At 35.6% G+C, this 57,671-nt stretch carries 54 protein-coding genes and 1 riboswitch; of the genes, 30 read left to right on the top strand and 24 right to left on the bottom strand.

Translation table 11 applies throughout. The features are described from left to right. The first annotated feature begins 202 nt into the window (after positions 1–202). The 3 genes from J0871_RS13585 to cls are packed head-to-tail and all read left to right on the top strand — an operon-like array spanning position 203 to position 3,329. A complete protein-coding gene (locus J0871_RS13585) occupies positions 203–904 on the top strand; it encodes an alpha/beta hydrolase (protein ID WP_243870501.1) in 702 nt (233 codons plus the stop codon). Between the two features lies 1 nt (position 905). Then, complete coding sequence (locus J0871_RS13580) at positions 906–1,865, top strand: lytic transglycosylase domain-containing protein (protein ID WP_208225837.1); 960 nt, start codon at positions 906–908, stop codon at positions 1,863–1,865. Continuing rightward, positions 1,866–3,329 (top strand): cardiolipin synthase, encoded by a 1,464-nt coding sequence (gene cls, locus J0871_RS13575; protein WP_208225836.1) that lies wholly within the window; start codon positions 1,866–1,868, stop codon positions 3,327–3,329. On the opposite strand, the gene J0871_RS13570 is transcribed toward cls, so the two are convergent. Beyond that, entirely contained in the window at positions 3,330–4,043 is a 714-nt protein-coding gene (locus tag J0871_RS13570) for a TlpA disulfide reductase family protein (protein ID WP_208225835.1), read from the bottom strand. It lies immediately after the preceding gene. A gap of 140 nt (positions 4,044–4,183) precedes the next feature. Then, the gene (locus J0871_RS13565) at positions 4,184–4,699 is read right to left on the bottom strand and encodes a hypothetical protein (RefSeq protein WP_075327125.1); all 516 of its coding nucleotides are present in this window, start codon (positions 4,697–4,699) and stop codon (positions 4,184–4,186) included. 153 nt (positions 4,700–4,852) lie between these two features. Here J0871_RS13565 and rpmH point away from each other — a divergent pair, with 153 nt between their 5' ends. From rpmH to J0871_RS13550, 3 genes are all read left to right on the top strand, one after another. Next, on the top strand, positions 4,853–5,011 hold the full coding sequence (gene rpmH, locus J0871_RS13560) for a 50S ribosomal protein L34 (protein ID WP_075327124.1): 159 nt from the start codon (positions 4,853–4,855) through the stop codon (positions 5,009–5,011). A gap of 112 nt (positions 5,012–5,123) precedes the next feature. Further along, positions 5,124–7,976, top strand: a complete 2,853-nt coding sequence (carB, locus tag J0871_RS13555) for a carbamoyl-phosphate synthase large subunit (protein ID WP_093306255.1) — start codon at positions 5,124–5,126, stop codon at positions 7,974–7,976. A gap of 222 nt (positions 7,977–8,198) precedes the next feature. Continuing rightward, positions 8,199–8,591 carry a DUF423 domain-containing protein gene (locus J0871_RS13550; protein WP_208225834.1) on the top strand — a complete coding sequence of 131 codons (393 nt, stop codon included), beginning with the start codon at positions 8,199–8,201 and terminating at the stop codon, positions 8,589–8,591. Here J0871_RS13550 and J0871_RS13545 read toward each other — a convergent pair. The 6 genes from J0871_RS13545 to J0871_RS13520 form a co-directional block, all read right to left on the bottom strand. Beyond that, on the bottom strand, positions 8,586–9,560 hold the full coding sequence (locus J0871_RS13545) for a bile acid:sodium symporter family protein (protein WP_208225833.1): 975 nt from the start codon (positions 9,558–9,560) through the stop codon (positions 8,586–8,588). The two genes, J0871_RS13550 and J0871_RS13545, sit on opposite strands and share 6 nt — an antisense overlap. 5 nt (positions 9,561–9,565) lie before the next feature. Next, positions 9,566–10,108: an acyl-CoA thioesterase gene (locus J0871_RS13540; protein ID WP_075327120.1), complete on the bottom strand. Its 543-nt coding sequence runs from the start codon at positions 10,106–10,108 to the stop codon at positions 9,566–9,568. A 3-nt stretch (positions 10,109–10,111) separates the two neighbouring features. Next, positions 10,112–10,480 carry a 6-phosphogluconate dehydrogenase gene (locus J0871_RS13535; RefSeq protein ID WP_208225832.1) on the bottom strand — a complete coding sequence of 123 codons (369 nt, stop codon included), beginning with the start codon at positions 10,478–10,480 and terminating at the stop codon, positions 10,112–10,114. Positions 10,481–10,484: 4 nt separating this feature from the next. Beyond that, positions 10,485–11,627, bottom strand: a complete 1,143-nt coding sequence (locus J0871_RS13530) for a serine hydrolase (RefSeq protein WP_075327118.1) — start codon at positions 11,625–11,627, stop codon at positions 10,485–10,487. Between the two features lie 78 nt (positions 11,628–11,705). Beyond that, the gene (rmuC, locus tag J0871_RS13525) at positions 11,706–13,109 is read right to left on the bottom strand and encodes a DNA recombination protein RmuC (protein WP_208225831.1); all 1,404 of its coding nucleotides are present in this window, start codon (positions 13,107–13,109) and stop codon (positions 11,706–11,708) included. Between the two features lie 82 nt (positions 13,110–13,191). Further along, positions 13,192–14,172, bottom strand: a complete 981-nt coding sequence (locus tag J0871_RS13520) for an endo alpha-1,4 polygalactosaminidase (RefSeq protein WP_208225830.1) — start codon at positions 14,170–14,172, stop codon at positions 13,192–13,194. 175 nt (positions 14,173–14,347) lie between these two features. On the opposite strand from J0871_RS13520, the gene pelF reads away from it, so the two are divergent. Genes pelF through J0871_RS13495 form a run of 5 tightly spaced genes read left to right on the top strand, consistent with a single transcriptional unit; the run spans position 14,348 to position 24,277 of the window. Beyond that, positions 14,348–15,871 carry a GT4 family glycosyltransferase PelF gene (gene pelF / locus J0871_RS13515; protein WP_208225829.1) on the top strand — a complete coding sequence of 508 codons (1,524 nt, stop codon included), beginning with the start codon at positions 14,348–14,350 and terminating at the stop codon, positions 15,869–15,871. Positions 15,872–15,873: 2 nt separating this feature from the next. Continuing rightward, positions 15,874–17,487, top strand: coding sequence for a hypothetical protein (locus tag J0871_RS13510; protein ID WP_208225828.1), 1,614 nt, complete (start codon positions 15,874–15,876; stop codon positions 17,485–17,487). Between the two features lie 7 nt (positions 17,488–17,494). Beyond that, positions 17,495–18,286 carry an endo alpha-1,4 polygalactosaminidase gene (locus tag J0871_RS13505; RefSeq protein WP_208225827.1) on the top strand — a complete coding sequence of 264 codons (792 nt, stop codon included), beginning with the start codon at positions 17,495–17,497 and terminating at the stop codon, positions 18,284–18,286. A 10-nt stretch (positions 18,287–18,296) separates the two neighbouring features. Further along, positions 18,297–20,288, top strand: a complete 1,992-nt coding sequence (locus tag J0871_RS13500; RefSeq protein ID WP_208225826.1) for a hypothetical protein — start codon at positions 18,297–18,299, stop codon at positions 20,286–20,288. Then, positions 20,288–24,277, top strand: a complete 3,990-nt coding sequence (locus J0871_RS13495) for a DUF2194 domain-containing protein (RefSeq protein WP_208225825.1) — start codon at positions 20,288–20,290, stop codon at positions 24,275–24,277. The genes J0871_RS13500 and J0871_RS13495 overlap by 1 nt, the downstream gene beginning before the upstream one ends. Here the strand turns inward: J0871_RS13495 and J0871_RS13490 are convergent. The 5 genes from J0871_RS13490 to J0871_RS13470 all read right to left on the bottom strand — a co-directional run bounded on the left by J0871_RS13490 (position 24,274) and on the right by J0871_RS13470 (position 27,939). After that, positions 24,274–25,068: an ABC transporter ATP-binding protein gene (locus J0871_RS13490; RefSeq protein WP_075327111.1), complete on the bottom strand. Its 795-nt coding sequence runs from the start codon at positions 25,066–25,068 to the stop codon at positions 24,274–24,276. The two genes, J0871_RS13495 and J0871_RS13490, sit on opposite strands and share 4 nt — an antisense overlap. A 1-nt stretch (position 25,069) precedes the next feature. Continuing rightward, on the bottom strand, positions 25,070–26,101 hold the full coding sequence (locus J0871_RS13485) for an iron ABC transporter permease (protein WP_208225824.1): 1,032 nt from the start codon (positions 26,099–26,101) through the stop codon (positions 25,070–25,072). Positions 26,102–26,177: 76 nt separating this feature from the next. Then, positions 26,178–26,525 carry a type II toxin-antitoxin system PemK/MazF family toxin gene (locus J0871_RS13480; protein WP_208225823.1) on the bottom strand — a complete coding sequence of 116 codons (348 nt, stop codon included), beginning with the start codon at positions 26,523–26,525 and terminating at the stop codon, positions 26,178–26,180. Next, entirely contained in the window at positions 26,515–26,745 is a 231-nt protein-coding gene (locus tag J0871_RS13475) for a hypothetical protein (protein ID WP_208225822.1), read from the bottom strand. Before J0871_RS13475 ends, J0871_RS13480 begins: the two co-directional genes overlap by 11 nt. 39 nt (positions 26,746–26,784) lie before the next feature. Then, positions 26,785–27,939: an ABC transporter substrate-binding protein gene (locus tag J0871_RS13470; protein ID WP_208225821.1), complete on the bottom strand. Its 1,155-nt coding sequence runs from the start codon at positions 27,937–27,939 to the stop codon at positions 26,785–26,787. A 187-nt stretch (positions 27,940–28,126) separates the two neighbouring features. After that, a riboswitch (cobalamin riboswitch) is annotated at positions 28,127–28,412 on the top strand. A 33-nt stretch (positions 28,413–28,445) separates the two neighbouring features. Here J0871_RS13470 and J0871_RS13465 point away from each other — a divergent pair. Next, on the top strand, positions 28,446–30,287 hold the full coding sequence (locus J0871_RS13465; RefSeq protein WP_208225820.1) for a TonB-dependent receptor: 1,842 nt from the start codon (positions 28,446–28,448) through the stop codon (positions 30,285–30,287). An 86-nt stretch (positions 30,288–30,373) separates the two neighbouring features. Continuing rightward, positions 30,374–31,465, top strand: a complete 1,092-nt coding sequence (locus J0871_RS13460) for a DUF5074 domain-containing protein (RefSeq protein WP_208225819.1) — start codon at positions 30,374–30,376, stop codon at positions 31,463–31,465. An 89-nt stretch (positions 31,466–31,554) separates the two neighbouring features. Here the strand turns inward: J0871_RS13460 and J0871_RS13455 are convergent, their stop codons facing one another. Beyond that, the gene (locus J0871_RS13455) at positions 31,555–33,039 is read right to left on the bottom strand and encodes a S41 family peptidase (RefSeq protein WP_208225818.1); all 1,485 of its coding nucleotides are present in this window, start codon (positions 33,037–33,039) and stop codon (positions 31,555–31,557) included. Positions 33,040–33,159: 120 nt separating this feature from the next. Between J0871_RS13455 and J0871_RS13450 the strand changes: the two genes are divergently transcribed. Genes J0871_RS13450 through J0871_RS13435 form a run of 4 tightly spaced genes read left to right on the top strand, consistent with a single transcriptional unit; the run spans position 33,160 to position 35,206 of the window. Continuing rightward, positions 33,160–33,675, top strand: coding sequence for a sigma-70 family RNA polymerase sigma factor (locus J0871_RS13450; RefSeq protein WP_208225817.1), 516 nt, complete (start codon positions 33,160–33,162; stop codon positions 33,673–33,675). Further along, a complete protein-coding gene (locus tag J0871_RS13445) occupies positions 33,656–34,108 on the top strand; it encodes a hypothetical protein (RefSeq protein ID WP_208225816.1) in 453 nt (150 codons plus the stop codon). The genes J0871_RS13450 and J0871_RS13445 overlap by 20 nt, the downstream gene beginning before the upstream one ends. Position 34,109: 1 nt before the next feature. Continuing rightward, the gene (locus tag J0871_RS13440; protein WP_208225815.1) at positions 34,110–34,637 is read left to right on the top strand and encodes a DUF4252 domain-containing protein; all 528 of its coding nucleotides are present in this window, start codon (positions 34,110–34,112) and stop codon (positions 34,635–34,637) included. A gap of 23 nt (positions 34,638–34,660) precedes the next feature. Next, positions 34,661–35,206, top strand: coding sequence for a DUF4252 domain-containing protein (locus tag J0871_RS13435; protein WP_208225814.1), 546 nt, complete (start codon positions 34,661–34,663; stop codon positions 35,204–35,206). Positions 35,207–35,266: 60 nt separating this feature from the next. On the opposite strand, the gene purB is transcribed toward J0871_RS13435, so the two are convergent. Together purB and J0871_RS13425 are read right to left on the bottom strand one after the other, a co-directional pair. Continuing rightward, a complete protein-coding gene (gene purB, locus J0871_RS13430) occupies positions 35,267–36,604 on the bottom strand; it encodes an adenylosuccinate lyase (protein WP_208225813.1) in 1,338 nt (445 codons plus the stop codon). Between the two features lie 97 nt (positions 36,605–36,701). Further along, positions 36,702–37,385, bottom strand: coding sequence for an NAD-dependent deacylase (locus tag J0871_RS13425; protein ID WP_208225812.1), 684 nt, complete (start codon positions 37,383–37,385; stop codon positions 36,702–36,704). A gap of 196 nt (positions 37,386–37,581) precedes the next feature. Here J0871_RS13425 and J0871_RS17345 point away from each other — a divergent pair, with 196 nt between their 5' ends. From J0871_RS17345 to J0871_RS13410, 3 genes are all read left to right on the top strand, one after another. Next, positions 37,582–39,498 carry a superoxide dismutase family protein gene (locus tag J0871_RS17345; protein ID WP_243870500.1) on the top strand — a complete coding sequence of 639 codons (1,917 nt, stop codon included), beginning with the start codon at positions 37,582–37,584 and terminating at the stop codon, positions 39,496–39,498. A gap of 164 nt (positions 39,499–39,662) precedes the next feature. Then, entirely contained in the window at positions 39,663–40,322 is a 660-nt protein-coding gene (locus J0871_RS13415; protein WP_208225811.1) for an RNA methyltransferase, read from the top strand. 22 nt (positions 40,323–40,344) lie between these two features. Continuing rightward, on the top strand, positions 40,345–40,887 hold the full coding sequence (locus tag J0871_RS13410; protein ID WP_208225810.1) for an SRPBCC family protein: 543 nt from the start codon (positions 40,345–40,347) through the stop codon (positions 40,885–40,887). Here the strand turns inward: J0871_RS13410 and J0871_RS13405 are convergent. The 4 genes from J0871_RS13405 to rlmH all read right to left on the bottom strand — a co-directional run bounded on the left by J0871_RS13405 (position 40,884) and on the right by rlmH (position 44,628). Next, entirely contained in the window at positions 40,884–41,639 is a 756-nt protein-coding gene (locus tag J0871_RS13405) for a carboxypeptidase-like regulatory domain-containing protein (protein WP_075327093.1), read from the bottom strand. The two genes, J0871_RS13410 and J0871_RS13405, sit on opposite strands and share 4 nt — an antisense overlap. A gap of 76 nt (positions 41,640–41,715) precedes the next feature. Beyond that, positions 41,716–43,509, bottom strand: a complete 1,794-nt coding sequence (locus tag J0871_RS13400; RefSeq protein WP_093306483.1) for a DEAD/DEAH box helicase — start codon at positions 43,507–43,509, stop codon at positions 41,716–41,718. A gap of 63 nt (positions 43,510–43,572) precedes the next feature. Continuing rightward, on the bottom strand, positions 43,573–44,145 hold the full coding sequence (locus tag J0871_RS13395; RefSeq protein ID WP_208225809.1) for a non-canonical purine NTP diphosphatase: 573 nt from the start codon (positions 44,143–44,145) through the stop codon (positions 43,573–43,575). A gap of 9 nt (positions 44,146–44,154) precedes the next feature. After that, the gene (gene rlmH / locus J0871_RS13390; RefSeq protein WP_208225808.1) at positions 44,155–44,628 is read right to left on the bottom strand and encodes a 23S rRNA (pseudouridine(1915)-N(3))-methyltransferase RlmH; all 474 of its coding nucleotides are present in this window, start codon (positions 44,626–44,628) and stop codon (positions 44,155–44,157) included. A 51-nt stretch (positions 44,629–44,679) separates the two neighbouring features. Between rlmH and nadC the strand changes: the two genes are divergently transcribed. The 5 genes from nadC to priA all read left to right on the top strand — a co-directional run bounded on the left by nadC (position 44,680) and on the right by priA (position 50,032). Next, positions 44,680–45,537 (top strand): carboxylating nicotinate-nucleotide diphosphorylase, encoded by an 858-nt coding sequence (gene nadC / locus J0871_RS13385; protein ID WP_208225807.1) that lies wholly within the window; start codon positions 44,680–44,682, stop codon positions 45,535–45,537. 3 nt (positions 45,538–45,540) lie between these two features. Beyond that, complete coding sequence (locus J0871_RS13380) at positions 45,541–46,458, top strand: YihY/virulence factor BrkB family protein (protein WP_208225806.1); 918 nt, start codon at positions 45,541–45,543, stop codon at positions 46,456–46,458. Positions 46,459–46,484: 26 nt separating this feature from the next. Further along, positions 46,485–47,048, top strand: coding sequence for a chalcone isomerase family protein (locus J0871_RS13375; protein WP_208225805.1), 564 nt, complete (start codon positions 46,485–46,487; stop codon positions 47,046–47,048). A gap of 12 nt (positions 47,049–47,060) precedes the next feature. After that, positions 47,061–47,498, top strand: a complete 438-nt coding sequence (locus J0871_RS13370; RefSeq protein ID WP_075327086.1) for a DUF2147 domain-containing protein — start codon at positions 47,061–47,063, stop codon at positions 47,496–47,498. 80 nt (positions 47,499–47,578) lie between these two features. After that, positions 47,579–50,032 (top strand): primosomal protein N', encoded by a 2,454-nt coding sequence (priA, locus tag J0871_RS13365; protein WP_208225804.1) that lies wholly within the window; start codon positions 47,579–47,581, stop codon positions 50,030–50,032. Between the two features lie 121 nt (positions 50,033–50,153). On the opposite strand, the gene J0871_RS13360 is transcribed toward priA, so the two are convergent. Then, positions 50,154–50,867 carry a LytTR family DNA-binding domain-containing protein gene (locus J0871_RS13360; RefSeq protein ID WP_075327084.1) on the bottom strand — a complete coding sequence of 238 codons (714 nt, stop codon included), beginning with the start codon at positions 50,865–50,867 and terminating at the stop codon, positions 50,154–50,156. 325 nt (positions 50,868–51,192) lie between these two features. On the opposite strand from J0871_RS13360, the gene rpsF reads away from it, so the two are divergent. The 4 genes from rpsF to J0871_RS13340 all read left to right on the top strand — a co-directional run bounded on the left by rpsF (position 51,193) and on the right by J0871_RS13340 (position 53,039). Next, positions 51,193–51,534 carry a 30S ribosomal protein S6 gene (gene rpsF, locus J0871_RS13355; protein WP_075327083.1) on the top strand — a complete coding sequence of 114 codons (342 nt, stop codon included), beginning with the start codon at positions 51,193–51,195 and terminating at the stop codon, positions 51,532–51,534. Positions 51,535–51,536: 2 nt separating this feature from the next. Continuing rightward, entirely contained in the window at positions 51,537–51,836 is a 300-nt protein-coding gene (rpsR, locus tag J0871_RS13350; protein ID WP_075327082.1) for a 30S ribosomal protein S18, read from the top strand. 12 nt (positions 51,837–51,848) lie between these two features. Beyond that, positions 51,849–52,298: a 50S ribosomal protein L9 gene (gene rplI / locus J0871_RS13345; protein WP_075327081.1), complete on the top strand. Its 450-nt coding sequence runs from the start codon at positions 51,849–51,851 to the stop codon at positions 52,296–52,298. 264 nt (positions 52,299–52,562) lie between these two features. Beyond that, positions 52,563–53,039 carry a DUF6495 family protein gene (locus J0871_RS13340; RefSeq protein ID WP_075327080.1) on the top strand — a complete coding sequence of 159 codons (477 nt, stop codon included), beginning with the start codon at positions 52,563–52,565 and terminating at the stop codon, positions 53,037–53,039. A gap of 151 nt (positions 53,040–53,190) precedes the next feature. Here the strand turns inward: J0871_RS13340 and J0871_RS13335 are convergent, their stop codons facing one another. Further along, positions 53,191–54,438, bottom strand: coding sequence for an ABC transporter permease (locus J0871_RS13335; protein ID WP_075327079.1), 1,248 nt, complete (start codon positions 54,436–54,438; stop codon positions 53,191–53,193). Positions 54,439–54,606: 168 nt separating this feature from the next. Between J0871_RS13335 and hisS the strand changes: the two genes are divergently transcribed. After that, complete coding sequence (gene hisS, locus J0871_RS13330; protein ID WP_208225863.1) at positions 54,607–55,977, top strand: histidine--tRNA ligase; 1,371 nt, start codon at positions 54,607–54,609, stop codon at positions 55,975–55,977. A 207-nt stretch (positions 55,978–56,184) separates the two neighbouring features. On the opposite strand, the gene J0871_RS13325 is transcribed toward hisS, so the two are convergent. Together J0871_RS13325 and J0871_RS13320 are read right to left on the bottom strand one after the other, a co-directional pair. Further along, complete coding sequence (locus J0871_RS13325; protein ID WP_208225803.1) at positions 56,185–57,141, bottom strand: aldo/keto reductase; 957 nt, start codon at positions 57,139–57,141, stop codon at positions 56,185–56,187. Positions 57,142–57,291: 150 nt separating this feature from the next. Continuing rightward, positions 57,292–57,504, bottom strand: a complete 213-nt coding sequence (locus J0871_RS13320; RefSeq protein WP_075327077.1) for a hypothetical protein — start codon at positions 57,502–57,504, stop codon at positions 57,292–57,294. Positions 57,505–57,671 lie beyond the last annotated feature (167 nt).

The following is a 57,671-nucleotide window of genomic DNA, read 5'->3' as shown; positions in this document are numbered from 1 at the left end:
TAAAAAATTCTCCATTATTTTTAATCTTTCAATTGTGAAAGCCAAATAAATAGCAGTAATTTTGAAGTGAAAACTACCCAGAGACAAGCTTTGGGAGTATTTAAATGAAATATTCGAATATAATAATTAGAATATTTCAAAATTCAATTCTTACGTAAATTTAAGGCATTAAGCCAATGTTAAGTGTTATATACTTGTTAAAATGACTGAAGAAAACCAGTTGATTCATGTTTATTTTATGCCTGGTATGGCTGCTAATTCTTCCATTTTTGAGTTTATAAAACTCCCTGAAGATCGTTTTAAAATCCATTTTTTAGAATGGATGATTCCTAAGAAAGATGAAAGTCTAAAAAATTACGCCGCCCGCATGAATAAATATGTAGAGCATGATAACGCCGTATTAATTGGAGTTTCTTTTGGCGGGATTATTGTTCAGGAAATGGCAAAGGGTCTTAAGCTTAAAAGGCTTATTATAATTTCTAGTGTAAAATGCAGGGAAGAGTTACCAAGGCGCATGCGCTATGCCGCTAGCACCGGTTTGTTTAAACTAATTCCCACCAGTTTACTGGATTATGTAGATCATTTTGAAAAAATTGCGGTAGGAGATTTTATAAAAAAAAGAGCAAAACTTTACCGGCAATATCTTTCGGTTAGGAATCAGCGTTATTTAGACTGGGCTATAGAAAATATGGTTTTATGGAATTGTGCCAAAGCTCAAAAAGGAATTGTGCATATTCACGGCGATAAAGACGAGATCTTTCCTATAAAATATATTTCAGATTGTATTACGGTAAAAGGTGGGACTCATATAATGATTTTGAATCGTTACCGTTGGTTTAATAAGTACCTTCCTGAAATTATTCTTTCAGGAAAAATTGAAGAGAAAAATAAAAAATTGATTTAATATGAAAATTTTAAAATCTGCATTAGTTATAGTGGGACTTTTCACTATTGTGTTTGTAAGTATACAAGCTGCCCAACAGTCTCGCGAAACCGGGAAGGAAAACACCAATGCATCTGCTGAAGCTAATCAAAAAGAGCGGCCGGTAAAAGATTATAATATCTACGCGCTTCCAATGCCCGAAAATATAAACTTTGCGGGAGAAGAAGTGCCTATAAACGATCCTGATATTTACGAAAGGATGGATAGGGAATTGCTGGTAAATACCTACTGGCAATCTAACGCTTTGCTTTTAATAAAGCGTGCCAATCAATATTTCCCAATTATAGAACCTATTCTGAAGGAAGAAGGCGTGCCAGACGATTTTAAATACCTGGCCGTAATTGAAAGCGGATTAACCCAGGCGGTTTCTCCTGCAGGCGCCAAAGGTTTTTGGCAAATTATGGAAGGCACAGGGAAAGATTATGGCTTGGAAATAAACGGAAACGTAGACGAGCGTTACCATATTGAAAAATCTACCAGAGTAGCAGCCGATTATCTGAAAAAATCTAAAGAGAAATTTGGAACCTGGACGATGGCCGCTGCAGCTTACAATGCGGGAAACAGGGGGGTTGAGAGACAATTGGATCGCCAAAAAGTAGATAATTATTACGAATTATTACTTGGAGAAGAAACCGGAAGATATATGTTTAGAATTTTAGCGCTAAAAGAAATTTTAAGCAATCCTGAAAAGTATGGCTTCAATTTTGAAGAAAAGCATCTTTATAAGCATATACCAACCAAAACAGTTAAAGTAGATACGGTAGTGAAAGATTTTGCCGATTTTGCGCATCATTTTGATATTAATTATAAGATCTTAAAAATTCATAATCCCTGGCTTAGGGAAGCACATTTAAATAATGCCTCCAGAAAGGAATACGAGATTAAGATCCCAGCAGAGAAAACTTACACCGCGGTAAAGTAAATGAATGCTTTACTGGATAATTTTTGGTGGGTACTTCTAACTATCAATTTTATAGTTGTTTTTATAACGGCCGGTTACGAATTAATGCATTTTAGGGAACCGGTAAAAAGTATTTCGCTCATTTTTGCACTTTTTGTACTACCGGTTATAGGCCTGTTGGTCTATTACTTTTTTGCCCAGGAATTTAGGAAAAGTAAGTTATTTAACCGTAAAAAGCTATACGACCAGAAGATTATTAAGCATTGGGAAGATAAGCTAATGCTTAATAAAAAAGATCTGGTTAATTTAAACCAGGAGTGTGTTAATCAAAAGATCAAGCTGGTTCACTTACTGCAAAATAATCAAAAGAAACCGGTTACTTTCTTAAATAAAGTCCGTGTCCTTATAAATGGCGAAAATAAGTTCTCAGCCTTATTTGAAGATATTAAGAAAGCTCAGGATCATATTCATATAGAATATTACATTTTTAATAGCGGTAGAATAGGAAACCGCCTTATTTTATTGCTATGTGAAAAGGCGGAAGAAGGGGTGAAAGTACGGGTGAGTTACGATTATGTTGCGAGCAGACTTTCTTCAAAAGCGGTTAAAAAGATGAAATCCTACGGAATTGAAATTTATCCGTTTATGCCGGTTTGGTTTCCCAATTTAACCCGAAAATTAAATTATCGCAATCATCGAAAAATGGCGATTATAGACGGGAATATTGGGTTTGTTGGAGGAATTAATATTTGTGATGAATATGTGAATTTTGAAGAAAATCCGCAGGAAAAAATGTTCTGGAGAGATACTCACCTTAGAATTGAAGGTCACGCCGTAAAATCTTTGCAGGCTCAATTTCTTTTGAATTTCAATTTTATTAGTGGAAAAGAACTTAAAATTAAAGATAGTTTTTTTCCGAAGATAGATTTAACCGAAAATACTGCGGTTCAAATTGCCGCCAGTGGCCCCGATACCGATTGGCAAAATATTATGGAAGCCATTCTAACCGCAATAAATACTGCTGATAAATATATTTATATAACCACACCTTATTTTATTCCAAACAATCAAATTCTTACCGCCTTGTGTATGGCAAGTAGGATAGGAGTAGAAGTTAAAATTATTATTCCTGAAAAAGGAGATTCGGTGATTGCGCGTTATGCCACCAATTCTTATATAGAAAAATTACTGGAATCTGGGGTTCAGGTTTTTCATTATCATAAAGGGATGGTTCACGCTAAGACTATGGTGGTAGACGGTGTGCTAACCAGTATTGGTTCCTGTAATCTTGATAATCGCAGTTTTGATATTAATTTTGAGATCAATGCATTTTTATACGATAAGGAAGTGGCTGGAGAAATGACTGAGGTTTATAATAATGACCTTAAAGAAACCACCGAGCTAACTATAAATGAATGGAGGCAACGCCCGGCTTTAGAAAAAATAAGAGAAGCCCTGGCCAGGCTCTGGGCTCCATTGCTTTAATTATTCCGGTGTAATGGCGCTCCAATTTATTTCTTCCTTCTTTTCTGAATTTCCAATAAGGTTATTTGTAATCGCCGAATTAATTGCTTCGTAATTAAGTTCAAAAGATTCTTCTTTAGATAAGTTATAAGGATGAAAAATGCTCCTTTTAATATCCATAATTTCCCGGTTTCCCGCAATTAAATAGCAGGTTGGTAAACCTAAAGAATGTTTCAGGTTTTCTACCACAAAAGCGTGGTTGTTCCTGGTTTCATCTACATATAATAAATTTATATGTGAATTAAATTGTTTAGAAAGTTTTTTGACGGTTTCTTTTTTATCCCAAAACACAATTACAAAATCAATTTTATCCCGGTATTTATCGGCTAGTTCATTAAGTGCCGGTATTTCGCCTTTCCCCGGGATGCACCAGGAAGCATAGGTTAATAAATAAACGGGCTTTTTATAATCGTATAGCGTAACTTTTTTCCCTTTGAGATTTAAAAATTTAAAATTGTCTATATATGTTCCCTGGAGTTTAGTGGTAACAAAGTTTTCAAATAACCGGTCGGCTTCTTCGAAGCGCCTGTATCTATAAGCCGCTTTTGCTTCCTTATTATATTCAGGTAAGTGCATAACAAGTGCATCAGAGAAATAAAGCTTGTCGCTTTTCTCTGTTTGAGCCTGTATATTTAAGCCTAAAATTATAAAAAAGAGGAGTAAAAGTCTCTTCATGCACTTTGTTCTGTTTAGTTAAAAACAAAGATACTTCGGAAGAAACTATTGCTGAAATATTATCGCTGAAGGGTCAATATTTTGGCCAAAAGTTGCGTAAAAATTAATGAAAGCTGAAATTAACTAAATTTATGTAAAAATTAGATTTTCTTCATTTGCTGCTTCATCATCTTAATCTGGTCTTTAAGCATTCCGTGCTTATCCAGTTTTTTAGCTTCAGCAAGTAAATTGGTAGCTTCTCTTTTTCGGCGTTTTGTCATTGCAATTCCCGCCAGGTTCAATTTTGCCATCGCCAGGTCCTGATCCATTGCCAGACCTAATTTAATAGCGCGTTTAAAGAATTTTTCGGCTTGCGTAATATTGGTTTGGGAAACCATTAGCCCGTGTAGATACCAGTAATAACCCTGCTGTTTTTGGGTAAGCGCAGTTTCTGGATTTTTAATTTTATCTAACCACTTTTTTGCGCCGGGAAAATCTTGTTTTCTAAGTCTTAGAAAAGCAAGCAATATCATTTCATTTTTAAAATACAGGAATATAAAAATTAAGGAAAGTAGGATGTACATAATACCGTTTCCAATGTTTCCTTCTATAAACTGCCAAATGGCAAGACCTATTACAGCTCCCGCTAAAACTAATTTGATATTCTTATTAAACATAAATGCTTTTATTTTGGAAGCGGCAAAGGTAAGAAAAACAATTAAAAATAATTTAAATTACCTCTTGTAATAGTTAAAAAGCTTTGTATATTTGCACGCAGTTTTACAGAGAGCTAAAAAAACGATTATTCAGAAGATTTAAAGATATTTAAAATGAAAAGAACGTTTCAACCATCCAAGAGAAAAAGAAAGAACAAGCACGGTTTTCGAGAAAGAATGGCTAGTGCAAACGGAAGAAAAGTCCTCGCCAGAAGAAGGGCTAAAGGAAGAAAGAAAATATCTGTCTCTTCTGAAAACAGACATAAGCACTAATGAGAATTAGGATTTAAAATATTTAAAGGTGTTACTTTTTTTAGTAACGCCTTTTTTTATATCCAATCGCTTCCTTACTTTTATGTTTCATATGCTACAATCCTGATAAAAAATGCCCAAAAACAACAACCTTAAAAGTATCCTTATTATTGGCTCCGGACCTATTATTATAGGCCAGGCCTGCGAATTTGATTATGCCGGAACACAGTCTTTACGCTCCTTGCGTGAAGATGGGATAGAGACTATCCTGCTTAATTCCAATCCGGCTACAATTATGACAGATCCGTCTATGGCAGATCACGTCTATCTAAAACCTTTAACTACAAAGTCTATTGTAGAAATTCTTAAAAAGCATCCCAATATAGATGCAGTTCTACCAACAATGGGTGGTCAAACTGCTTTAAACCTCTGTATTGAAGCCGATGAAAAAGGAATTTGGGAGGATTTTGGAATAAAATTAATTGGGGTAGATATTGACGCCATTAATATTACCGAAGATCGCGAAAAGTTTAAACAGCTTATGGGGAGAATTGGAATTCCAGTAGCCCCGGCAAAAACGGTGACCTCTTATCTTCAGGGAAAAGAAGTTGCGCAAGAGTTTGGTTTTCCTTTAGTAATTCGTGCCTCTTTTACTTTAGGTGGAAGTGGAGCTTCGTTTGTACACGGTCCCGATGAGTTTGATGAAAAACTTACGCACGGCCTGGAAGCTTCGCCAATTCACGAGGTGCTAATAGATAAAGCACTTTTAGGTTGGAAGGAATATGAATTAGAACTGCTAAGAGACAAGAACGATAATGTGGTAATTATTTGTTCTATAGAAAATATGGATCCAATGGGGATTCACACCGGGGATTCCATTACAGTCGCTCCCGCAATGACATTAAGCGATACCGCTTACCAGCGTATGCGTGATATGGCGATAAAAATGATGCGTAGCATTGGCGATTTTGCCGGTGGATGTAACGTACAGTTTGCGGTGAGTCCAGACGAAAAGGAAGATATTATTGCGATAGAAATTAACCCTAGGGTTTCAAGATCTTCTGCCTTAGCTTCTAAAGCAACCGGGTATCCCATAGCGAAAATTGCAACAAAACTGGCAATAGGGTATAATTTAGATGAATTGGAAAACCAGATTACTAAATCTACATCAGCTTTATTTGAGCCTACTTTAGATTACGTGATCGTGAAAATCCCACGCTGGAATTTCGATAAATTTGAGGGTGCAGACCGCACCTTAGGACTTCAAATGAAATCTGTGGGAGAAGTTATGGGAATTGGCCGTTCTTTCCAGGAGGCCTTACATAAAGCCACACAATCACTTGAGATTAAAAGAAACGGACTTGGAGCTGACGGAAAAAGCTACACCAAGTACGACGAAATTATAGAAAAACTTACTTACGCTAGTTGGGATCGTGTTTTTGTGATTTATGATGCAATACAGGCGGGAATTCCGTTAAGCCGCATTCACGAGATCACTAAAATAGATATGTGGTTCTTGCGTCAATACGAAGAGCTTTATGCTTTAGATGTAGAGATCTCTAAGCACGATAAAGAATCTCTACCAAAAGATCTTTTGCTGGAAGCGAAACAAAAAGGTTTTGCCGATAGGCAAATAGCACATATGCTGGATTGTCTGGAAAGTGAAGTTTATAATAAACGGGTAGATCTGGGAATAAATAGGGTTTATAAACTTGTAGATACCTGTGCGGCTGAATTTAAAGCTGAAACCCCTTATTACTATTCCACTTTTGAAGCCGAAATTGAAACTCCAGACGGCAAACGTTATGTAGATAACGAAAGTAAGGTGAGCGAGAAGAAAAAGATTGTAGTTCTTGGTTCTGGACCCAACCGAATAGGTCAGGGGATTGAATTTGACTACAGTTGTGTGCACGGTGTATTGGCCGCTTCAGAATGCGGTTACGAAACCATCATGATAAACTGTAACCCTGAGACGGTTTCTACCGATTTTGATATTGCCGATAAACTTTATTTTGAACCGGTTTTCTGGGAACATATTTATGATATTATTCGTCACGAAAAACCAGAAGGAGTGATCGTTCAGCTTGGTGGACAGACTGCACTGAAATTAGCTGAAAAACTGGATCGCTACGGAATTAAAATTATGGGAACCAGCTTTGAAGCTTTAGATCTTGCTGAAGATCGCGGAAGCTTCTCAAAGTTGCTTCAGGCTAACGATATTCCTTACCCTGAATTTGGAACCGCTGAAACTGCTGAAGAAGCCCTGGCATTAGCCGATGAACTTGATTTCCCAATCCTGGTTAGACCTTCATACGTATTAGGTGGGCAGGGGATGAAGATCGTGATCAATAAGGACGAACTAGAAGAAACAGTAGTAGATTTACTTCGAAAAATCCCGAATAATAAATTGTTACTGGATCATTATTTAGATGGTGCTATAGAAGCTGAAGCAGATGCAATTTGTGACGGGGAAGATGTTCATATTATAGGAATAATGGAGCATATTGAACCTTGCGGAATCCACTCTGGAGATTCTAATGCCTTGTTACCTCCTTTTAACCTTGGAGACCTGGTGATGGAGCAGATAAAAGACCATACCCGTAAGATCGCTTTAGCGCTTAATACAGTTGGTTTAATAAATATCCAGTTCGCTATTAAAGATGATATGGTGTATATCATTGAGGCCAATCCTAGAGCTTCCAGAACGGTGCCGTTTATCGCGAAGGCTTATAAAGAACCTTATGTGAACTACGCGACCAAAGTGATGCTTGGTGAAAAGAAAATCAAGGATTTCAAATTTAATCCGAAGTTAGAAGGTTATGCAATAAAACAACCTGTATTTTCTTTCAATAAGTTCCATAAAGTGAACAAGCAACTAGGTCCTGAAATGAAAAGTACAGGGGAAAGCATTCTCTTTATTGATAGCTTACGAGACGATGCCTTTTACGATCTTTACAGTAGGAGGAAGATGTATTTGAGTAAATAAGAATTGAATTTAGAAAAGTGAGGCTGGTAAAGTACGTCAAGCTGAACTTGTTTCAGCTTCTAACATGTTCTAGTCTATCAATATCTTAGATTCTGAAATAAATTCAGAATGACGCCTATATTATTTTTTTAGAAACCTAATAAACTAAAAAGCCTGCAAGGTTTTAATACTTGTAGGCTTTTTAATTTGGCATTTAATCTTACAGAATTTATATAAAAATATATGAAGGAACTTGTTCTTATAATAGGTGGAATCTACGGCACTCTGGCTGTGGTTTTTGGTGCTTTTGGAGCTCACGCTTTAAAAAAGCGATTTTCTGAAGATCAGCTAAAAAGCTTTGAAACAGGAGTGAAATACCAAATGTACCACGCGATTATGCTGATTATTTCAGGAATTGTTTTTCCGTTTATTGGAGTTTCCCAGCAGCTTATTGCCTGGTTTTTTATAATTGGGATATTTCTGTTCTCTTTTAGTATTTATGGTTTAACCCTAAGCGATTCCGCTGGAAAGAAAATAAAGATTTTAGGACCTATTACGCCACTTGGCGGACTTTTAATTATTCTGGGCTGGATCTTTTTCACTATAAGTATCGCTGATATTGCGCTTTACTTATAAAGTTTCTTCTGGAGTTTCAGCTTTTAAAACCCGTTTTCTATAGTTTTCAGCATAAAAAGCGATTAGTATTAATTGGAGGGAATGATAGATCATTATAGGTAGTAATAATAGTCCGGTATTGGCTGAATTTCCAAAGATTACTTTTACCATTACAGAGCCGTGCACAAGGGATTTTTTAGTTCCGCAAAATTGGGTAGTAATCTTATCTTTTAAATTAAAACCTAAAATATTACAGATTAAGCCAAGTCCAAAGTAAACTATAAAAAACAATAAAATAACTATCCCGGTAAGCTTAAGTAAATCAAAAGTTTCTACGCTGCTAAATATATTGGATGTAAACGAGTTACTAAAGCTTGAGTAAACAATTAGTATAATAGTTGTTTTGTCCAATAAGCCTAATTTTTTACTGTGTTTTCTTGCAAAATCCCCAAGAAATTTTTGTAGAAATAATCCAAGAATTAGCGGTATAATAATCTGCCAGCATAATTTTATAAGTACATCCAGGAATTCAAAATCGGTACTTCCACTAAGGAAAAAACTTAGCCAAATGGGAGTTGCGAAGATGCCTATTAACCCGGAAAGGCTGGCGTTGAAAATGGCGGTAGGCAAATTTCCTTTAGCCAAAGAAACCATCACTATAGAAGAAGAGACTGTAGAAGGCAGCGTTCCCAGAAAAAATAAAGCAATCCAAAGATCAGAGCCTGTTCCTGCTTCAAAAAGCGGTAAGCATAGTAGAGCTAAAAGTGGGAAAGCTACAAAGGTGGCTAACTGGATTGCGATGTGAACTTTATAATTCAGAAAACCCAATTTAAACTCTGCGGGAGATAATTTTAATCCGTAGAAAAAGAAAATAAAACCAATCCCAATATCGGTGATGGTTTTTAGCGGAAAAAGCACAATTCCCTCAGGGAATAAATAGGCGATTATTATCGCCACAAAAATAGCTGCTATAAATCCGTTAAATTTCAAATTCTTTACTGCTCTATTTTAACCTTATATTCTTCCAGTAAGTGCACATATTCTTTTGAAGAAAAATCGGTTTCATGAAATTCCTGTTTACGATTCAGCTTCATTTTATTACGTTTAATACTTTTCGCAAACCGGCGAATATCGTGCTCGTTACTAAGGATTAAGCCGGGAACCTGTAGTGATTTTCCGTCTTCAGCCTTAGCTACCATCGTAAAATAAGATGAATTACAGTGTTTTTTCTCTCCCGTTCTAATATTTTCGGCTTCCACGCGAATTCCTATTACCATAGAACTGTTGCCCACATAATTTACAGAAGCTTTCATAGTTACCAATTCCCCAATTTCTATGGGTTTTAGAAAATCTACCGTATCAACACTAGCGGTTACACAATAGGCGCCAGAATGCTTAGATGCGCAGGCAAAGGCAATGCGGTCCATAAGTGAAAGCACATAACCCCCGTGAATTTTTCCGTTGAAATTTGAATGAGAAGGCAGCATTAATTCTGAAATATCTACCTGTGAATCTTTTACGTGTTTAAATTTGGTCATAAATTATCGGTCTCTAAAGTGAGGGGATTCGCCTTTTTGTACTTCGGTTATAAAATATTTGGTATCGCCCCAAAAGAAAAAAGTGGCGTAACGCTCAACATATTTGAGTCTAACATAATTGCCTTCGTTCTCCTGCAGCGCTTCTATAGCTTCCTGATTATTGTCTAATACTGAAAATTGAAAGATTTGCGCACCACTAATTCCCTGACTAATTTCACCTTCCCAGGTTTTAGAAATCACACCTTTTTTACTGAATTTTATAAGTTCGCCGCTTCTTGTGCCTTCGCTGTAAGGCACAAAATAGATAAATGCAAACCAGGCGATAAAGAGTAGTAAAATAGCTCCTAAAATACCAAAAAGTGTTTTTTTCATAATGCTAGTTATAAATTTTCTGTACGAATTCTTCTATTTTAGAAGGTTCCAGCCAGCGGGTAACAATTACCAGGTTTTCTTTACGATCTACAATAATAAAATTTCCGCCGAAACCAGCCGCATAAAAAATGTCTTTATCTATATTTTTCCATTGTCTCGGCCCATCGGCATTTAACCACCACATATATCCGTAATTTGAGTTTGTAGCTGAAGGCTGAATAGCTTCTTCAATAAGATCTTCTGAAATTAATTTTTCTCCATTCCAGTTGCCATTATTCATAAAAAGTAAACCAAAACGCGCCATATCCTCGGTATTGATAAACATTCCGCCGCCGGAATGCCCGCCACCACTAACCGATTGCATTTTGAAACCGTCTATGGTAGTCCAGGAATTCTCATACCCAAACCAACGCCAGCTCGAAGAAGCGTTAATAGGATCCATAATTTCTTCTTTTAAAACCGTGGGAAGTGGTTTTCTAAAAACATTGAGTAAAGAATAGGCGAGCACATTTACCCGAACATCGTTGTATTTAAAATGCGTTCCGGGTTCGTTGAGTTTCCGGTTTCGCCAATCGTCTATTCCTGTATCTTGAGAAGGCCTGTCTGCCCAATCATAAGAACCCCAAAGTTCCCCGCGCCAATCTGAATTTTGTTCCAATAAATGTTTCCAGGTGATTTTGGAGTTATGTTCGCCTTCAAAAGTATCGTTCCAAACATAATTGATTACCGGGTCCTCAACATCAATGATCAGGTTTTGATCTAATGCGAGCAGGGCCGTGGTAGAGAGAAAACTTTTGGTAACGCTAAAAGTCATATCTACACGTTTAGTATCTCCCCATTTTGCCACTAAGTAGCCGTCTTTTAAAATTATTCCCGCCGGGCCACCACGTCTTTTTGTAGGGCCTAAGATTTCGTGATAAGGTTCGTGTTGAAAGCCTTTTAATATTGCCTGGCGTAAATCTTTGGATTCTGAATATTCATTTGCTTCAGCAAATTGAATAGCTTCTGAAAAATCTAAATTGAACGATTTTGGATCTTTTTCTTGCCAGGTTCCGGCTTCAGGAAAATAAATATCCTGTGCTGAAATATTCAACACAAAAAGGTTTATCAATAAAAAACTGAAAATTGATTTGGTATAGATTTTCATATTAATTTATGGTTTCATTTTCTTGAATGCATAATAATTACAAACCTCCAAGGTTTTCAAAACCTTGGAGGAGAGTGGTTAATTTGCTTCATTTTCTTCAATTTCTTCCTCATCCATAGCCGATTGCATCTTAGGGTCAATTTGTTTACTGGCTTTAGCCCCCAGTTTTTTGAGTTTTTCTACACGGCGCAGCAAATTTCCTTTTCCGGTTAGTTTTTTCATCGCGCCTTCATAGGAATTTTGGACTGTTCCCAATTGCCTGCCGATTTTTGTGAGCTCTTCGGTTAGAGCAGTAAATGAATCATATAAAGCGCCGGCCTGGGTTGCGATGACAATGGCGTTCTGCTTTTGTTTTTCGTTCTGCCACATACTATCTATGGTCTTTAGTACAGCGAGCAGGGTAGTAGGTGTAACAATAATAATATTCTTATCAAAAGCTTCAGAATACAGTCCTGGATATTCGTTGGAAGCAACAGCAAATGCGGCTTCAATGGGAATGAAAAGCAAAACGAAGTCGGGACTTTCCATCTCGTATAATTGGTGGTAATTTTTATTACCCAGTTCACTTACCCGGTTTCGAATAGCGGTAAGATGATTTTTTAGATGTTGTTTTCTATCATGCTCATCTGTTTCATTGCTGTAGCGTTCGTACGCGTTTAGCGAGACTTTAGAATCTACGATCATTTTTTTATCGCCGGGGAGATTAATTACTACATCTGGCAAAACCCGTTTCCCGTCTGCATTGGTAAAACTTTGTTGAACCGAATATTCGCTGCCTTTTTGTAGTCCGCTGCGTTCCAAAACCCGCTCCAGGATCATTTCGCCCCAGTTTCCCTGTGTTTTAGTGTCGCCTTTAAGCGCTTTAGTGAGATTGGTAGCCTCCTTGCTCATTTGCTCGTTAAGCTCTTTTAACCCGATAATTTGTTGTCGCAGCATAGCATGGCGATCTATACTTTCTTTATTTCCTTCTTCAATTCGTTTTTCAAAATGAAGGATTTTTTCCTGCAAAGGGTTTAGAATATTCTGAATATTTTCTTTATTCTGAAGGGTAAATTTCTCAGATTTTTGATCTAAAATTTTATTGGCAAGGTTTTCAAATTCTTTCTCGAATTTCTCCTGAAGTTGTTCAACTTCGGCTTTTTGTTCTTTATTTCTTTGTTCTAAATTTTCGAATTCGGCATTACGGCGGGTGAGTTCTGTATTTAAAAAATCTTTCTCTCTTCGAATTTCTTCGCGTTCTTTTTCGAGTTTTTCGGTTTGTATCTGGAAGTTGTTTTTATAATCTAATAATTCAGTTTTATAATTTTCTAAATTGTTATTTATCTGATTTTTAAACTCATCAACCTGAAGTAATAATTGATAATTCTTTTCTTCAAGAATAGCTTCTTTATTTTTACTTTTTAATCCTGAAATTAGTTTTCCGAAGTAAAGTCCGATTAAGAGTGCGACAAAAATTAAGGCGAAAAGTAAATAATCGTTCATTGAGAAATTGGAGTTTTCCCAAAGATACTTATTTGCCCGAATTGTTTAAGAATTTAGGGCCTGGATTATGCAGAGGTTTTAATTATTCCCGGTCCTCAAAATATTGGTAACCGTCTATAATATCCAGGTAAACCCCGTCAAAACCTGCAGCGATAATTTTAGAGAGATAAGCGTTTTCGCTGCCGTAGATTAAATCTTTCCAGTCCTCGTTCCAGTACTTTACTTTAAAATTCCCTTCCCATTCCGGGTTTTCTTCAACGAGCCAGTTTGGGGATTTGGAATTCCAATTTTCTTCCCAGTAAAAACGATAATCTTCGGCTTCGCCAATAGACATATAAGATATAACTAAACGCTCAGCACCATTTTTTTTCTTCTTTAATTTTTGAATGTCTTCGGCAGTAAAAGCTTCGTTATGAAAGAAAAGATCCATAATAATAAGATCGTAATTAGTAAAAGCAAGTTCGGTGATAAGATCGTATTTCGAAGAATATTCCGCGTAATTTAAAAGATACAGGAAGTTTTTAGCTTCAGAAAGATGGCTTATATTTTTATTATTTTCATTAAAAACAGGATAAACCGGAATTCTATCAAGTTCTCGCCGGGGCGCCGCGAAAGAAGTATAGTTGTTTTCCTCATTAAGCTTATAGGAATTTTTCATGGGTTTAAAACCTGAACAATAATCGGTTACCAATACTTGCTTGCCATTGTCTTTTGCCAAATCAAGGTACTTTCTTAAATATAAATTATCGGCTTTTGGGGTGATTTTGTTTAACTTTGGATAACCATAAAAAAGATCTTCCTGGGCTACCGCATCTATAGCATTTAAATAATCTAAAGCAGGAGTTTTCTTTAATTTAGATTCTTTGGAAACCAACTGAACTCCATTCTGTGGGACAACTATAAAATCTGGGTTTTCTTCTTTTGCGATTTCACTTATTTCAATAACAAACTCCCGCATTTCCTGACGGTAATCAATATTCTTATTCGATTCCTGAGCCATGTGTTCACCGCAGGAAAGGAATAAGCAGCAAAGCATATAAATGCTTATTCTAAAGAAGTTCATAGATATGGAGCAATTTTAAGCAAAGATAAGTTAAATTACCATCCCTAAATTACGCTTTATAGCAGTATTGTTATTCTATTTAAACAAATTATAATTTAGGGTTTACTTGTAAAATTTATATCGCCGGGTTTTTAAGTAACTGATTTTTAATATATTTTTGGCGCAAAACTTTTAAATGGCGAAACCATCTGTATTGCTTATAATGGAAGGCACTTATCCTTTTAATGGTGGCGGTGTTTCTACCTGGGCGCATATTTTATGTAACAGGGTTAGCAATGTAGATTTTAAACTTTATTCTATAAATGCTTCTTTTGAGACAGAGTATAAGTATAAACTTAGCGATAATATAAACGAAGTAATACAGGTGCCTCTTTGGACACCAGATGAACCTTACGATTATATAAGTTACGGCGAGGAATATTATAAAACGGTAGCTAAAAAAGAGTGGACTAATGATGAAGTAGTTGCTCAAAAGTTTATTCCTATTTTTAAAAGCTTACTGGAGTTTATTTATAGCGACGACCGTGATATAGAAGACCTGGATATAATTTTTCATCAGCTGTGGTTTTATTTTGAAGATTATGATTATAAAGAAACCATTAGAAATGAGCAGGTTTGGCTAACTTATAGAGATACTCTCGCTAAATTTATTATTGGGGAACGTAACCCCGATGCATCTTTAATAGATATTACCATAGGCTTGCGCTGGATTTACAGATTTTTAATACCACTTGCCATAGTAAATATTCCAAAAGTAGATGTGTCTCATTTAACGCTAAGTGGCTTCCCGGTAATCCCGGCACTTATTGCTAATTACAAATACGGGACCCCAATAATCCTCACAGAACACGGAGTTTTTATTAGGGAAAGGTTATTGGCTATTAACAATTCAGAATATCCATATTTTTTAAAGAGTTTACTTATTAGGTTTTCAGAAGCTATTACCCGTTTGGTTTATCATAAGGCTGAAGTGATTATTTCTGTAAATAAATTCAATCAAAAATGGGAAAAATGGTACGGGGCAGATCCGTCTAAATTCAGAATAATATACAATGGTATTGATCCCGAAGTTTTTAAACCCGGCCCTAAACCTCCACATTTAAAAGATATTCCTACCGTAGTTGCTTTGGCGAGAATTTTTGAATTAAAAGATATTCTTACCATGATTAGATCTTGTGCGGTAGTTAAAAGAAGTATTCCCGAGGTGCAATACCTGGTTTATGGAGATAATGATGCCGTACCTGAATATACCAAAGAATGCCTTGAACTTATCGCCGAATTAGGATTGCAAAACAATTTTAAATTAATGGGCCCAAGGAACAACCCACAGGAAGTTTTTTTAGAGGGAGATATTTCTATCCTAACTTCTATTTCTGAAGGATTTCCATATACCGTAATTGAATCTATGGGTTGTGGTATTCCCGTGGTTTCTACTGATGTGGGCGGAGTTAAAGAAGCACTTGATGATAGCTGTGGTTTTACCTGTAAACCAAAAGATGCCGAAGAAATTGGTAACAATGTTTTAAAATTGCTTTTAGATGATGATTTACGAAAGAGTATGGGAAGAAATGCCAGGGAAAAAGTTTTAAATAATTTCACCTTATCCAAGTTTATTGGCGAATATGAAGCTATTTATGATGATATTGTAAAAATACCCAGGGCCAAAAAAAAACTTACCAAGATTGAAGATTTTTCCTAAAAATGACTAAAGATCAAATTAAAGCTATTGCAAAACTTGTTGTTGCGGTTAAAGAACGTAATGGTAAACCCGTGAATGTTTATGTGGTAGCCGCAACAATAGAATCTTTTGGAATTAGGGAAATAGATGCGAAAGAAGATTATGGCTTTGAAAGTATAATGCATCTTTCAAATTATATTTATAAAGCTTACGACGCCATTACCCTGGCAAACCTTAAAAATAATAATCAGCGTGTTGCTGAAGCCAAAACTTATAAAAGACTCGCTTTAACCGAATATATTACAACAAAAAACACCAAACGCTTTCTTGTAGATTATACTTCAGGACTTTTACATTTATTTCCGGTTTTCTTGCAGGTGGTTGCCATAATTTTATTCGGATTTTCCCTTTGGACCTACTCTCATTTTAATAACCTGCAATCTACCGCAGTGGTGTTGGGGGTAATTATTGGTTTTATTAGCAGTGCGGGTTTTGTACAGGTGCTGGGAAAACAGGTTTCCTATTACTGGTATAATAAAGATTACCATATGGCGAAACATTCTACCGTTCAAATTATAAAAAACGGGACTCTTGCTATATTAGGCTTTTTTATATTCTCTTTGCTTATCAATTTTGTGATCCCGCTTTATAGTCTTCTTTTTTTAGTTATAACCTTTGTTTACGCCTTGTTTATAGGTTTTCTTCTTTTGGTTTTAGCGCCTTTATATGCATTAAAACAAAGATGGATGCTTTCTTTTAGCGTCTTTGCAGGTACGGTGTTAGCGCTTTTACTTCATTTTTATACCGATTTGCACCCTTATTATATTCATTGGACAGGGATTCTGGTTGCTTCTTTAATTTCGGTTGGTTATATCTATTCTTTCTTTCATTTTAAGCTGAAAAATGAAACCGCAGTAAAAAAGAAGCCAAAAGTAATGCTTTCGCTATATCGTAATTTCAACTACTTTTTATACGGTACTTTTATTTTTCTTTTTGTTTTCCTGGACAGGATAGTGGCCTGGTCATCTACCTTAAACAGGGATATTCCCTATATAATTTATTATGAAAAAAATTATGAGATTGGTATGGATCTCGCTATTCTTATATTCTTCCTTCTTGGCGGAGTAATGGAATACGCTATTCATTCATATATACGGCATATGGATTTTCATCAACTTCAAACAAAATATTCAGACTTTCAGCGTTTTAACGATAAGATGAAAAAGATGTATTTTAAACATTTACGTTTATTTGCTATTAGTGCCGCGGGTATTGCCGTATTATTATATTTAATTGTTACGCAACCCTGGGGCTATTCCAGAGGTTTTGATGAAATTCTGAGTCCGTTGAGTATAAAAGTTTGTATTCTTGGAAGTATAGGCTACCTATTTCTTAGTCTGGGAATGTTAAATGTACTCTATCTTTATACGCTGGGAAAACATAGAAAACCACTGGTAGCCATAATAAGTGCTTTCCTGATTAATTTTATAATTGGAGTCTTTTTAAGCAGATGGGTTTCTTACGAATATAGCGTTATGGGAATGTTAGTGGGGTCTCTGTTATTTGCAATACTTACAACACGGGAAACATATAGTTTCTTTAAAAATCTGGACTATTATTACTATGCATCTTATTAAAATATTTATGGTTACAGCAGCAATCTGTTTAAATACCGCCCAGTCAGTCGCTCAAAAGCTTACCCAGGAAAAACAAATACTTTTTACCTATGGCGATTTTTACCCGGCAGAAGTTTCAGGATACGAAATTGTGGTAATAGAAAGCGCTCATTTTGACAGTGAAGACATTGCAATGCTAAAGCAAAACAATACTACCATTCTGGGTTATATTAGCCTGGGAGAAGTTAATGAGGCTGCTCCTCATTTTCCCAAAATTAAAGATTTCACCTTTGGAAAAAATAAAATATGGAATAGCCATATTTTAGATATTGAAAATGAGGAAACCCGGGAAGCTCTAATGGCAATTTTTGATTACAATATGAAAAAAGGACTGGACGGGATGTTTTTAGACAATATAGATAACTATACCGGTTTTGGGCCTACGCCAGAAAAGAAAGAAGCTTTAATAGATTTTTTAAAGACTTTAAACGTAGTTTATCCTAATATTCATTTAATGCAAAATGCCGGGGTTTCTATACTAAAAGATACCCATCCATTTATAGATTCGGTAGCAAAAGAAAGTATTGCTTCAGATTATAATTTTCAGCAGAAAAAATATCAATTAAGAGAGGAAGCTGTTTTTCAGCAACTTTTAAACGAGCTAAAGCAGGTGTATGATGAATACGAAGTCCCAGTGGTTTTAATAGAGTATGCCGAAACCCGAAAGTTAAAAAAAGATATTAAACAAAGATTAGCACAAACCCCCTGGCCTTATTTTATTGGGAAAATAGATTTGCAGGAAATTCCCGAAAAAGGTTGAATTAATTTATATGTTTTTAGAACCCTACCTATTAACCGGTCCGTTAAGAATTATCCTGTTATTTGTATTAATTTTATTAATACATAGAATTGTTTCTACACGAATTTCTGCACAATCTGCTTTAAATTTTCTGGTTCCCACTATTGCGCTCGTAATGGCAGCGGTATTGCTAGGTGGTTTTATTTTAATACTAACCGGGATATTTGACATCTTTGTTATTATAAGCATTATAATTGGCCTGGCTGTTTTAGCCTTTATGAATCTTAATTTTAAGCAACCCTTAAAAGCTCAGTTACGTAAAATTTATACGCGTTCCCTTTTATATATTACTATTAAAATGGAAAAGGGACAGCGGTTTCTGGATAGGGATAATATAATTAAACCAAAACATAAACATCCTGAACATGGACTTTCTCAATATCATAGAAACTGGCAATTAGCCATTGGGCTTTTATTACCTGTACTTACTTACATCTCGAGAAGTTCACTTTTTCAGGAAGATGTTTACACACTTTCCTCGAGTTGGTTTAGTAAGCTTAATTTTATAAATGGGATTTCTGCTAATACCTGGTTCTTTCAAACCGGGGAAATGATGGGAGATTATTTACTTATTAATTTATATGCAAAACTAACCCATATAACTAACGCCCAGGCTTTACAATCTTTTGGATTATTAGAATCTGCATTGCTTTCTTTAATAATATACTGGCTAGTTTTTAAAATTTCACGAAAGCAGGCTCCAGGCATATTCGCGGGTTTAAGTTTTGCCCTTTTTTATGGATTCCTCCCCATTAATATTGATTTAATTGCTGAACATAAATCGGTTTTTACCGCTTTGATTATTGCTTTACCTACTATGTATTTTTGTATTTATCCGCAAAGTTTCAGTTACAGTAAAAAGGCGAAATTTTATTGGTTAATTACCTTGTTTAGCGCTATTCTCTTATTAGATCTTTTTGTGGGTGTATTACTTCTTCTTCCTTATTTGCTAGTACTTTTTATATTTAAACTTAAAGATAATTTAAAGCAAATCACTCAGGTTTTACTGGCCTATTTCTTTTCGTTAGCCTTTATTGGAACAATATACGGCATCGCGGCTTTGCTTATAAAAGAAGATTTTGGCGCCTTTATTTTGTCTAACTTTTATTCTTTTGATACTTATACCTACAATCCTCATTTGGTTGCACCATTTAGAGACCTAATGAATTATTACCAAATAGCCGCCGTCGTTTTTCTGCTTATTGCTATTTATAATTATTTTAAAAAATCGCATAAATGGTTGGCCAGTCTGGTTTTCCTCAGTTTTATCAATTTAATGTTCGGGATTTACCAATTAGATACTGGCCTGGTAGACCTGGATATTCTAAGTCAGGTGCTTTGCATATTTCTCCCCATATTTTTTGGGATAATTCTAAATGTAATGGTTAACCTCTTTTCTATTTTTAATTTTTCTCCTAAAGTTGGCATACGTCTTGAAGTAATAATAGGTAGCATAGTAATTACCGTGCTTACCATATTCACATTCCCTAGTGTAGCCACATTAAATTTTAAAGAAAATAAAACAGAAAATGTTGTTTTTAAAGCCTATTCAAAAATTCAATCTCAAAATTTACCATATTCCTATGCGGTTGTAAATGCTTTGCCATATTTCAGTTTTAGCAGAAACAGCCATTATTACTATAACTACGATTATTTTAATAATACCTATATAGAGCTGGATAGGAGATTCAACCGGTATAAAAATAATTTAGAATACCTACAAAATAACCCAGATATTATTTTACCCGAAACTATGTATGTTTTTGTGTATAAAGACATACAGGAGGCTAACCAGGCTAAAAAAGCAATAGTAGAAAAACAACGTAATTTAACACTGGAAAGGCTTGAATTACTAAAAATGAAAGGGAGAGATGTGGATGTATATTATGAAGATGAAACTTTAGAGGTTTACCAAATAGAAAACAGGGAACGGGCCAGTAATATTAATGAACTATTATTTTGATGGAAAAATTTTTACCAACTAAAATATTTAAGGCTGTTTTTTTAGTGTTTTCTATTATTTTAATAGGATGCGAAAAAGATATTAAGAAGGAGGAGGTTAAGGAAGCCAGTCCCAGGGTGCAGTATGATAATTTTAGTGATAATCCGTGGGTAACTTACCTGGTAGAGCCGGGAAATGATTTAAGTTTTAGAAACAGCAATCATATTAGAAAAGCTCTTAATTATGCAAAAATCCCTTATAATGAAATTAATAGGTTTGATTTTAATGAAAAGCCAGAAGTAGGCAATGCAGTTAAAGTAATTGTGGTCTATGATCTGGAACCACTAAATCAAGCTGCAATGAATTTTTTAATTGAATTTGTTGCTAAAGGAGGTCATGTTTTTATTCCCTCGGTAGCTACCAATAAAAATTTTGGTTTTTTAGCAGGCGTAAGGGGCGATGCAGACTTTGAAATAGATACCATAGCCCAGGGTTTTAAATTCCAGTCCAGTTTTCTACCGGCTCTAAAAGGGAAGGTTTATAAAAACGAGAATAAACATTTTGGACTGCAAACAGATAACTTTAGGGAAGATATAGAGATTCTGGCAACTTCAATTTCTGAAGAAGATTATCCTCTTATTATAAAAAATAAAATAGGGAATGGTTCGGTAATTACTTTTAATACCGATCAATATTCCCAGAAACAGGAGCGCGGACTTTTCTTTGCTGCAATTTTGCAGGGTTTAGAAGGGGTTCCTTATCCTGTGGCTAATGCTTCAAGCATAATGTTAGACGATTTTCCCGCGCCGCTTTATAACGTAAAGATGGAACCGGTTACTTCAGAAATGGATATTAGTCAGGCGCGTTTTTATACTGAAGTTTGGTGGAAAGATATGCTTAAACTGGCCAGGGAAGAAGGTTTGGAATATTCTACATACGTATGTTTTGATTATTCTAATCGTACCTCGCCGCCATTTAATTTTCCCGAGTGGGAACAATCTGTATTAACAGGTTCTAATGGAGCTAACGCTGCCGACAGACTTATGGTTGATTTCAAAGATTCTAAACATGAGGTAGCTTTACACGGTTATAATCACGCTTCACTTACCGATGAGGTTTGGCCTAATCAAAATTATATGGGTTTAAGCCTTAAGGCGGTTAAAAAACGCTGGGCAGCGCGTAATTATGGTAAATTACCGGTTTCTTATGTTCCACCTTCAAATATTATAGACAGCACCGGTTTTCTTGCTTTAGAAGAACACATCCCCGAAATTATTTATAATGCCAGTATTTACCTGGGAAATTTTGAAGAAGGTGGCGATAGAGAATTTGACAGGGAGCCTTATAACGATCATTTTTTCAATTTTCCACGAATTACCAGCGGGTTTGCTTTAACCTCTACCAGGCAATTCAATCAGCAATCTTTATATTTATATACAGGCGTTTGGACGCATTTTATTCACCCCGATGATATTTACCAAATTCCCGGAGAAGAACCTCGGGAAAGTGCCGGTGATTATACTTTACGGAATATAAATTCTTATGGCTGGAGAGTTTCAGAAGATGGCTCACCGGGTTTGTTTCCACAATTTGGAAATTACATTAAAGATGTAAAGAAAACTTTTCCTTTAATTCGATTTTTAAAAGTTTCTGAAGCAGCTAAGATTACTCAAAACTGGAGAGAAATTGCTTATAATTTTACTGAAAATGATACTGAAGTTGAAGTTACTGCCAGCATTCAAAATAGTGAGAACCAAAATTTCTGGTTTGCATATGTTTCAGAAAAAAATACTGCTGAAGCTGAAAATTTTCTAAAAAATAAACAACTAAAATTTACAAAAACACCATTCTTAGACGGATATCTTTTCAATATTCAAACGCAGGATAAAAAAATAAGTTTTCCAAAATTTAATAATAATTCTTCTGAAGATTTTAGTAAAATCACTCAAAACTATGAATCTTACCTTTTAATAAAACCTTCAGAAGATTTAGGAGATATCCACAAAGAGATTAATGAATTAAAATCTAAAATTGCTAAAAGCAATAATTTTGAACGCGAAGTTTGGTTAAAATTATTTCAATATTTAGGCTGGGAAAATCGCCAAATGGAGATTTGGCCGTTGCTGGAAAGAAAATACAGTGAAAATAAATCATCTGCTTACATAAACCTTTCTTCAGAATTTACCACTCAGAGTGATTATCCAGATTTGGAAACCAGGAAACGCTGGATGTTGAGACAAATAGAATTAAATCCAGAAAGCCTAAAGCTTAGAAGAGATTTTATAGGTTACTTTGGAAGCAATACAGAGATACAATTAACAAAAGAAGAATTATTGAACCTAATAGAAAATACTGAAACAGATGAGGAGCGCTCCAGCTATTTTTCACTGTTAAATGAGAAACATCCCGAAGCTGCATTTAATTTAGTGAAAAACATAGAGCACTGCCGTGAAGATTTTCGCTTTGCCGCTTCTACCATTTCCTGGATTTTCGCCGATGCTAAAAAATACAATGAAGCCATTAAATGGTCTAAGTGTAGTGACGATATAGCGGAAAGCGCAATAGATAACTGGCGGGTACAAACCGGGGAATATGAGTTTTTAAAAGAAAAGAACTTTCCGCTTTTTATAGAATATCTTATTGCCGATAATGATAAAAAAGCGGCGCAAAAACTTTTGGGGATAAAAGCTTGCCGAGAAGATTTAAAGCATTTGGCTACGACTATTGCCTATACTTATAGCGACCAGGGAAGTTATAGAAAAGCGCTGGAATGGTCTTCTTGCGTGCCAAATTTCCCTGTAGTAGAAAGGATGCAATGGTTTTATTCGCTAGAAAATTTCAGTGAAGTAGAGCGTTTGTATGCTAATTATACTAAAAAAGATAATCCAAAGGAAAAAGAAGCTATTCAGGTTTTTATGACCGAATATTATTTGGGTCGTAGCGAAATGCTGAAAGCCTGGAACCTTGCCTCTCAACTGCCAGAATCAAGTAATAAAGAGCGTTTACGAAGGCAATTGAATAATACCGTGGTTTACCTTAATCCTGAAGAAAAAAGACAGCTTTTAAAAGAATATCCTTCACTTTTTTATCCTGAAGTTGCTTCTAAAATAGAGCAGAATCTTAGAATAACCCAGGGCGATTTTGTACAAATAGGGAGTAATATTATTAGCGATAGGTTAGATCCAACTTCTGTAGGTTTAGAAGCGGTTTATGGCACTCGAGATAAGAAGTTCAATGAGCATCAATTTGGTTTAAGCCGCTATAATGCATATGCAATTCCATTTCAGGGTGAATTTGAGAATAATGGAGATATGGAGCTATACGGACTGGTTTACAGGTTTAAAACCAGGGAAAGAATAGAAAAATTTAATTTTGGCTTTGGTAGTCGTCTTGAGTTTAACGACGCAGGAAAGGCATATCTTCATTTAGAAGCATCGGCGTCAATTGCAAAAGATAGTTTATATAGTTCTTTTCAGTTTTTTAGAAAACCTGCTATCACCGGCCCCGCGTATATCCTGGATATTTATCAAACGCAATTAAATATTTATGAAGAACTTCAGTTTAAAGAGAAATTCCAGGCGGTTTTTTATATAGAAGGAAACCATTATGACGACGAAGATGTGATGGATGTACAGGCGCTTACCAGTTTATCTATGAATCTTAGACTGAATAAAATGGCGAAATTTAGACCTTATACCGAATTATCTGGAATGCTGGGTAATTCAAACAGGTCTAATGGCTTTCCATATTGGACTTTAGATGAACGTTTTTATGGCGGTTTAGGGTTAGCTTACGAATATGTAAATGAAAATAACTTTTGGAAAATTAATCTTGATGCCGGATATTTTCTGGATACTTTTTCAGATGAATTTCAACGGTATCGTGGGAGTGTGGTATGGCCAGTTACGAAGTATCTTCATCTTAATACCCAGGCCGAATTCTATACGCTTAAAAACTTTTATTCCAACAACTTTACCTTCGGTTTAAAATACTTTTTAAAAGATAATTAAGGATTAATTTTAAATGAAGCTGAAGCTTTATCAAAAACGATCAAGCCTTCTGGAAAAACAGTAGAAAATGCTCCAGATTCTAATAATTCTTTAGGGGAACCGGTGGTCACGCTATTATTTTGCATGAGAATAATTTTATCGCAAAGCTGGATGGCCAAATTGATTTCGTGGGAAGCAAAAACTATAGCTTTATTGGTTTTTCGGGTGAGTTTTTTAAGCAGTTTTAGAACATAAGCCTTGTGATACAAATCCAGGTGTGTGGTGGGTTCATCTAAAATAACAAGTGGCGTGTTTTGTGCAATGGCACGTGCAATTAATACTTTTTGAAGTTGGCCGTCACTTAATTCGTAGCATTTTTTATTCTGCAAATCTTCAATTCCTACATTTTGTAAAGATTTTTTAATTTGCCTTAAATCGTTTTTACTTAATCTACCAATCCAATTGGTGTATGGTTGTCTTCCTAGCGCTACCAGTTCAAAAACGCTTAAATTTTTGGAAATAGGTTGTTCGGTTAGTACAAGGCTCACTAAAGAAGCAAGTTCTAAAGAATCTATCTGTTGAATTTGCTCATTTTTAACCAATACTTTTCCCTTAAGCGCATCCTGAACTCCGCTTAGCGTTCGTAAAAATGTAGATTTCCCCACTCCGTTAATGCCAATTACAGCAACCAGTTCCCCTTCGTTAACTTCAATATTAATCGCTTCAGTAATAATGGTTTTCCCGGTCTTATTACTGTAACCAATATCAAGATTAATTGTTTTAAGGATGCTATGTTTTCCAGGTTGGTTCAATTCAGAATAAAAATTTACGTTTGCGCACCAATAGCCAAATTACGACTGGGGCACCAATTAGTGAAGTTATGGCATTTATGGGTAAAGTAAATTCCTGTCCCGGCATTTGTGCTGCTATATCACAAATAAGCATTAGCGCCGCACCACCTAAAATAACTGCTGGCACTAAAATGCTATGATTATTTACAGGAATTATTTGCCTAATTAAATGCGGAACCGCCAAACCTACAAAGGCAATTGGTCCTGCAAAAGCAGTAATGCTTCCGGCAAGTAAACTGGTAGCTATAATAATGATTAAACGGTTTTTTTGAATGCTTACCCCAAGGCTTTTTGCATATTGTTCGCCAAGCAACAAAGTGTTGAGGTTTTTAATACAGGAAATAGCTAACATTATCCCTACAAACCAGAACATGGCGAGAATTCCCACCTCGTTCCAGGATAGATCACCCAAACTTCCAAAAGACCAAAATACATATTGCTGAAGCTGTGCCGCGGGACTAAAATAGGAAAGAACGCTAACCACTGCCGCGGTTAAACTGGCAAACATTAAACCTATAATAAGAATTGCCATAGTATCTCGAAGGCGGAGGGAAGCCAGCATAACAGCAATTAATACTGATAAACTTCCCAGGCTGGAAGCAATTACCAAACTCCATTTGGAAAGTAAAATTCCAGCAAAAGCACCTCCAAAAACTGAAGCGCCCATAATTACTATTGCAACGCCCAAACTGGCACCGCTACTTAAACCTAAAACGTACGGTCCCGCCAGGGGATTACGAAATAGGGTTTGCATTAACAGTCCGCTAATGGCGAGTCCAGAGCCGGTTATTATTGCTGTAATAGCTTTAGGTAAGCGGTATTCCACTACAATATAGCGCCAGGTTTCTTTTGAAACTTCTAAATTAAAGATTGAAGCAAAAACATCTTTAAAAGGAATGTTGACTGAGCCCAAACTAATATTTAAAAAACCCAGGATAATTACTCCTATAAAAAGGAGTAGAAGTGGAAGTACATATTTTTGGGACTGCAACAAGGCTGGTGATTTATTTCGGTGTAAATATCTGAAATAAATTGAGTAGATAAAATTAATGAAGAACGATAATGGAATTTTAGTTAAGATCCATAATTACGGAAAGATTTTCTTTTAACTTTTCTGATGCTGTGTTTGAAATTTTGCCAATCTTTTTAACCAGCCTTTTATTATCTATTGCTCTAAGCTGATCTACCATTATATCACAATCTTTCAATAGGTTGGCAATACCTTTCGGGAGATGGATACGTAGAATTTGAGCATTTTTATGAACGTTTGTAGTAAGCGGACAAATTAAAGTTGATGGATGGTTAACAGAATTCAATAAATTGGTTTGGACAATTATAACCGGTCTTTTCTTTCCCGCTTCAGTGCCAATTCGTGGGTTTAAATCGGCAATCCAAACTTCAAATTGATTAATTTTCATAATCAATTTCTTCAAAATCTTTAAGAACATTTAAAGATTCTTCTTTCACCAGGTACGACTCTTCTTTGAGTTTATTCTTTAGAACCTTCCTGTTTTGATGAAGGTTATAATATTGAATAGCTTCATTTATATATTTTTCAGTAGACTTCTTAAGTCCAGCAGATAATTTCTCAGATTCTTTAAAAACGGATTCTTTGATATTTACAGCGATAGTTTTCATTTTCAGTAGTTTATAATAAAGATAAAAATTTTAAATAATTTATTCTTCCAAAGCCTTAAAAAACATGTTTTCATAATCTCCCAGCAACTCTGGATGAAAAATGGATACCAGGTCTTTTAATACCAAATCTGGACGTTGCGGGCCTAATTCAAAATAAAGTACACCTCCTGTTTCTCCTTTGGTTAGGCTTACGCTGTAGACATTTTTATTCTGTACGGCTTCAAACTGTTCATAATGCTGAGATTCTTTTAAAAGTTGGGTGTAAGACGTGTATTGTCCCGCACTAATCCAATAATCGGCATCCTGGGCTTTGTCTAACACATTTTCAAAAGATAAAGCCATACTTCCATTCCCTTTAGTCTCGGCATAGACATAATTTGCATTGGCATCTTTAATAAATTGGGCTTGCCACGAATTTCCGTGGGGTAAATACCACTGGTCTTTATACATAGCGCCGCTTAATACTTTAGGCGTTTCTGCTGCCGACTTTGCTAATTCTTTGGCTTCAGTATAATCGGTTTCTATTTTATTAAAAATCTTTTCAGCTTCGTCTAATTTATCATAAAAAACACCAAAGAATTTAATCCATTCCGCCTTTCCCAGCGGAGTTTTTTCAGTCCAGTCCCCATTGTACATCACCGGAATTCCGGTTTTTTGAATGGTTTCAAATGTTTTATTGTTTCCATCAATTGCAAAACCAATCACCACTTCTGGATCCAGATCAATAAGAACTTCGGTATTTATATTTTCATTTTTCCCCAGCTCTTTAATTTTTCCTGCATTAATCAATTTCCTGGTTTTTTCTGAAGAAATATAATCGAGACCTGGAAATCCTTTTAAGCTGTTTTCTTCATTTAAAGCTTCCAAGGCGGGAATATGCGTGGTAGAAGTCACCACCATTTTTTCTATCGGAATTTGAACTTTTTGGTCATAATCTAAACCGGAAGGAATTTCAGTATTTTCTTTAGTTAATAAATAGGTGAAAGCTTTATCGGCATCGGGCCAGGCGGTTTCTATTTTTAAAATATAATAATTTCCAAAATCACTGATGCTGAAATTGGTAGCATGTTTTAACTCAACTGAATTTTGAGGTATTTCTGAACCATTATTTTTATCTTTTTGCTCGCTTTTACAAGCGGAAAATACTAGGAAAAGGAGTAGAAGATTAAGTGCTTTTAGAGTCTTTATTTTCATTTTATGGTAGTTTAAAGGAATTGAATTTATATAATGCTATCTTCATTTTAGCCCCCGAATACATTACGGGGCAAGCTCTGAAACAAGTTCAGGATGACGAAAATTTTTATATAGAATATTTATAATAGGAATTTTCAAAAGTAAGATTATTTAGAATTTAATGGTCGCAACTAAAATAAATGTTTAATTTCGCATTGAAATTTTTGGTTCGGATGTGTTTTTTCACGCCGATTAAAAGGGAATCAGGAAAAGTACGATTTTGGAAGTACAAAATATGAAGCGCGAAGTTTTTCTTCGTATTTCAAACTTCTACCATCTAACTTTATTAAGCCTGAGCTGTTCCCGCAACTGTAAGCTAAGTCCCGCAAGGGATGCTTGTTGTTATCACTTCAAAAACCACTGTTCTTATTTGGAATGGGAAGGTAAACAACAAGACGCGAGCCAGGAGACCTGCCAAAATATAACCAATAAATTCTTAGACTTTCGGGATAAAAGTCAGAGGGCAGATGAAAAAAACGCGATTTTATATTCTATTCCTTGGCCTGCTATGCAGTTTGCCTGTATTTGCTCAAAACGATACAATTAACGTTTTAGACGAAGTATTTTTGACAGATACCAAGCTGAAAGACTTTTCTACCGGCCAGCAGGTTACCGTTTTAAACGATTCAGTTTTAAAGAAAAACAGGGCGCTGCTTACTTCAGCATTAAATTTCAACACCAATATCTATTTTAAAGAAAATGGACTGGGTATGGTTTCTTCGCCATCTTTTCGCGGAACAACAGCCTCACAAACAGCGGTATTGTGGAATGGGATTAATATAAATTCACAATTTAACGGCCAAACCGATTTTAATGCTTTAAACGCAGGCGGATTTGATAATATTAGCGTTCGTGGTGGCGGCGGAAGTGTAGTTTATGGTACCGGAGCCATTGGAGGAACTGTTCATTTAAATACCAATCTTGATTTTACCGGAAAAACAAAGCAGGATATTTTCTTTCAATATGGCAGTTTTAATACCCTGGATGCCCGGTATAAAATAAAGACTTCAGGAAAAAAATGGAGTTTAAGTCTTGCTGCGGCAAGAAATTCATCAGTTAATGATTATGAATGGCCCATTGAAGGCAGAAAGAACGAGAATGGTGAATTCTACAATAGCAATTTAAATCTTGGTTTCGCGTATCGGTTAAATGAAAAAAACACGTTAAAATTTTATAGTGAAATTTTTGATGGGGAGCGGCATTTCTCCCTGGTTCGCCCATCAGAAACCAAAACAAAATACCAGAATTTTGATACCCGAAATTTATTGGAATGGGTAGGAGAGTTTGGTGATTTTATTTCGGTTGCAAGGTTAGCTCATCTAAATGAAAATTATAAGTTCTACGGGAATATTACTGAAAATCAATCTTCATCTGGCAAAGCGCAAACCTTGATTGGCAAATACGATTTAAATTATTCAATTTCAAAAACTTTAGAGCTAAATGCCGTACTCACCAATACGTACACAGATGGTAGCGGCTCTGGAATTACCGAAAATACCCGAAATATATTTTCTTCGGCATTCTTAATGAAGCATAGGCCATTTCAAAAATTTCAATATGAATTGGGAATCAGAAAAGAAATAACCGAAAATTATGAAAGTCCGTTACTGTTTTCTGCAGGAACACATTATGATTTTACCGATTTCTATAGTCTAAAAATGAATATTTCCAGGAATTTTAGAATTCCCACTTACAACGATCTTTACTGGGCCGGTGCCGGTAATCTTAATTTACGCCCCGAAACTTCTAACCAGGTTGAGCTTGGAAACCATTTTAAACATAGAAACCTGAAGTTTAGCCTTACCGGATATTATATTAAAATTGATGATATGATACGCTGGTTGCCTTCCAGTAATAATATTTGGCGCCCAAGAAATGAAGAAAAGGTAGAAACCTACGGTATTGAGGTGTTGGCAGGCTGGGAAAAAGAGATTTTTAAAGATCACCAAATTAGCGCCTCTGGTACTTATGCCTATACGGTTTCAGAAAATATGAATACGGGATACCAGCTTATTTATGTACCGTTTCATAAAGCTACGGGTTCGCTTACCTATGCTTTTAAAGATTTCAGTATAGATTACCAGCTTTTATATAATGGCGAGGTTTTTACCCGATCTGATAATAATTCGCGCTATAATATGGATGCTTATACGGTTTCAAACCTTGGAATTTCATATGATTTTGGAACAACAAATACTTACAAGATTGGAGCCAGGGTGCTCAATATTGTAAATGAAGAATATCAAAGTGTAGAAAACCGGTGGATGCCCGGCAGAAATTTTAATATATACCTAAACCTTAATTTTTAACCAGCATGATGCTGGAAGCAAATATTTTTTAAATCAGATTATTTTAAACTCTTTATTTGCTCCGCTCTTTGCTAAAATTCTAACCAATGAAAAGAATCAGTAAATTATTAACTATGGCCATTTTGAGTGGCTTTTTTTTGAATTCCTGTAGCAGCGATGATGATAATATTGACCCTGAAATAGAGCAACCTGAAAGCACCTATGCAGATGGATTGTTTGTGCTTAATGAAGGTGGTTTCGGTAACAATAATAGTTCAATATCATATATTGATAATGATTTTTCTATTCTAGAATCCGATATATTTTCTACAGTAAATGGTTCTTCTCTGGGAGATACAGGGCAGAGTCTCACATTTGATGATAATTATGCATATATCGTTATGAATGTTTCCAATATAGTTCAAATTGTTGATCGCTATACTTTTGAGCACATTCATACAATTGAGGAGGGATTAAGTAATCCACGGTATCTTACTTTGGTAGACGAGAAGATATATGTCACCAATTGGGGAGATGCCTCTAATGATACAGATGATTATATCGCTATATATAATGCAAGTACCTATGAATCTACAGGAACAATTAGTGTAGGAGAAGGGCCTGAAAAGATTATTAATGATAATAATAAGCTATTTGTAGCTTTACAGGGCGGCTATAATTATAATGATAAGATTGTGATTATAGATCCTATTTCCAATATTGTGGAAGTAAGTATAGAAATTGGTGATGCTCCTAATTCAATAGAGATATCAGATGGCTTCTTGTGGGTAATGTCTGGAGGAGTACCCGGTTATGCTCAAGGAGTTGGTGAAACAGCTGGCAGTATTTCTAAAATCAACTTATCAAATAATGAAATAACAGAAGAGTTGATTTTTCCAAATACCACAGATCATCCTTCAAATTTTGAAATTGAAGATGATACTATTTATTATACTCTCAATGGATCTGTTTACTCTATGGAAGAATCGGCCACAGAGTTACCTGAGGAGAGTCTTTTTGCTTTTACTGATATTACTTCTTTTTACGGATTTGAAATCGAGGATGGATATTTATATACTGGCGATGCAGGAGATTATAGCTCAAATGGTGTGGTAAGAATATATAATTTTGAAGGAGAAATAATTTCACAATTTGATTCCGGAGGCGTAAGCCCAAACGGTTTCTACTTTAACGATTAAAAACTGTTTTTCTGTTTATTTAAAATTGAATAAAAAAAGCCCCGTTTCAGTTGAGAAACGGGGCTTTTGCATTAAATATACTTTTAAAATTACTGCTTAAATTCAGCAGCTTTTTTCCTTATTTCTTCAGGAATTTCGTCTATATACATTCTTTGGTAATCTACATCGGTCTCTCCACTCTCACCAATTTTAGTAAATCTGGAATCGTAAGAAACAGCGGGAATAGCCATTCTGTTACCGGTAATATCGGCAAGAGCTGCAGCAAGAAGTGGTTCTTCTGGCTCACCTAATGGCAAAAGATTTACAATATCTTCTTCAGCTTCAATATCTGGTACTAAACCTTCTTCATAATATGCATCTTCATTCGCATTTTTAGATTCATAAATAAGTGGTTGAATTACGTATTTATGATTCGGATTTCGGTTTTGACGTAAAAAATTAGGAGAATCATACAAAGGAGCAGCCGCCTGGAATTTCCCAACTGTACCTTCCCCAACGTGAACTACTTCAATATAGGGAGCTAGACCATTCATTACTAATTCACTGGCAGAAGCTGTAGAACCTGTACCTATTATATATACTTTACTAAGTCCAAGGCTGTTTATCGCTTCTTCTGTTCTAATTTTATCGTTAAACCTATCTACCAACTCTTCTTCTGTAAATTGACTTTGTAACAGAGCGTTCCAGGTTTGTTTAGAGAAAATTTCGCCTTCAAACTGCCCGGTAATCATACTGGAAAGATCTACCGCACTTTCTACAGATCCACCTCCATTATATCTAAGATCTAAAACCAGTTCGTCTATACCTTCAGCTTTTAAATCTCCAAAAGCAGCATTTAGTTCATCATCAAAATCGGCGGTAAAACTATTATACATAATGTAGCCAACACTTATTCCATCTACTTCTACTACTTTAGATAAAAGAACCGGATTTTCGGTAATTTCTATTCTATTTAGTGCTATGGTTTCATCGGTATTACTAATAATATTATCGTTAATTTCAGCTACAGTAATTTCATAGCCATCTCTTCCTAAAAGAGATTGATAATTATCAAGGTTCATAGATTCCCCATCAATATCGGTAAAAAGAGTACCACGAGTAACGCCGGCTTCACCGGCAGGACTATTTGGTATTACATATCGCACATAGGCTAGAACCCCATCACTTCCAAATCTCACCAATCCATAATCCATACCAGTAGTAGTTTGAATTCCAGCTTGATTATTTTCCAAAATAGTATAATCATCTATAATAAAGCTAAAACGATCTTTTGGCGCAGGAACTTTTAATCCGTTATTAAAAAGATCTTCGGGAGAATCAAAACTAGCCAGCCATTCATTTTTATCGGCTTCAGAATCAAAATAATTCTCACCTAATTCTGGAACATCGGCTTCATATACATAGTAGATGCTCATTGCATCATATAAATAATTTTCGATTTCTAAATTAGGAGTTTCCCCGGGCTTATCACCTCCTGGTTCAACCGGGAAGCGTTCGTCATTGTCATCTTTGGAGCAACTGCTCAAGACTCCTGTAGCCAGGAATAAAAGTAAAATTAGTTTATTAATCTTCATAAAGTTAAGTTTGTTTTAGATTGCTAAAAATACCCACATTAAATTAAATTCAAAATCCTATTGTAACAAATATTACCGCTAATCGTTTTAAAGGTAAGAAGGTTATTAAACCAACCATACATGAAACAACAAGCCTTCCTGGAAAAAATTAACCCGGTGAAAGATAAAATGTACCGGCTTGCATTGAGACTGCTTATTTCTAAAGAAGCTGCCGAAGATGCTACCCAGGAAGTAATCTATAAACTATGGGCTCGCAAAGACAAACTCAAGGATTATACCAATGTTGAAGCTTTTGCAATGACTACAACAAAAAACTATTGTTTAGATGAATTAAAAGCTAAAAAGAATAATAATTTAAGAATTGTTCATCAGAATTATGAAAATAATTCAATTTCGCTCCAAAGAGAACTGGAGGTTAAAGATGAAATACTGTGGATAAACCAAATTTTAAATGAGTTGCCAGAACAGCAAAAAATTGTTTTTCAGCTTAGGGATATTGAGCAACTGGAATTTGACGAGATTATTGAAATTACTAAAATGAAGGCTACAGCCATTAGGGTAGCCTTATCTAGAGCTAGAAAAAAAATAAGAGAAAGCTTAACAAACAAGCATAATTATGGAATTACAAAAAATTAGAGAATTACTGGAAAAATATGATGCCGGTGAAACATCTCTGGCTGAAGAAAATATACTTCGGGAATATTTTCAAAAAAATGAGGTGCCGGCCGATTTAAAAAGTTATGGGTTATTATTTTCTTTTTCAGAAAAAAACAAAACACAAAAAATGCAGCGGGAAGTGGAACTTCCGTCGCAAGCAAAGGGGAATAAATACCTTTGGACAGCCATAGCGGCAAGTATTATTGTAATAGTGGGACTTTTCTTTTTTCAGAATAAACCTATGGAAATGAATCATAGTGATCTTGGTACGGTTCAGGATAAAGAGGAGGCTTTGCAAAAAAGCATGGAAGCTTTAAAAATGGTTTCCGAATTAATGAATGAAGGGAAAGAAGACCTTATATACCTAAAAGAATTTAATAACACCAAAGATAAATTTATAAAAACCGAATAATATGAAAAAGATAGCAATAGTTATTATTATTGGCCTTTTACCAATACTAACGCAAGCCCAGTCGTTTGCCAAGTATGAAAATATGAAGGATGTTGATGCAATGGTAATGACCAGTAAGATGTTTAAAATGCTTGCAAAAGTAGATTTAAGCGAAGATAACCCAGAAGCCAGGGAATACCTGAAACTCATTGAAAACCTTGATGAAATTAAGATGTTTACCAGCACCACCGCTTCAGTGCGAAATGAAATGCAAAAAGATGTTGAGCGTTATTTAAACTCAAATTCTTTAGAGCAGTTAATGCGAGTAAATGAAGATGGGAAAAATATTCGATTTTATTCTAAAGGAGGAAAAAACGATAATTATGTGAGCGAGCTGTTTATGTTTATGGAAGGTGAAAAAGAAGGTGAACTAATTTCTGTGATCTTGAGTATTACTGGAGAAATAGATCTTTCGCAATTATCGCGCTTAACATCAGACCTTAAAATACCAGGTGCTGAAGAGCTTAAAAATGTAGAAAATAAATCTTAGATCAACTTAAAAATCAATATAAAATGAAATCAATAAAAATTTTAGGCCTGGCATTGGCGGCTGCAGCCTTTGTTTCGTGTGCGAACGAGCCGAGTTTGCAGGAGTATTATGTAGAAAATCAGCAGGACAATAAGTTCATCGCTTTAGATGTACCTACCAGTATGTTTACCAACGCTGATGCCCTGGACGAAAATCAAAGAGCTACGCTGGAAAGTGTAAAGAAAATTAATGTTTTGGCTTTGCCGGTTAAAGAAAGCAAAGAGGAATATGAAGCCGAAAAAGCTAAACTAAGTAGTATTTTGCAAGATGAAAAGTACCAGCTATTAATGAAATATGGCTCGAACGATCGTAAAGCAGAAATTTATTTTACCGGAGACGAAGAGGCCATAGACGAAATTATTGTTTACGGGTATGATGATACCAAAGGAGTGGGAGTAGCTCGTGTATTAGGTGAAGATATGAATCCGCAGAAATTGATGGAACTTATGAAATCACTTGAAAAAGGAGACGTAGATGTGGACGGTTTAAAAGGAATTACCGGTATGTTTAAAACAGAAATTGAAGAATAGTTTTTTAGTTGAAACTATTATAGAGGTTGTTTGAAAATTTTCAAACAACCTCTTTTTAATTTAAATACCCGTATAATTTTGCGGGGTTATTTTTTTAAGTTCCTCTTTTACTGCTTTAGAAACCTCTAAGGTTTCAATAAAATCGGCGATACTCTTTTTATTGATCTTTTCGTTAGTTCTGGTAAGACCTTTAAGCGTTTCATATGGATTTTTAAATCCTTCGCGGCGTAATATAGTTTGAATAGCTTCAGCAACAACCGCCCAATTAGCTTCAAGATCAGCATTTAGTTTTTCTTCATTCAGCAATAATTTATCAAGACCTTTTAAGGTACTTTTAAAAGCAATACTCGTGTGCCCCATAGGTACGCCAATATTTCTTAAAACTGTACTATCGGTAAGGTCACGCTGCAAGCGGCTAAGCGGTAATTTTGCTGAAAGATGCTCAAAAATAGCGTTGGCTATCCCTAAATTTCCTTCACTATTTTCAAAATCTATAGGATTCACTTTATGCGGCATTGCCGAAGAACCTATTTCACCTTTTTTGATCTTCTGCTTAAAATAATCCATAGAAACATAGGTCCAGATATCACGATCTAAATCTATTAAAATGGTGTTTATTCTTTTTAAGCCATCAAATAGCCCAGCCATATGGTCGTAATGCTCAATTTGCGTGGTTGGGAAAGAATGGTGTAACCCTAGTTTTTCCTGGACAAAATTAGTTCCAAATTCTTTCCAGTCGGTATTTGGGTAAGCCACTTTATGAGCGTTAAAGTTACCAGTGGCTCCGCCAAATTTGGCGGCGTGTGGAACTTTATTTAAAAGATCTAATTGAGCTTCTAAACGCGTGATAAAAACTTCTATTTCTTTACCTAAACGAGTAGGGGAAGCCGGTTGCCCGTGAGTTCTTGCCAATAAAGGGACATTTGCCCAATCCTGGGAAAGCTGCGTGAGTTTAGAAATTATTTGTTCTATTTCAGGAATATACTCGGCTTCAATTGCATCTTTTAAACTTAATGGAACCGCGGTATTATTGATGTCCTGTGAGGTTAATCCAAAATGGATAAATTCTTTATAAGCTTCCAGGCCTAATTCATCAAACTTATTTTTTATAAGATATTCTACCGCCTTTACATCGTGATTGGTAGTTTTTTCAATCTCTTTCACCGCTTGAGCATCAATCGTAGTGAAGTTTTCATAAATGGCGCGCAAATCACTAAAAACCGAATGATCTACATCTTTAAGCTGGGGTAGTGGTAATTCGCAAAGCGCAATAAAATATTCAACTTCAACCTTTACACGATATTTTATTAAGGCTTCTTCGCTAAAATACTGCGAGAGCTGTTTGGTTTTGGAATGATATCTTCCATCTATTGGAGAAATGGCGGTTAGCGGTGTCATGTATTTGATTTAGAAATTAAAAGCCGTAAATATACTGCTTCCAAATAATCTTTAAAACCGCTGTAGCATTTCTTTTTCTATGAATAGGATGAAATTTTTATGCTGAATTCTTTAATTCCTTTACCAGCTTAGGAACGCCAATGGAAGCTTTTTCTGCAATAATATGAAGATTCCCTTTTTTCTGAATATTAGGTTTCGGGTCTATAAAATAAATGGGAATTCCTTCGGGGGCAAAATCTACAAGTCCGGCTGCCGGGTACACCTGCATTGAGGTTCCTATAATCATAAGTATTTCTGCTTCAGCAACAATTTCCATAGCTTTTTCAAACATAGGTACAGCTTCCCCAAACCAAACAACATGAGGCCTGAGCTGATAGTTAAATTCACAGAAATCTCCGGGGTTTATATCTTGTTTCCAATCTAGTACAAGATTTTCATTAAAAGTACTTCTGGCTTTCAATAGCTCGCCGTGCAAATGGGTAACTTTTGTACTGCCGGCCCTTTCGTGAAGATCATCTATGTTTTGAGTAATTATTTCTACGTCAAATTCTTTTTCAAGTTCAGCCAGTGCAGTATGCGCAGTATTAGGGTCTACCGTTAATAATTGCCGGCGACGTTGATTATAAAACTCTAAAACCCTTTTTTGATCTTTTTTCCAACCAATAGGCGATGCAATTTCCATAACATCGTGGCCTTCCCACAGACCATCGGCATCCCGGAACGTTTTAATTCCACTTTCGGCACTCACCCCGGCACCGGTTAAAACCACTATTTTTTTCATATTAACATAGTTTGGGTGCTATTTTTATAAACCTTAACATCCGTTAAATCCAGCTCCCTCGTATCTATCTATAGATTTGATAACGTAAAAAGCGTTTTGTTGCTTTTTCTTATCTCTAATTTACTAATAACTTAAAAATTTTAAACTTAAGAAAAAATTCTTACTTGCTATTTTTATAGCACTACCGTTTATGTTTATGAGCTGCAGCAGCGATGATGATGCAGTAGACCCCGATGGAGGGGGCGATGATTTTGAGGGGGAAACAAAATCCTTTCAACTTTACTCCGTTGCCGATCCTTCAATTTCAGGTACAGCTACTTTTATGGAAAATGAAGATAATAGTACCACCGTTGAACTTGAATTAGATGGAACTCCAGATGGAGGAATGCACCCCGCACATATTCATTATAATACCGCTGCAGAAGGTGGAGATATTGCGGTTTCTTTTGAACCTGTAGATGGCACTACCGGAATGAGCACAACTACTTTCTCTACACTAGATGATGGAACGAGTATTACTTATGAAGAAGCTATAGATTTTGATGGATATATCAATGTTCACGTAAGTGCCGACGATCTTGGTACTTTGGTTGCCCAGGGAGATATCGGTGAAAATGAACTTACCGGAGAGTCTAAAAACTATATGCTTGAAGAAAGAGCTATAGAAGGAATTTCTGGAAATATAATGTTTGAAGAAAGAGTAAATGGTGAAGCTTTAGCAACCATTATGCTTGATGGCACTCCAGACGATGGTGAGCACCCGGCACATATTCATATGGGAGCTGTTGTAGAAGCACCGGGAGATATTGCTTTTACTTTTACACCAGTGAACGGAGCTACCGGAATGAGTAAAACCAATGTTGCTGAATTAAACGATGGTACTGCATTTTTGTATATCGATGTACTTAGTTATGATGGTTATGTAAATGTTCACCTAAGCGCAGATGAACTTGGAACACTTGTAGCTCAAAACGATATAGGTGGTAATGAACTTACTGGCGAAACTAAATCTTACGAGCTTGATGAAAGAGCTGTTGAAGGAATTAATGGAACGGTAATGTTTGAAGAACGTGTGAGCGGTGCTGCCCTGGCGACTATTATGATAGATAATACTCCTGAAGATGGAATGCACCCGGCTCATATTCATATGGGTTCTTTTACTGAAGGCCCAGGCGATATAGCTTTCACTTTTAATCCGGTAAACGGAGCAACCGGAATGAGTATGACTCAGGTTGAAATGTTAGACGATGATACCGAATTTGGTTACGAAGAAGTACTAAATTACGACGGTTATGTTAATGTTCACCTAAGTGCTGATGATTTAGCAACTGTGGTTGCTCAGGGAGATATTGGAGCAAATGAATTAACCGGAGAAAGCAAAACTTACCAATTAGGAGAAAGAGCTGTTGAAGGAATTAGTGGTTCTGTAATCTTTGAAGAAAGAATGAGTGGGGAAGCCCTGGCAACTATTATGCTAGACGGTACTCCAGAAGACGGAATGCACCCGGCTCACATCCATATGGGAACTGCAGCTGAAGGTGGCGATATAGCTTTCACTTTTAATCCGGTAAATGGAGCCGCTGGAATGAGTATGACTCACGTTGGAATGCTTGATGATGATACCGAATTTGGTTACGAAGATGTATTAAATTATGACGGTTATGTAAACGTTCATTTAAGTGCAGATCAACTTGGAGTTATTGTAGCTCAGGGCGATATTGGCCAAAATGAACTAACCGGCGAATCTGCTTCTTATGATTTAGGAAGTGTAGATGTTGACGGAATTATGGGAACTGCAATGTTTGAAGAACGTGTAAATGGCGAAACTTTGGTTACTATTATGTTAGATGGAACTCCTGATGGTGGAGAACACCCTTCGCATATCCACGTTGGTTCTGTTGAAGATGCACCTGGAGATATTGCCATTTCTCTAAATTCAGTTAATGGTGATACGGGAATGAGTATGACCAATGTTTCAGCTTTTGACGGGGAAGATGCAGATATGATAGATTATAATGGGCTTTTAGAATATAACGGTTATCTAAACGTGCACTTAAGTGCTGAAGATTTAGAGACGCTTGTAGCTCAAGGTAATGTTGGTTCTAATTCTTAGAACTTAAATGTTGATGTTAGAGTGAAAAACCCGGTCGCGATGAGGCCGGGTTTTTTTGTATTCATTTTTAAACTTTTTATAATTTCAATTTTTTTAGTTGAAAATTTTAAAAAATATTCTCACGAAAACGCCCCGCTTCAAGTGAGGTTTTATAATTTTAGCCCATGCAAAAAACCAGTCTTTTAGAACATCTTGAAACATTTCTTACACCGCGACGAATTGCTTTATTCAATAAGGTGATTGTAGAACGAACCAATCATTTTACAGTCGCAACCCAAGATGTTTATCAATTACATAATACCAGTGCAGTAATTAGAAGTTGTGAGGTTTTTGGAATTCAGAATATTCACGTAATAGAAGAACGCAAACCTAAAAGAATTGATCGCGAAATCGCAATGGGCGCCCAAAAATGGGTAGATGTAAACAGGTATTCCACTTCAAAAGAATGCATAAAAGAATTACGAGAAAAAGGCTATCAAATTGTGGCAACCACACCTTATGGAGAAAGCACAGCCCTTAAAGATTTTAATATAGAAAAACCTTCAGCTATTTTCTTTGGAACTGAAAAAGAAGGTTTAAGTAATGAAATTTTAAATGAGGCCGATTGCAGGTTGAATATTCCCATGTTTGGTTTTACTGAAAGTCTAAATATTTCGGTTTCTGCAGCTATTATTTTACAGAGCATTACTTCAAGACTAAAAAGTAGTGAAATTAACTGGCAACTTTCTGAAGAAGATAAAATTAAGCTGAAATATGAATGGCTAAAAAAATGTATTAAAAATTCAAATTCAATTATAGCGCAATTCAACACAGAAAATCCTTAAATTAGTTAAATATTTTTTTCTAATGACCCTCTTTTTTTACCTACTTATAGCGTTTATCACTTTTATAGCTTTTCTGCATGCCTGGGCAAAGAAAAGGTATGACATTAGCCGAACAATGGTGATCAATGCTCCGAGAGACGTGGTTTTTAGCTATGTACGGCAATTAAAGAAACATCCGCTTTGGGTGCCCTGGTTTGCAAAACATCCTGAAGCAGTTTTAAAGCATAAAGGTGAGGATGGAAAATTAGGAGCGGCTATTTACTGGAAAAGTAAGAATAACGAAATAGGGGAAGGGCTTCAAAAAATTATAAAAGTAAAACACCCAAGAGTTTTTGAGACTCGCGTGCTTTTTGTAAAACCGGTAAAAGTGAGTATGCTTACTTATTTTGCAGCAAAAGAACTGGAACCGGGAAAATCTAAAGTAGTTTGGGGAATTCGCGGTAATTTACCGTTTCCACTTTCAGTAATAAGTTTGTTTTATAGTGCCGATAAATTAATGGGCCAGGATCTCGAAAAAGGCCTAATTAGTTTAAAAACCACTATGGAAAAAGGAGTAAGGGTTTAGTTTCTTTGTAAAACCCTGTATTCTTCGTAGCAACCACTTAAAGCGTCTAAAATTTGCAAATCGTTTGCCGATCTTAAAAAATCTTTAGAATAGCTACAGCGCTGTAAGATTTCATCAATTTCTACTTTATTGATTGGAAGAAGTGCGATAAGAGTTTCCCTGTCAAATTTATTACGTAGAAGTGTTCTTATTTCATCATCTTCTTTCATTTGCCTTAATTTTCGCATTTGCTTTGGTTTCTTCCCAAAAATATTATGCATCAAATCGGCAGGATTAAAAATAGCTCCCAAAGTACGGGAAACCGCACTGGCAGAATTATCTCCGCCTTCGTAACCGGCATTTAAGCCCGAGATGCTATAGCGGTTATTCTCATAAATAGGAATGTTCCTGGCATCAATCTCTAAATATCCGGTAAGAGTAACCGGTTTTAAAACCACTTCTTCTAAAGCAATTCCCAACTCGGTCATTTTAACCTTTACATTTCCATATTTAAGCCAGTCGTTGGTAACCCTAACTTTTATAGGTCTAAATCCAAGATAAGAAAAATAGAGAGTATCGTTAACTGTGGCCTGTAATTCAAAGGATCCGTCTTCTTCACTAACGGCACCTTTAACCTGGTTTAGGTTTACAATATGAACTTTTTCAATAGGTTTATCGTCGGCAGCGTTCATAACGGTTCCCGATACAACATCCTGTGAAAATGCCTGAAAAGCTAAAAAAAGTAGTAAAAAGGTAAAAAGGAATTTCTTCATAACAATTGGCGCCTAAATTATAAAATACTTATAAAAAACAATGCCATAATTGAAAATTTAGGCGCCAGATGTGAATTTAATTTTTGCTCCGTCTTCTTTTAATAGAGCTTTCTATGTTTTTGCTTCGGTTTCCAGATTTTTTTCCTTTTCCAGAACCACCTTTAAAATCGTCTGAACGTCTACGTCCACCTCCTTTAAAGTCTGGTTTGCCGCCGCCTTTGTTGAATTTGCCGCCTTTTCGGCCGCCACCGCCACCGCCGCCGCGTTTTCCACGTCCGCCGGTATCAGTTGTTTCTTCAACATTAATATATCTACCCTGATGTTTAAAGTCTTTAAAAGTACTTAAAACCGTTTCGGTATTTTTTGCATCGGTATTAAAGAAAGAGAAGCTGTCTTTAACATCAACTTTATAAACATCGTCACGTCCAAGATCTAAAGTGGCCTTAAGGAAATCCTTTAAGCTCATCCAGTCAAAATCATCTTTTGCACCTACATTTATAAAGTAACGTGTAGAATCTCCAGAACCACCACCATCTGCAGGAGCGGAAGGAGAACTTAAACCTTCAGAATTTTTATAATAATTAAAGAAACGAGTAAATTCTACAGAAAAGAATTTCTTAATAAGCTCTTCTTTGGTAAAATCTTCTAGAACCTCATTAATTCCCGGTAGATACGCATCTATATCGTGATTAATCTTGGTTTCTTTAATATCGTTTGCAAGGTGAAACAGCTGCACGCGGCAAATTTCCATTCCGTCAGGAATATCTTTTTGCTCAAATTTTTGCTGAATAATACGCTCAATACTTTTAATTTTACGCATTTCACTTTTGGTAACAATAACCATAGAAACTCCGCTCTTGCCAGCACGACCGGTACGGCCACTACGGTGAGTATACGTTTCAATTTCGTCAGGAAGTTGGTAGTTGATTACGTGCGTAATATCATCTACATCAATTCCACGAGCAGCAACATCTGTAGCTACCAACATTTGGATTTGCTTGTTTCTAAAACTTTTCATCACCAAATCACGTTGATTCTGGCTAAGGTCACCGTGCAAAGCTGCAGCGCTATAACCGTCCTCAATAAGTTTTTCAGCTACTTTTTGAGTATCTCTTTTTGTTCGGCAAAAAATTACTGAAAAGATATCTGGATTGGCATCTGCCAGTCTTTTTAAAGCTTCGTAACGTTGTCTTGAATTTACCAGGTAAAACTCGTGGGAAACATTAGATGTTCCCTGGTTTTTAGATCCTACGGTAATTTCAATAGGAGTACGCATAAATTTCTTGGCAATTGTTGCAACTTCTTTAGGCATAGTGGCAGAAAATAACCAGGTATGCTTTTCTTTTGGAGTATGAGAAAGAATTGCTTTAATGTCTTCAAAGAAGCCCATATTAAGCATTTCATCGGCTTCATCTAAAACACAGTATTCTATTTTAGAAATATCTACAAGATTACGATTAATCATATCTTGCATACGTCCCGGGGTAGCCACAATAATTTGAGCTCCACGTTCAATTTGTCTGGCCTGGTCTGTAATGCTGGCGCCACCATAAATAGCAACCGGATTAAGACCTTTTTCAAACTTCGAGTAATTCTTTAATTCGTTGGTAATTTGCAGGCAAAGTTCACGTGTTGGTGAAAGAATTAATGCCTGGGTATGTTTTTTACTTACGTTTATTTTCTGGATAAGCGGGAATCCAAAAGCAGCTGTCTTTCCTGTACCGGTTTGGGCCAATGCCACCATATCGGTATCTTCGTTTAGTAAAACAGGAATCGCTTTTTCCTGTATCTCACTTGGGCTTGTAAAACCCATTTCTTCGACTGCTTTAAGAATAGAAGGGTTTAAACCTAATTGTTCAAATTTGTTCATATAAAAAATTAAATAAGCGGCAAAGGTACGGCTTACATAGCAATATACACCTATCTAGTTCTTTTATTTTGAAAGATAGGCGATTAGCTCTCTAAAGGCTTTTCCACGATGACTTATTTCTGATTTTTCACCAAGGCTCATTTCGGCAAAAGTCTTCTCAAAATCAGTTGGTTTAAATACAGGATCATAACCAAAACCCTTTTCCCCGCGTATTTCTTTTATAATTTCTCCTTTGCAAATTCCTGTAAAGAGATTTTGCCTGTCGTTTAAATTTAAAGCAATGGTAGTTTTAAATTGTGCGGCTCTATTTTCTTTGTTTTCTAACTCGCTAAGTAATTTTCTCACATTTGCGGCATCATCCTTATTTTCTCCTGCAAAACGAGCAGAGTAAACCCCGGGTTTTCCATTTAGCGCTTCAACTTCCAGCCCGGTATCATCTGCAAAACAATCATAACCGTATCGGTTTTTAACATATTCTGCTTTTAAAATCGCATTACCTTCAATAGTATCGGCTGTTTCCGGAATTTCCTCATCGCAACCAATATCATCTAAAGAGAGAAGTTTGATGTAATGTGGCAAAAGTGCTTTAATTTCAATAAGTTTATTTTTATTGTGCGTGGCGAATACAAGTTCCATAGTTGTTTTTTAGCGATGGTGATAGGGTTCGTTTTTTAAAATAGTGAAAGCGCGGTAAAGCTGTTCGGTAAAGAAAAGTCTTACCATTTGATGTGAGAAAGTCATTTGCGAGAGTGCTACTTTAGAATCGGCTCTTTGGTAAACTGCTTCCGGAAATCCATAGGGCCCACCAATTACAAAAATAAGTTGCTTGAGCCCACTGTTTAATCGTTTTTGAATGTATACTGAAAATTTTTCTGAAGAAAATTCTTTTCCGTTTTCATCTAAAAGTACAAGGAAATCTGAATTCTGAACTTTAGAGAGGATCAATTCGCCTTCTTTTTCTTTTTGTTGATTTTCATCAAGGTTTTTCGTCTTTTTAAGATCGGGGATAATTTCAATTTCAAATTTATTATAAAACTGAAGTCGTTTTTTATAAACTTCAATAAGCTGTTTAAGCTCCCTGTTATCAGTCTTTCCTATGCAGAGTAATTTTATGGTCATTCGGTATATTTAACGCAGACTTTGCTACATTTACAAAAATAAGTATTGCAAATGATCTCAAAAGAACAATTTGAAAAAGAAATAGACCTAATTATTGAAAATGCGCTTAGAGAAGACGTTGGAGAAGGTGATCATAGCTCTCTGGCCTGTATTCCTGAAGAAGCTATAGGAAAAGCTAAACTCCTGGTGAAAGATAAAGGAATTTTGGCAGGAGTAGATTTTGCCCTGCAGGTTTTTGATAAAGTAGACCCCGAGTTAAAAGTTGAAGTTTTACTTAAAGACGGTAAAACAATACAAAGGGGAGATGTGGCTTTTTTTGTTGAAGGGAGTTCGCAATCAATTTTAAAGGCTGAAAGATTAGTATTAAACGCAATGCAAAGAATGAGCGCCATAGCTACCAAAACAAATACTTTTGTTCAAAAACTGGAAGGTACTAATACTAAAATTTTGGATACCCGAAAAACCACTCCAGGGATTAGAGCGCTGGAAAAATGGGCAGTAAAAATTGGGGGAGGGGAGAATCATAGGTTTGCTTTGTATGATATGATCATGTTAAAGGATAATCATATAGATTTTGCCGGCGGAATTTCTAAAGCAATTAACAAGACTAAAGATTACCTTAAGAGCAATAAACTTGATCTTAAAATAATTGTTGAAGCGAGAAATTTAAAGGAAATTGAAGAAATTCTAGAAAACGAAGGTGTTCACCGTATTTTAATAGATAACTTTAATTATGAAGATACCCGTAGAGCGGTGAAACTTATTAATGGTAAATGCCAAACAGAATCCAGCGGAGGAATTACCCTGGATACCGCGCGTAAATATGCAGAATGCGGCGTAGATTATATTTCCAGTGGTGCGTTAACGCATTCGGTTTATAACTTAGATCTTAGCTTAAAAGCAATATAAGGTATGGCTCCAAAAAAAGCCTTTCTGTCTAAATTAGAACAATTTTCAAATTGGTGGGAGAGAAAGACCAGGGCTATAATTTTGCCCGGCTTTGATGGCCTATCGCTTTACGATCTTTGGGAAATTTATTCTGGAGGAATTATTAAAGGAACCTTTTCTACCAGGGCAAGTGCCATTGCATTTAGTTTTTTTATGGCGCTGTTTCCGTTTTTGCTGTTTATGCTTAACCTAATTCCCTATATCCAATTTATAGACGATTTCCAGCTGCAGTTCCTGCTTTTTATGGAATCTTTATTACCGCCAGATACCCAGGAATATTTTAACGATATTTTGCTAGATATTGCCAATACCCCCAGGGGTGGACTACTTTCTATCGCTTTTCTTGTTTCCATATTTTTAATGACCAATGGAATAAACGCGATTTTTACCGGGTTTGAATTTTCTTATCATACCAACGCCAACAGGTCTATAATTAGACAATACTTGGTAGCCGTGGGAATATCCCTTATTATGGCATTGTTGTTGCTTCTTACCATTATACTGGTAGTCTATTTAACTTATGCAATGGACGATTTAAAGGAGTTAGGCCTGGCAACAGATGGAGGCGCTGCCATTGTAAAATATGTTGGGTTTGTTTTACTAATTTATATTGTAGTGGCCATGTTGTATTATTTTGGCACTAAAGAAGCCAGGCAGGCAAGATTCTTTTCTATAGGAGCTCTTTTTACTACTTTATTAATAATTATAACTACTTATTTCTTTGGGTTGTATATAGAAAACTTTTCAGCGTATAACGAATTATATGGTTCTATAGGGGCATTGCTAATTTTAATGGTGTATATCTGGTTAAATTCTAATATATTGCTCTTAGGATTTGAATTAAATGCTTCTTTAATAAAAATGAAGAAAAAAATTAAATAACTTAACAACCTAAAACCACATTAAAAATGAAAAAATTAATAGTTGTATTAATAGCCGTTTTCGGCTTAAATTTAACTTCAGCACAAACCGAAATTGGAGGTGCTACTTTACCTGCTACTTTAGAATATGGCTCTGAAACAATGACGCTGAACGGCGCCGGAGTTAGAGAAAAGTTTTGGATGGATATGTATGCCGGCGGACTTTACCTTAAAAATAAATCTGGAAATGCTTCTGAAATAATGAATAAAGATGAAGCTATGGCAATAAGATTGCACATAGTTTCAAAAATGATTACCAGCGACCGAATGATTGACGCAGTTACTGAAGGTTTTGAAAGCTCAACCGGTGGAAATACAGCCCCAATTTCAGCAGAAATAAAAAAGTTCATCAGCTTTTTTAAAGATGAAATAAATAAAGAAGATGTTTTTGATATCGTTTATTTGCCATCAAGAGGTTCAGTAATTTATAAAAATGAAAAAGAAAGTGGCTCAATTGAAGGAATGGAGTTTAAAAAGGCTTTATTTGGAATATGGCTTTCTAATGAACCTGCGGATGATGACCTTAAAGAAGGTATGCTGGGTAAACAATAAAACAAGAGTAGAATGACAACCAAACTCAACTTACTTAACCTACTAATTTGTGGATTTTTACTGATTTCTTCAGGAATCCATGCGCAAGGGGTTTTTGGTAAATGGAAGGTAGTAAACGATGCCGGGCGCGTAAATTCTATAATAGAGATTTATGAAAAAGACGATGCAGTTCACGGTAAAGTGATAAAAATTACTAAAGAAGAAGATCGTGACCAAAAATGCACCGAATGCCCTGGCGAGCTTAAAAACAAACCTATAGAAGGCCTAAATGTAATTCGTGACTTTGAAAAAGATGGCGACGAATATATAAATGGAACCTTAATAGATCCAAAATCTGGGAAAGAATATAAAGGTAAAATTTGGGTTGATGAAAACAATCCCGATAAACTAAATGTAAGAGGTTATATCGCCTTTTTCTACAAAACTAAGGTTTGGGAAAGAGCCGAATAAAAACTTTCTAAAATTTAAAACATTAAAACCATTCTTATTTAAGGATGGTTTTTATTTTTGAGTAAACTTTCAATTTCCATATGGCCTATTTTATAGATGTAATTTTGCCGCTGCCCTTACAAAAACGCTTCACGTATTCAATAAGTAAAGTTGAAGCCGATTTTTTGGAAGAAGGAATGCGAGTTGCTGTTCCCTTTGGAAAATCGAAAGTATATACCGCTATTGTTGGGAAAATTCATCAAAATCCGCCGCAGGTTTATGAAGCGAAACCTATTAACCAGATTTTAGATAAAAATCCGTTGGTTACAGCACATCAACTAAAATTCTGGGGCTGGATTGCTTCCTATTATATGTGTGCCGAAGGCGATGTTCTTAAAGCTGCTTTACCCGGCGCGTTTTTACTGGAAAGTGAAAGTATTGTACAGCTAATTAAAGATGCTGAATTTGATGAAAATCAGCTTAAAGATGAAGAGTTTTTAGTGATTGAAGCTTTGCAGCGACAGTCTTCGGTAAAAATCCAGGAAGTGATGAAAATCCTGGATAAAAAAGCAGTATTACCGGTAATAAATGCCCTGGTAGAAAAAGGTTTGGTGGTTCTTAACCAGGAAATTTATGAGCAGTATAAGCCGAAAAAAATGCGCTTTGTAAAATTGAACCCGGTTTATGATAATGAAACCGAAATGCATCGCCTTCTGGATGATTTAGAAAAAGCCCCAAAGCAGAAAGAAGCTTTACTAAGTTTTTTCAGCATTAAAGCACAGCATAAAAAACCATTAAAAGTAAAAGATTTAAGCGCAAAATCAGGGGTTTCGGCAACGATTATAAAGAGCCTGATCACTAAGAAAATTCTCGAGGAATATTACGAAAAAACCGATAGAGTTACGTTTAATGGCAATGCTTCAGAAACAGGGATTCAGTTAAGTGAAATTCAACAGAAAGCTTTTTCAGAAATAAAGGCAGGTCTCAAAGAACAGGAGGTTTGTTTATTCCACGGAATTACTTCCTCAGGGAAGACTGAAATTTATATCAAACTTATAGAAGAGGTTATTGAGAATGGCCAACAGGCACTTTATGTTTTGCCTGAAATTGCCTTAACCACCCAGTTAATTGAAAGGTTGCGAGCTTATTTTGGAGATAAAGTTTTGGTCTATCACAGTAAATATTCGGTAAATGAAAGGGTAGAAGTGTACCGGCATATTTTAGAAGATTCAGAAAAAGCGAGGATAGTGATTGGCGCCCGTTCTTCAATTTTTCTTCCTTTCGCAAATCTCGGCTTAGTGGTGGTAGACGAAGAACACGAAACTTCTTTTAAACAATTTGATCCTGCCCCACGATACCACGCCAGGGATGCGGCCGTGGTTTTGGCGAATTTCTTTAAAGCGAAAACTATTTTGGGATCGGCTACTCCTTCTTTAGAATCTTATTTTAACGCACAACATCATAAATATGCTTTGGTAGAATTAAATCGAAGATATGGTGATGTCCTGGAACCCGAAATGGAAATTGTAGATATAAAAACAAAATATAAAAAGAAGGAGATGAAGGGGCATTTTTCTGATAGAATGCTCTCGGAAATTAAAGAAACCCTGAATGTAGGGGAACAGGTAATTTTATTTCAAAATCGCAGGGGCTTTTCTCCTGTGTTGGAATGCAATACTTGCGGTCATTCTCCACAATGCCCTAACTGCGATGTGAGTTTAACTTATCACAGCCATAACAACCAGTTACGGTGCCATTATTGCGGCTATCATATTGCGATGCAAAAGAAATGTATGGCTTGCGATAGTTCTGAAATTACCACCAAAGGTTTTGGAACTGAACAAATTGAAACTGAATTAAAAGCCATTTTTCCCGAATATAAAACCGCGAGAATGGACCAGGATACCACCCGCGGAAAATATGCCTATGAAAAATTAATAAATGCCTTTGAACAACAGGAAATAGATATTTTAATAGGAACTCAAATGCTTACCAAAGGTCTCGATTTTAGAAAAGTAAACCTGGTGGGAATTATGAATGCTGATAATTTGCTGAATTTCCCTGATTTTAGAGCCCATGAACGCAGTTTCCAGTTGATGCTGCAAGTTGCGGGAAGGGCAGGAAGAACAAAAAAGCGTGGAAAAGTTTTAATTCAAAGTTACAATCCGCATCACCAGATTATTCAGCAGGTTTCCATGGGAGATTATGCGGGAATGTACAAAGACCAATTAGAAGAGCGGTATAATTATAAATATCCGCCTTTTCATCGTTTAATAAGAATTACATTAAAATGTCGTGATTTTTCGAAAACCAATGATGCTGCAGATTGGCTTGCCGCAGGAATGAAAAACGTTTTTAAAGAGAACGTTCTTGGTCCCGAGTTTCCACCCGTAGCCAGAATTAGAAACGAATATTATAAAAATATTTTGCTTAAAATTCCGCAGCAACAATCTTTAGGGAAAACAAAAGAAGTACTGCAAAAAATTATGGGAAGTTTTAATGCTATTGGCGCTTTTAGAAGTGTTAAAGTGGTGATTAATGTGGATCCTATATAATTAGACTGATTTTTCCTGGATGTCATCCTGAACTTGTTTCAGGATCTATTGTGGTAACAAGTTAAAACCTAAAAATAGTTCAGGTTGATGATAGTATAATAGGATGTAGGGTAATTAGAATTTACTGAATCGCACTTAAAGCTTCAACCAAATTGCTTTTCTTGTGACGGCTAAGTGGTAATTTCTGCTTATCTATTTCGATGTTCTTAGAATTGTATCGCTCAATTTTATCAAGGTTTACTATATAAGATTTATGGGTTCGCAGAAATTTATCGTTGGGAAGTTGCTCTTCAAAAGATTTCATGGTAGCGAGAACTACAAAATTTTCTTTCTCGGTAACAAATTTTACGTAATCTCCCAGGGCCTGGATATATTTTAATTTATTGAGGAAAACCTTTCGGTTTTTAAGATTGCTTTTTACAAAAATATAATCTTCATCTTCTGGTGGTGCAGAGATCTGGTGTTTTAATTTGTAAAGATTTATCGCCTTATTTACGGCATTATTAAAACGCTCTTTAGTTACCGGTTTATGAATATAATCTACGGCATCATAATCAAAAGCTTTAAAAGCATACTGTGTTTTCCCGGTTACAAAGATAATTTGTGGTTTGTTGGGAAGATCGTCAAGAAGTTCAAAACCTGTTAATACGGGCATTTCAATATCAAGAAATATCAAATCTATTTCATTATCGAGCAGGCCGTTTTTAGTTTCAATAGCGTTATTGTACTCGGCAACCAGCTTAAGATTAGCATGGTCTTTTATCAACTTTACGATAGATAATCGCTGCAAGCTGGAATCATCAACAACAATACATTTGAGTAAAATTTCTTCCACAGTAGTTAGGTTAAGTAATAACAATATTAAACATAAAATACTTAAATCACAAGATAAACTTTAAAATCATAGGTGAAATTTCAAGCTTATCTTTCATTTTGTAGTAAGAAATGAAGTGCTTTAACCCTGGTGTTAAAATATTCTAATTTTTTATTCCAAAACTGGTTTAATCAAAATCTAAATATTCTGAAACCTGACTTAAAAATCAAACCTTTTTTCTATATTAATGCCTCTTTAAATTACTATATGGTAGTTTACTTTTAAGCTTTGATAATAGAAATAATTGAGTTACTTTTGCAGCCAAATAAATTTAAAGTAAATTTTTATGAACACTTATGAAACTGTTTTCATCTTGAATCCCGTTTTATCTGATGAGCAGATAAAGGAGACAGTTCAGAAATACGAAGAATTTCTTGTTTCTAAAGGGGCCGAGATGGTATCGAAAGAAGATTGGGGGCTTAGAAAATTAGCCTATCCAATTCAACACAAAAAAAGCGGGTTTTATCACCTGTTTGAATTCAAAGCTCCAGGAGAGGCTATAGAGCCGTTGGAACTTGCTTTTAGAAGAGACGAGCGTATGATGCGTTATTTAACTGTAAAGTTAGACAAACACGCTATCGCCTGGGCTGAGAAAAGAAGAAATAGAAGACAACAAGAAAAAGCGTAAGTATGGCTACATCTATTGAACAACAAGCAAAAGGAAAAAAAGACGGAGAGATTAGGTATCTTACTCCTCTTAATATAGAGACCAGTAAAACGAAAAAGTATTGTCGTTTTAAGCGATCTGGAATTAAGTATATAGATTACAAAGATCCAGACTGGTTAATGAGTTTCGTAAACGAGCAGGGAAAATTATTGCCTCGTCGCTTAACAGGAACTTCTTTAAAATACCAAAGAAAAGTGGCTGTTGCTGTGAAAAGAGCACGTCACCTTGCGTTAATGCCATATGTTGGTGATTTACTAAAATAAAAAGAGGCAATTATGGAATTGATACTTAAACAAGACGTAGATAATTTAGGCTTTAAAGATGATGTTGTAAACGTTAAAAACGGTTACGGTAGAAATTATCTTATACCTCAGGGATATGCACATCTTGCAACTCCTTCAGCTAAAAAAGTTTTGGCGGAGACCCTGAAACAAAGAGCTTATAAAGAGCAAAAATTTATCGACGAAGCTAAAAAGCAAGCTGAAAAACTTAATAATGTAGAAGTTAAGTTAACAGCTAAAGCCGGTGCAGGAGACAAATTATTTGGATCTATCACCAATGCAGATTTAGCCGATGCTCTTGCAAAAGAAGGCATTGAAATCGATAAGAAATATATTACTATAGCTGGTGGTAACATCAAGAGATTAGGACAGTACGAAGCAACTTTACGTTTTCATCGTGAAGTGATTTCTACTTACAATTTTGATGTTGTAGCTGAAGCTTAATTTATTTTTTTACAAAGTTAAAAGCCCGCTCCAGTAGTGGGCTTTTCTTATTCTAATGAGACCCTAATTTACAAGTAGCGAAGCTACGCCGTAAATTAGTTGGTCGAATTAATCCCGACAAAGCTAGGGATCTTTATTATCGTCAAGCTGAACTGGTTTCAGCTTCTAACATGTTGGCATTCCAAATATTTAGATTCCGAAATAAATTTAGAATGACGATTTTAAATATATGGAATTTGAAAGTTAATTTTAATTTTTACCAAAATGAAATATTCCAGATTAACCAAAGAGCAGTTTGAAGAAATGAAGCAGGAATTTATTAATTTCCTTGCTACACAATCTATTACTGCAGATGAGTGGGAAGATATTAAAAAGAACAAGCCAAAGGCTGCAGAGCAGGAACTTGATGTTTTTAGCGATCTAATTTGGGAAGGGGTTCTTAATAAAGTAGAATATCTGGAGCACTTTTCTGCAAATCAAATCTATTTATTTCATATTACCGAAGTTACTATTCATCTTATTGCCATTAAAATTGAACATGAAGGAGTAGATCTAACTACCCGAAAAGGCTACAGCTGGTTACAGACTAATTTGCTTGACGAATCTGTGAATATTTATACTTCATCTAAAGCATTAAGTGACGATAGAAATAAAGATATTTTCGCGTTAATTAAGCAGGGAGCCAATATCACAAAGGGTGAGCTCTATAAGTATTTTGATAATATGGTAGAAAGCAAATAAGCTTTGTAGAATCCTGGAATACTAACTGGAATAAATTAATATAAAGGTTAGTATAAGAAAAGGCTGAAAACAGTAAAACTTGGGCTTCCTATTTATGCCTTTTTAAGGGATTACATTTAAAGAAAAATCACTATTCACTATTCACTACTCACTACTCATACCTAAGCGACTCAATGGGATCCTGCCTGGCTGCTTTGGCGGCGGGATAACTTCCGGCTAAAATGGCTACAAGAATAGTTATAGCAGTAGCCCAAATCATAGCCACCCAGGGCGTGGTAAAGTTAAAATCGGCTGCGGCAGAAACGGCCATCCCAATTAATATTCCGAAGATAATACCTACAATTCCACCAATTTGTCCAATTATAAGTGTTTCCATAAAAAATTGGGTAGCTATAGTTTTTCGCTTTGCACCTAAGGCTTTTCTTACTCCAATTTCTCGCGTTCTTTCGGTTACACTCACTAACATAATATTCATTAAAGCGATTGATGAACCAAAAATGGTAATTATAGAAATTATCCAGGCCGCAAAATTAAGATAACTGGTAATAGAGAAAATGCGGTTAATAAGATCGTCACTGCGTTCCATCCCAAAATTATTTTCTTCCATGGGATTCAATTTCCGTATATTCCTGAAAGTTAAAATAGCTTCGTCTTGCGCGCCTTCTAACAATTCCTTATCGTCAACTTTAACGCTTACCGCATAATTTATCTGAGGTTGGGTAAACATAGACCGCGCCAATTGAATAGGCATTAAAACACGTAAATCCTGGTTGTTTCCAAAAGTAGAGCCTTTTGATTCCAAAACCCCAATAACTCTAAATTTTGCTCCTCTAATGCTAATAATTTTGTCTATAGGATCTGCTCCTTTAAAAAGACCTTCGGGCTTGGCAAAATCGGCTCCAAGCACTACTACATTATTATTATTCTGAATATCAAAAATGTTGAATTCACGTCCTGCTTCTACATTTAACCCAGAATTTTCCAGGAAATTTTCGTTCACGCCAATTACACGTACTTCAGGATCGGTTTTTTCATTAATATATTTAACTTCTGCAACAGTAGTTCCCGTAAAGGAAACTGCAGTTTGTGCTTTAGGATATTGAAAATTTTCTTCAAATTTTTTCACTTCCCTATAACTAATTATAGGATTAATTTTTTCAACTTCCCCGCCACCCTGTCGCTGTGAATTGAAATCGTACCGCTGAATATTAAAAGTATTTGCACCCATTGAGGCAAAATCGCTGCTAATTGTGTTTTCCAGCGCGGTAACCGCACTTAAAATCCCAACCAGAGCAGTTATCCCAATGGCAATAATTAAAACTGTAAGAATAGTTCTAAGTAGCTGACTTTTAATGGAATTAAAAGCGATGCTTATGTTTTCTTTTAATAACCCGAACATAGAATGTTTTTTCAGTGCTATTTAATTAGACTTCATAAGTAGCAGAATGTTACTTAAAATCTGAAATTTGTTTGGGTTCGGGTAAAATTTAAGATATTTGCAGCAATGTTTCAGCCGGTTTGCGGCGCTAACTTTAAACTAAAAAAGGAAACTATTCCTCAAGATTTTATGGCACAAAAACCTTCTATTCCAAAAGGAACTCGAGATTTTAACCCGGCCGAAGTTGCCAAAAGAAATTATATTTTTGATGTAATTAAAACCGAATTTAAAAAGTTTGGTTTTCAGCCAATAGAGACTCCAAGTTTCGAGAACTCAGATACCCTAATGGGGAAATATGGGGAAGAAGGAGACCGTTTAATTTTTAAAATTCTGAATTCCGGAGATTTTCTTAAAAAAGCAGATAACGAAGCTTACGAAAAAAGAGATAGCTTAAAGATTACTTCTTCAATTAGTGAAAAAGCCCTGCGTTACGATCTTACGGTGCCTTTTGCCCGGTACGTGGTGCAACATCAAAATGAAATAGATTTTCCGTTTAAGCGCTACCAGATTCAACCGGTTTGGAGAGCCGATAGGCCGCAGAAAGGACGATTTAGAGAGTTTTTTCAGTGTGATGCCGATGTTGTTGGGAGTAAAAGTCTTTGGCAGGAGGTTGAATTCGTACAATTATACGATGCCGTTTTTTCAGCTTTAAAATTAGAAGGTGTAACTATTAAAATCAATAACCGAAAAGTATTATCTGGGTTTGCCGAAGTGATTGGTGAAAAAGACAAACTCATAGATTTTACTGTTGCCCTAGATAAGCTAGATAAAATAGGGGAAGAGGGTGTGAAAAAAGAAATGTTGCAAAAAGGTATTTCTAAAACTGCTATTGAAAAAATCCAGCCAATTTTTAGATTACACGGTAATTTCACTGAAAAAATAGCCGGAATTAAAGAAATCCTGAGTTCATCGGAAACCGGTATGGAAGGAATTAAAGAACTGGAATTTGTTGAAAAAGCTATCCAGGAGATGCCCTTAAAAACGGCAAAACTCGATTTAGATGTAACTCTTGCCCGTGGACTTAATTATTATACAGGGGCAATTTTTGAAGTTTCTGCTCCCGAAAAAGTAAAAATGGGCTCAATTGGTGGCGGTGGCCGTTACGACGATCTTACCGGTATTTTTGGCTTAAAAGATATGAGTGGCGTGGGAATTTCTTTTGGCCTGGACCGAATTTACCTGGTACTGGAAGAACTCAATCTTTTTCCTGAAGCTGTTACTCAAAATACCAAAGCACTTTTTATCAATTTTGGAGACGAAGAGGCACTTTATGCTTTGAAAGCAGTGAATCGCTTACGCACAGAAAATATTACTGCTGAGTTATTTCCTGATGCTTCGAAAATGAAAAAACAAATGAATTACGCGAATAAGCGCGAAATTCCATTTGTGATCCTAGCCGGGGAAGAAGAAATGCAAGCTGAAAAATTCACCCTGAAAAATATGAAATCTGGCGAGCAGCAAAAAGTTAATTTCACTGAATTGGTAAAGGTTTTAGGGTAATTAAATATGCTGATGTAAACTTTTAAATTAGGATTAGACGTCACCCTGAACTGGTTTCAGGGTCTAAGTTTAGCTTAAGTATTATCTTTTAGATGCTAAAATGAGTTCAGCATGACGTTCTCTAATACTAATGGATAAAAGTAAGTTACAATGAATAATTTTGTGGTGTGAAGAGCTTTTAGCTGAAGCAATCTCTCCATAATATTTCTACTCAGTTTCACTGGCCTTATTTAAAATCTCCATATCTTCATTAGAAAGAGAGATCTTTACCGCTTCGGTAAAGGATTTAAGATGTGAAGACTTAGTAGCACTGGCAATTGGGGCACTTACTCCGGGTCTGTTTATTAACCAGGCAAGAGCAAGAGCAGCTTGCGAAACATCATGTTTTTCTGAAATTTTATCAAGAGATTCCAGGATTTTTTTACCACGATTATTCAGGAATTTATCGGCAAACATTTTACGCTCTTTGCCTTCAAAGTCTTTTTTAGTTCGGTATTTCCCGGTTAAAAATCCGCTGGCGAGTGAGAAATAAGGAATTACGCCTAAGTTATTCCTGGTGCAAATTTCTTTAATTTCCCCTTCAAATCTATCGCGCACCATTAAATTGTATTCAGGCTGAAAGACTTCATAAGCCGGTAAGTTTTTCTCAGCAGCTTCATCCAGGGATTTTAGTAATCTTTCTGCAGAAAAGTTTGAAGCACCAATATGCTTTATTTCTCCTTTTTTCATAAACTTTTGATAAGCTTCCAGGGCTTCTTCCACAGGGGTTTCGCCATCATCAAAATGCGTAAAATATAGATCTATATAATCGGTTTGCAGTCTCGAAAGTGAATCCTGAACTGCACCGGTAAGATAATCTTGCGTATTATTTTTAGGTCCTCCGGGTTGTAAACTGGATCCCCCTTTAGTAATTAAAGTGATTTTATCGCGTAATTTGCGTTCTTTCATCCATTTACCAATAATTCTTTCTGAAGTGCCGTGTGGAACGCCATCTGCCCAACGGGAGTAAACATCTGCGGTGTCTATGGTTGTGAAACCGAGTTCAAAGAGCTCGTCTAACATTTTAAAGGACTCTTTTTCATTTAATGTCCATCCAAAAACATTTCCTCCAAATATAATTGGTGCCGATTTTAAACTAGATTTTCCTAATTCAACTTTTTCCATTGCTTTACTTTTTCCTTAAAATTAGCTATCAATTAGCAGAAAGGCGAATTATAGTAAAGGTTTTGGAAAGATTTAACTTTGTAAAAAGTGGTGGATATTTTAAGAAGAAATATTAAGTATTCGAGGTGGGAAGATAAAGTTGAAGTGGTTTTAATAATCGGTAGTATTATCTTCTTCAGTAGTTAGACTTTTTCTGCGCCATATTATATAAATAGCAGCAATTGTTCCCAGCCCCAAAACCAAAGCAAATATTTTGGGCGGTGCATCTACAACATTTTCCTGATCAAATGTAAAAGAACCAATCATCACGAAACTTCCGGCTAAAACGCCTAATGTTAATAATACTTTTATTATTAGTTTCATAAAGTTATATTTTGAAATTCAAATAGGCACTACGGCTTTCACTCTTCTTAAACCGAATTTTTCGACTTAATTTCTATTAAATATAGACTTCAATATAAAGCATAAGAATTAGCGCAAGGTTAATTTAAAGTCAATTAATTGTTAAGCCTCAATTTCGTTTTAGAAAC

Origin of the sequence: Salegentibacter sp. BDJ18 (assembly GCF_017579965.1) — a bacterium.
Lineage (GTDB): Bacteria > Bacteroidota > Bacteroidia > Flavobacteriales > Flavobacteriaceae > Salegentibacter.
This window is presented reverse-complemented; position numbering and strand designations above follow the sequence as displayed.

Bases quoted from the DNA above. Each gene is read 5' to 3' on its own strand.
- cls (WP_208225836.1), top strand. From the start codon at position 1,866: ATGAATGCTTTACTGGATAATTTTTGGTGGGTACTTCTAACTATCAAT.
- J0871_RS13570 (WP_208225835.1), bottom strand. From the start codon at position 4,043: ATGAAGAGACTTTTACTCCTCTTTTTTATAATTTTAGGCTTAAATATA.
- rpsF (WP_075327083.1), top strand. From the start codon at position 51,193: ATGAACACTTATGAAACTGTTTTCATCTTGAATCCCGTTTTATCTGAT.
- J0871_RS13510 (WP_208225828.1), top strand. From the start codon at position 15,874: ATGACTAAAGATCAAATTAAAGCTATTGCAAAACTTGTTGTTGCGGTT.
- J0871_RS13530 (WP_075327118.1), bottom strand. From the start codon at position 11,627: ATGAAAATCTATACCAAATCAATTTTCAGTTTTTTATTGATAAACCTT.
- nadC (WP_208225807.1), top strand. From the start codon at position 44,680: ATGATCTCAAAAGAACAATTTGAAAAAGAAATAGACCTAATTATTGAA.
- J0871_RS13475 (WP_208225822.1), bottom strand. From the start codon at position 26,745: ATGAAAACTATCGCTGTAAATATCAAAGAATCCGTTTTTAAAGAATCT.
- J0871_RS13580 (WP_208225837.1), top strand. From the start codon at position 906: ATGAAAATTTTAAAATCTGCATTAGTTATAGTGGGACTTTTCACTATT.
- rlmH (WP_208225808.1), bottom strand. From the start codon at position 44,628: ATGACCATAAAATTACTCTGCATAGGAAAGACTGATAACAGGGAGCTT.
- hisS (WP_208225863.1), top strand. From the start codon at position 54,607: ATGGCACAAAAACCTTCTATTCCAAAAGGAACTCGAGATTTTAACCCG.
- J0871_RS13520 (WP_208225830.1), bottom strand. From the start codon at position 14,172: ATGAACTTCTTTAGAATAAGCATTTATATGCTTTGCTGCTTATTCCTT.
- J0871_RS13505 (WP_208225827.1), top strand. From the start codon at position 17,495: ATGGTTACAGCAGCAATCTGTTTAAATACCGCCCAGTCAGTCGCTCAA.
- J0871_RS13495 (WP_208225825.1), top strand. From the start codon at position 20,288: ATGGAAAAATTTTTACCAACTAAAATATTTAAGGCTGTTTTTTTAGTG.
- J0871_RS13450 (WP_208225817.1), top strand. From the start codon at position 33,160: ATGAAACAACAAGCCTTCCTGGAAAAAATTAACCCGGTGAAAGATAAA.
- J0871_RS13465 (WP_208225820.1), top strand. From the start codon at position 28,446: ATGAAAAAAACGCGATTTTATATTCTATTCCTTGGCCTGCTATGCAGT.
- J0871_RS13565 (WP_075327125.1), bottom strand. From the start codon at position 4,699: ATGTTTAATAAGAATATCAAATTAGTTTTAGCGGGAGCTGTAATAGGT.
- rpsR (WP_075327082.1), top strand. From the start codon at position 51,537: ATGGCTACATCTATTGAACAACAAGCAAAAGGAAAAAAAGACGGAGAG.
- J0871_RS13380 (WP_208225806.1), top strand. From the start codon at position 45,541: ATGGCTCCAAAAAAAGCCTTTCTGTCTAAATTAGAACAATTTTCAAAT.
- J0871_RS13395 (WP_208225809.1), bottom strand. From the start codon at position 44,145: ATGGAACTTGTATTCGCCACGCACAATAAAAATAAACTTATTGAAATT.
- J0871_RS13320 (WP_075327077.1), bottom strand. From the start codon at position 57,504: ATGAAACTAATAATAAAAGTATTATTAACATTAGGCGTTTTAGCCGGA.
- J0871_RS13340 (WP_075327080.1), top strand. From the start codon at position 52,563: ATGAAATATTCCAGATTAACCAAAGAGCAGTTTGAAGAAATGAAGCAG.
- J0871_RS13500 (WP_208225826.1), top strand. From the start codon at position 18,297: ATGTTTTTAGAACCCTACCTATTAACCGGTCCGTTAAGAATTATCCTG.
- J0871_RS13455 (WP_208225818.1), bottom strand. From the start codon at position 33,039: ATGAAGATTAATAAACTAATTTTACTTTTATTCCTGGCTACAGGAGTC.
- J0871_RS13445 (WP_208225816.1), top strand. From the start codon at position 33,656: ATGGAATTACAAAAAATTAGAGAATTACTGGAAAAATATGATGCCGGT.
- J0871_RS13480 (WP_208225823.1), bottom strand. From the start codon at position 26,525: ATGAAAATTAATCAATTTGAAGTTTGGATTGCCGATTTAAACCCACGA.
- J0871_RS13550 (WP_208225834.1), top strand. From the start codon at position 8,199: ATGAAGGAACTTGTTCTTATAATAGGTGGAATCTACGGCACTCTGGCT.
- J0871_RS13375 (WP_208225805.1), top strand. From the start codon at position 46,485: ATGAAAAAATTAATAGTTGTATTAATAGCCGTTTTCGGCTTAAATTTA.
- J0871_RS13535 (WP_208225832.1), bottom strand. From the start codon at position 10,480: ATGAAAAAAACACTTTTTGGTATTTTAGGAGCTATTTTACTACTCTTT.
- J0871_RS13335 (WP_075327079.1), bottom strand. From the start codon at position 54,438: ATGTTCGGGTTATTAAAAGAAAACATAAGCATCGCTTTTAATTCCATT.
- J0871_RS13460 (WP_208225819.1), top strand. From the start codon at position 30,374: ATGAAAAGAATCAGTAAATTATTAACTATGGCCATTTTGAGTGGCTTT.
- J0871_RS13410 (WP_208225810.1), top strand. From the start codon at position 40,345: ATGACCCTCTTTTTTTACCTACTTATAGCGTTTATCACTTTTATAGCT.
- J0871_RS13425 (WP_208225812.1), bottom strand. From the start codon at position 37,385: ATGAAAAAAATAGTGGTTTTAACCGGTGCCGGGGTGAGTGCCGAAAGT.
- carB (WP_093306255.1), top strand. From the start codon at position 5,124: ATGCCCAAAAACAACAACCTTAAAAGTATCCTTATTATTGGCTCCGGA.
- pelF (WP_208225829.1), top strand. From the start codon at position 14,348: ATGGCGAAACCATCTGTATTGCTTATAATGGAAGGCACTTATCCTTTT.
- J0871_RS17345 (WP_243870500.1), top strand. From the start codon at position 37,582: ATGAGCTGCAGCAGCGATGATGATGCAGTAGACCCCGATGGAGGGGGC.
- J0871_RS13370 (WP_075327086.1), top strand. From the start codon at position 47,061: ATGACAACCAAACTCAACTTACTTAACCTACTAATTTGTGGATTTTTA.
- J0871_RS13400 (WP_093306483.1), bottom strand. From the start codon at position 43,509: ATGAACAAATTTGAACAATTAGGTTTAAACCCTTCTATTCTTAAAGCA.
- J0871_RS13405 (WP_075327093.1), bottom strand. From the start codon at position 41,639: ATGAAGAAATTCCTTTTTACCTTTTTACTACTTTTTTTAGCTTTTCAG.
- purB (WP_208225813.1), bottom strand. From the start codon at position 36,604: ATGACACCGCTAACCGCCATTTCTCCAATAGATGGAAGATATCATTCC.
- priA (WP_208225804.1), top strand. From the start codon at position 47,579: ATGGCCTATTTTATAGATGTAATTTTGCCGCTGCCCTTACAAAAACGC.
- J0871_RS13325 (WP_208225803.1), bottom strand. From the start codon at position 57,141: ATGGAAAAAGTTGAATTAGGAAAATCTAGTTTAAAATCGGCACCAATT.
- J0871_RS13470 (WP_208225821.1), bottom strand. From the start codon at position 27,939: ATGAAAATAAAGACTCTAAAAGCACTTAATCTTCTACTCCTTTTCCTA.
- rplI (WP_075327081.1), top strand. From the start codon at position 51,849: ATGGAATTGATACTTAAACAAGACGTAGATAATTTAGGCTTTAAAGAT.
- J0871_RS13540 (WP_075327120.1), bottom strand. From the start codon at position 10,108: ATGACCAAATTTAAACACGTAAAAGATTCACAGGTAGATATTTCAGAA.
- J0871_RS13415 (WP_208225811.1), top strand. From the start codon at position 39,663: ATGCAAAAAACCAGTCTTTTAGAACATCTTGAAACATTTCTTACACCG.
- J0871_RS13585 (WP_243870501.1), top strand. From the start codon at position 203: ATGACTGAAGAAAACCAGTTGATTCATGTTTATTTTATGCCTGGTATG.
- rpmH (WP_075327124.1), top strand. From the start codon at position 4,853: ATGAAAAGAACGTTTCAACCATCCAAGAGAAAAAGAAAGAACAAGCAC.
- J0871_RS13440 (WP_208225815.1), top strand. From the start codon at position 34,110: ATGAAAAAGATAGCAATAGTTATTATTATTGGCCTTTTACCAATACTA.
- J0871_RS13435 (WP_208225814.1), top strand. From the start codon at position 34,661: ATGAAATCAATAAAAATTTTAGGCCTGGCATTGGCGGCTGCAGCCTTT.
- rmuC (WP_208225831.1), bottom strand. From the start codon at position 13,109: ATGAACGATTATTTACTTTTCGCCTTAATTTTTGTCGCACTCTTAATC.